Origin of the sequence: Methylorubrum salsuginis (assembly GCF_900114375.1) — a bacterium.
Lineage (GTDB): Bacteria > Pseudomonadota > Alphaproteobacteria > Rhizobiales > Beijerinckiaceae > Methylobacterium > Methylobacterium salsuginis.
In genome coordinates, this window is the sequence record NZ_FOSV01000002.1 from 56,526 (window position 1) to 112,449 (window position 55,924).

The window sequence follows — 55,924 nt, forward strand, 5'->3', positions numbered from 1 at the left end:
GCCCGAGCCGAAGCCGGCGGCGCGCCCCCGCGAGATCGCGCTCGCCGTCGCGGCCGGGATGATCCCGCAGGATCTCGTGCTCAGCTACCGCGCCGACCGCCGTCGCGAGCGTCTGGCGGCCTGACCGCTCAGGAGGGCGCCCGCGCGAGGTCGTGCACCCGCCGCAGGTCGGCGACGAAGGCCCGGTAGGCCTCCTCCTTCGCCGCGTCCGGCAGGCGCAGCAGGTAGGACGGGTGGACGGTGATGAACCCGCCGAACGGGCGGCCAAACGCCGCCGGCCCGCGGGCGCGGGTGATCGGGATCTGTTTGCCGGTCAGCGCCAGCACCGCGGTGGCGCCGAGTGCCACCACGAGCTTGGGGCCGACGAAATCAAGTTCCCGGTCGAGCCACCAGCGGTAATGGCTGACTTCGCCCGCGGTCGGCTTCTCGTGGATGCGGCGCTTGCCGCGCAAGCTGAACTTGAAGTGCTTGACGGCATTGGTGAGGTAGGCTTGCGACCGGTCGATGCCGGCCTCGTCCAGCGCGCGCGACAGCAACTGCCCCGCCGGCCCGACGAAGGGGCGGCCCTGCCGATCCTCCTGATCGCCGGGCTGCTCGCCGACGAAGGCGATGGAGGCTCCGATCGGGCCCTCGCCCAAAACGGCCTGGGTCGCGCCCGGCACCAGCGGCTCGGAGCGGGCGATGACGGCGTTGAGCGCCTCCAACGAGTCGGGTTCGTCCCGCGCCATCCGTTCCACCGCCCGGACGGGATCGCGCTTCTCCGGCATCGTCGGCGCCTTCTCGATCATCGCTTGCGCGCGGGCGCCCGCCGCCCGCACTAGGGCGGGAATCGTCGCGGTCTCCGGCATGTTCCGCCAGTACTTGCGGGGCATTTCGGCCCGCATGGCGTCGAGGTTGAGCCGGGCCGGGTTGAAGGTGCTCTCGTAATAGTCGCGCCAGCCCGCCTCGAACGCATCGCCCTCCGGCGCGTCCTCCCGCCGCCCCGGCGGGCCGAAGGTCAGTGCGCCGTCCCAATGGGCCGAGCCTTCCGGTGTCAGGATCGACCAGCGCAAATTCCGGAAGCGATCAACGAAGAACGGCGCCGCCGCTTCCAGGATGTGGTGGTCGGGCTCGAACCACGCGACGTAGCGCTCGGGCTCGTTCGGCACCCGGCGGAAGCGCAGGAAGGCGTGCATCTTGTGAAGGTCGCGGGCGATCCCCTTGCGCATCCGGTGGAGGCGGTGGACCAGCGGATCGCTCGCCACCTCCATCAGGGCGCGTTCGCCGTGGAGCACGCGCCAGATCAGGGCGTAGAGCAGGCCGTAGCGCTCGGGATCGCGGTGGGGGGCGACCATCGGGATCAGGTCGGTCACCGGGCGGGGCAGCGCCAGCGGCGGGGCGTCCGAGGGGGCGGGGTCGCTGCCGAACAGGCAGAGGGATTCGGTCTGCCAGACGGTTGCCTCGGGGGGCACGTTCGCGGCGATGAGGCTACGGGCGGCGGCGCGGAAGCCGGGCAGGTCGGCGCCGGGTGAAAGCGTGGCGACATGGATGCCGCGGCATTTCCCTCCCCCCTCTGCGGGGGAGGGTGGCCTCCGAAGGAGGTCGGGAGAGGGGAGCGACGCTTCCGGAGTGTTCAGGTCGAGGGCGGCCAAGCGGGACCGTGGTTCCCCTCTCCCGCCTGCTCCGCAGGCACCCTCCCCCGCGGAGGGGGGAGGGTTTTGGTGGTGCGACTCTCCCATCAGAACAGACTCAGCTGTTCCGCCGGCTCCGCGAGCTTCGTGCGCAGATCGAGCCGGTCGGTCAGCGTCGTCGGCCGGAAGTCCTCGGCGATCAGGAACGGCCGCGCCCGCTTCAGCCCCGAGGTCAGCCGCGCCACGTCGTCGAGGCGCAGGCGCGAATGGCGGCGCGCCTTGACGATGGCGTCGACCGCCCGCGCCCCGAGCCCCGGCACCCGCAGCAGCAGGGTCCGGTCCGCCCGGTTCACATCGACGGGGAAGAGGTGGCGGTTCTTGAGCGCCCAGGCGAGTTTGGGGTCGATGTCGAGGGCAAACATCCCGCCGTCGGCCGCGTTCGCGACGTCGTCGGGGGAGAACTCGTAGTACCGGATCAGCCAGTCCGCCTGATACAGCCGGTGCTCGCGCCTGAGCGGCGGGGCCTGCGGCGGCAGGGCGGAGGACGCGTCGGGGATCGGGCTGAAGGCCGAGTAATAGACGCGCTTGAGGCCGTAACTGCCATACAGGAGCGCGCTCTTGCGGATCAGCGCCTCGTCGGTGGTGGCATCCGCGCCGACGATCACCTGGGTCGATTGCCCGGCGGGCGAGAAGCGGCGCTTCTCCTCCTTCGCCTGGGCGATGCGCTCGCCGATCTGCCCCATGGCGCCTTCGATCGCCGCCCCGTCCTTCTCCGGCGCGAGGCGGATCAGGCCCTCTTCGGTCGGCAGTTCGAGGTTGATCGACAGCCGGTCGGCGTAGAGCCCGGCCTCCTCGATCAGCCAGGGGCTCGCCTCGGGGATCGACTTGAGGTGGATGTAGCCGCGAAACCCGTGCTCGCGCCGCAGCTTCTTGGCGACGCGGGTCAGCATCTCCATCGTGTAGTCGGGCGAGCGGATGATGCCCGACGACAGGAACAGCCCTTCGATGTAGTTGCGCTTATAGAACTCGACCGTGAGCGTCACCACCTCTTCCACCGAGAAGCGGGCGCGGGCGACGTTCGAGGAGCGCCGGTTGACGCAATAGGCGCAGTCGAACAGGCAGTAATTGGTCAGCAGGATCTTGAGCAGCGAGACGCAGCGCCCGTCCGGGGTGTAGGCGTGGCAGATGCCGGCCCCCGTGGTGGAGCCGAGGCCGTCCGCACCGGCCTTGCGCTTGGGCGCGCCGGACGACGCGCAGGACGCGTCGTACTTGGCGGCGTCCGCGAGGATGCGCAGCTTGCGCGCGAGTGTCTCGTCCATCGAACGGAAGATGAACACACCCGCGTGAGGATCAATGCGGCGCGTTGCCTTCCGCACCGGAAAACGCCTTCCCGAGGCCTCGCCCGGGAAGGCGCGAAGAATCAGCCCTGGGACAGCGTCTTGTCGAGCGTGATCTCGGCGTTGAGCAGCTTCGAGATCGGGCAGCCCTTCTCGGCGTTGCCGGCCAGCTCGTCGAACTTCGCCTGATCGATGCCGGGGATCACGGCCTTGAGGGTGAGGGCCGACTTCGTCACCTTGAAGCCGTCGCCGTCCTGCACGAGGGTCACCACCGCCTTGGTGTCGAGGGAGGTCGCCTTGAGGCCCGCCGCCTGGAGCTGGAAGGCCAGCGCCATGGTGAAGCAGCCGGCATGCGCGGCGGCGATCAGCTCCTCCGGGTTGGTGCCGGGCTCGTTCTCGAAGCGGGTGTTGAAGCCGTAGGGGTTGTCGGAGAGCACGCCCGACTGGGTCGTGATCCGGCCCTTGCCGGTCTTTCCGTCGCCTTCCCAGTGGGCGCTCGCGTGGCGGTCGGTCATGTCGTTGTCCTCGAAATCGGTTGCGGGCACATCCCGCATCGGGGGCGAGGTGGGGCGACGCGCCCGGAAGTCGAGGCGTTTCGATCTCACGGATCTTCCGGTGGATCGTCGAGTTCGGCTCCGATGACCGCGCGGGCGAGGCCGTAGGGGAAGCCCGCCCGCGCCATGGCGGCGAGATCGCGCTCGCGGTTCGCCTCCCGCGCGCCGGGCGGGCGGTGGGGGCCGAGGCGGCGGCGGCGGGCGTAGGCCGCAGCCGCTTGCCGCTCGGTGTCGGCCTCCTCGCCCGCATCCTCGCGCTCGTCGGTCATGACGGCCGAGATGGTGTCGGCGTCGATGCCCTTCTCCGAGAGCTTGGCCCGCGCCTGCCGGGTCGAGGCGCCGCGGCGGCGGAGCGTCGCGAGGCGGGCGGCGGCGAAGCGGACGTCGTCGATCAGACCGGCGCGCTGGGCGCGCGCCACCGTCTCGGCGATCAGCCCGGCATGGGCGTCCGGGGCCTCGTCGCGGGAGCGGCAGCGCCGGTCCACCCGGCGGGCCAGCACCCGGCGCAGCATCTCGGAGGAGGCGCCGTAGCGGTCGAGGTAGTGCAGGGCCACCCGCTCCAGCCACGCGGCGGTGACGGGCGGCTCGGGTCTTGCCTGTCCTGCGGGTCTTGCCTGTCCTGCGGGGCTGGCCTCCCGCTCCACTCGTCCGTCGTCACGACGATTGCGTGAACCCTTCGTCGCGATCATCCGTTCTTCACGGTCCTGCCTTGGTTGTCGTCGCATGCTTGTCGGATGGATCGCTCTGAAATGCGAGGGCTGCGCCACCGGGCAGTGGCCGTCCTGATGCGGCGCGAGTGGCTGTTCGTGCTGCTCGCCCTCGGCTTCGCGGTCGTCGCGGGCCTCGTCGTCTATTTCTCGCGTCCCACGCTCCTCACCGTCGCCGTCGGCCCCCGTGACGGCGTCGAGGCCGTCCTGATCGAGGCCTATGCCAAGGCGCTCGCGCGCAATCACGAGGACGTGCGGCTGCAGGTCACGCCCCACGACGACGTGCGCGACAGCGCCCAGGCCCTGCAGAAGAACCGCGCGGACCTCGCCGTGGTTCGCCCCGACGTGCTCCTGCCCGACAACGGGCTCACCCTCGCCATCCTGCACGACGAGGCGCTGATCGTCGCCGCCCCCGAGGCCGCCGAGATCGCGAGCTTCTCCGACCTCTCGACCCGGCGCCTCGGCGTGGTCGTGCGCCACGACGCCGACCTGCCCTTCGTCACGAACCTCCTCGACTTCTACGATTTCAAGCCCGCGGCCGAGGCGGAGATCGCGGGGGGCGAGCCGCTCGCGGCCGGCCGGATCGGGCTGGTGCCGCTGAAGGCGGGCGAGGTCACGCAGGCGCTGGAATCCAAGCGGGTCGATGCGGTGGCCGTCATCGCCAGCCCCACGGCAAAAGCGACCCTCGGGATGCTGCGCGCGGTCGAGGCGGCCTCGGCGGAGCGCAAGATCTCCTTCGTCGGTATACCGGACGGCAAGGCGATCACCCAGCGCCTGCCCGAACTCCAGACCATGACGCTGACCGCCGGCACCTTCGGCGGAAGGCCGAAGCGCCCGGAGGAGGATATCGAGACGGTCGGCGTGTCCTACCGCCTGATGGCGCGGGGCTCGGTGAGCCGGGTCGCGGTCGCCTCGGTGGTGCAGCACCTGTTCGAGTGGCGCTCGCGGCTGGCGGCGGTCGCCCCCGTCGCCAACGCGATGAAGCCGCCGGATTACGACACCACCGTCACGGCCACCAGCGCCCGCCTGCCCAACCACCCCGGTGCGGTCGATTATTTCGAGCGCGAGCAGCAGACCTTCCTCGACCGCTACGAGGACTGGATCTACCTGCTCGCCTTCTTCGGCGGCACGATCGGCTCAGGGGTGGCGTGGCTCGGCCAGCGGCTCGCCCGCAAGCGGCGCGAGCGCATCGACGTGGTGCTCGACCGCCTCCTCGACATCCTGGCCGAGGCCCGCGACGCCCGCGAGGTGGCCCAGCTCGACGCCCTGACCCGCGAGACCGACGCGTTGATCGCCGACGTGGTCCGCCATGCCCGCGAGCGCACCATCGACGGCCGGATGATCTCGGCGCTGATCCTCGCCATCGACGCGGTCAACGGCGCACTGGACGATGGGCGGCGCACGCTCGATCCGGGCGCCGACACGGGCGGCGGGGGACGCTCGCGCACCGCGCGGCTGCTGTCGCTGACCTTGCCCGCCGCGGAATAGACGCCCTTCGCCTCACGCCTCCGTGGCGGGCTCGGCCCGGTCTTCGCCCAGCATGAACCGGTTCCGGCCGCGCCTCTTGGCGGCGTAGAGCGCGCGATCCGCCTCCGCGATCAGGTCCGCGGCCGGTATGACCGTGCCCTCGGGGCGCCGCGCGGCGCCGATGCTGATCGTGGCGACACTGATGCCGTCGGCGCGGGCCGGATGGACGATGGCGAGCGCCTCGACCGCCTTCCCGAGTTGGCGGGCGCAGCGCGCCAGCGCCAACTCGCTCGCATCGTCCCGGATCAGGAAGGTGAACTCCTCGCCGCCGAAGCGGGCGCAGAAGGCATCGTTGTGCCGGGCGAAGTCCGCGAAGGTCTCGGCGATCCGCCGCAGGCAGTCGTCGCCGGCCGGATGGCCGAGCGCATCGTTGTAGAGCTTGAAGTAATCGATATCGATCATCATCAGGGCCATCGGGCCCGGCCGCGCCAGCCATGCATCCAACCGCTCCGCGAGGTGGCGGCGGTTCGGCAGGCCGGTCAGGGCGTCGGTGTGCGACAGGTTCTCGAACTCGCGCCGGGAGGCGTCGGCGCTCTTGGCCCGAAGCCCGGCATCCAGCGTCGCGAGGTAGTCGCCGCAGCGCCGCCGCTCCATCACGTAGTTGGCGTAGAGGCTGAAGATGCAGGCTGTGGTGATCTGCACCGCGAAGGCGGCCTGGAGCGCCGGGGGGAGATCGGCCTTCGTGCCGAGGGCGAGCAGGGTGACGCCGAGCGCGCTCCCGGTGAAGGCGACCGCGTGCTGGAAGCGCAGCGCCAGCAGCATGTTGGCGAAGACGATCGTCAGGGACAATTCGCCGAAGGTGAACAGCCCGAACGGATCGTGCGTCATCCAGAACAGGGAGACCGGGATCAGATAGGCGTTGAGGATGCCCACGAGCACCGAGCGTTCGGTCCCAAGCGGCGGCGTCCGCCCGATCAGCCACGCGAGACCGAGGGAGACCGGCGTGACGAGCCCGACGCGGAGCGCCACCGACAGCCAGAGGATATCGGGCAGCAGGACGATGCTGGTGAAGTTGAAGACGTTGTAGAGGGCGATCCCGACGAGGATGGCCGAACGCAGCTCGGCGGTCCGCCGCGCGCCGTGCTCGGCATCGTAGAGATCCCGGATCGGGGCCGCCAGACGCAGCCAGCGGTCGAGCGCCGGTTTCCCGCCGAGATCGTAGAAGCGCTGGATCGCGAGCGCCGGCATCGTTCCGTTCCCCTTTACCGGAGGGACGTAGCGCCGATGCTTTTAGCTTTTGCTAATGTGACGTTCGCAAGACGAACGTCTTCATTCGGCCTGTCGGTTCGATACAGTACCGAGTTCAACAAACGGCAGTGTCAACTCGAAGCATCGGCGGATGAAGGCACTCGCCGCCTGCCGGGCGGTCGCGCCTCGCATCGGCCATCTTGCCTGCGCGGCCAAACTAAGGAGCGAGAGCCGCCGGCCCGATGCCATCCGAACGGATACGGTTCTCGCGCATCATCTTTTTCCGAAAGCGGGACTCCACCTTTCGGGACGATGCGTTCGCTCCTTGTGCCGCATCGTCTTTTTCCGAAAGCCGGAAACCACCTTTCGGGAGGATGCTCTAACCCACGCCGACCGGATGCTTCACCACGAACGGCGTGCGCATCGTCACCAACTCCTCGCCCAGCGTCGGGTGAACCGCGATGGTTCGGTCGAAATCGGCCTTGGTGGCCCCCATGGTCACCGCGATGCCGACCGCCTGGATGATCTCGCCCGCATCCGGCCCCAGCACGTGGACGCCGACCACGCGGTCGCTGGCGCGCTCGACGATCACCTTCATGATGACGCGCTCGTTGCGGCCCGACAGCGTCGCCTTCATCGGGCGGAAGCTCGCCTTGTAGACGTCGATGTCGCCGTAGCAGCCCCGGGCCACATCCTCGTTGTGGCCGATCACGCCGATCTCCGGGGTCGAGAACACCGCGGTGGCGATCAGGCGGTGATCGACGCACCAGGGCTTGCCCCCGAACACCGTGTCGGCGAAGGCGTGGCCCTCGCGGATCGCGATGGGGGTGAGCGCGGCGCGGCCCGTCACGTCGCCCACCGCGTAGATCGAGGGAACGGAGGTCCGCGAATCCGCCTCCACGGGAATCGCGCCGCGCTCGTCCAGGGTGATGCCGACCCGATCGAGGCCCAGGCCCTCGACGTTCGGGCGCCGGCCGGTCGCCACCAGCACGCAATCGATATCGAGGCGCTCGCCATCGTCGAGCGTCGCCCGGATGGCGCCGTCATGGCGCTCCAGCCGCTCGACGGTGCGCCCGAGGCGCAGGTCCATCCGCTCGGCATAGGCCTCGCCGAGCGCGGTGGCGATCTCGGGATCGAAGCCGCGCAGCAGGGTCTTTCCGCGGTGGAGCAGGGTGGTCTTGGTGCCGAGCGCGGCGAAGACGCCCGCGAACTCGACCGCGATGTAGCCGCCGCCGACCACGAGGATGCGCGCGGGCTGGGTCTCCAGATCGAACACGCCGTTCGAGTCGAGGGCCAGTTCCGCGCCGGGGATCAGCGGCTCGTGGACCGGGCTCGCCCCCACCGCGATCAGGATGAATTTCGCGCGCACGCGCCGGTCCGAACGGCCGAGGCGGACCGTGTGCGGGTCCTCGATGACGGCGCGTTCCGCCACGACCTCGACGCCGGAGCCCGCGAGGTTGCGGCCGTAGATGCCCTCCAGCCGGGCGACCTCGGCATCGCGCGAGGCCTTGAGCGCCGCCCAGTCGAAGCGCGGCGGATCGAGGTGCCAGCCGAAGCCCGCGGCGTCGGCGAACTCGTCGGCGAAGCGCCCGGCATAGACCATCAGCTTCTTGGGCACGCAGCCGCGGATCACGCAGGTGCCGCCGACGCGGTACTCCTCCGCCAGCATCACCCTGGCGCCGTGGCCGGCGGCGATCCGCGCCGCCCGCACGCCGCCGGAGCCACCGCCGATCACGAACAGGTCGACGTCGAAGCTGTCGCTCATGGGATTCTCACTCGTTCGGTGCAGGCCTGGCCATACAGGCCGCGCGCAGCCATGTCAGGGCGGCGCCCAGCCCCGCGGTCCACCAAGCCTGCCATGCCCCGTGCTCGACGAACATGATGGCCACCGCCGCGCCGAGAAGGCCCAGCGCGGTGGCAAACAGGATGCGCGGCAGGGCGGCGGCGGCCTGCAACCCGAGAAACGCCGCCAGACTTCCCAAAACCGCACCGACGAGGCCGAGTTCGGCCCAGATCTGCAGGAAGCTGTTGTGGGGGTGGCCCACCGCCAGCATCGTGCGCATCTCCGGCGCGAAGTCGGCCACCGCCGGCACCTCGGCGAAGCGGAGACCCGTGCCGTAGCCGGAGCCGATCAGCGGCGCCTGCGCCACCGCCGCGCCGAAGCTCTGGGCGATGGCGACGCGGGCACGCGACGAACTCAGGGTCAGCCGCTCGTGCGCCGCCTCCGGCATGACATGGGCGAGGATGTCGCCCTCGACCGGCGCCAGGGCGAAGGCGAGGAAGAGGATGAGGGCGGACGAAGCGATGCCGATGCGCTTGGGCGCGAGCCACGCGACGAGGAACAGCCCGGCACCCGCCAGCATCCCCATCGTGGCCGCGCCGCTGATCGAGCGCAGGACCGCGAAGGCCGTCACCGCGAGCAGCGCCAGGGCGGGCAGGCGCCGCCCGCGCAGGGCGAGGATCGCCGCGAGAGGTCCGGCGAGCAGCACCGCCGTCAGCAGCGGCCGGTTGAACATGAAGAGCGCCGCCCGCTGCCCCAGGGCCTGCTGCAGGGCGAGGTCGGCGGCGAGGCTTCCCGCGATGAACAGGCAGGCGGCGGCCAGTCCCACGGCGGCGAGCGCAGGTCCCCAGGTCGGCATCCGCCCCGGCGCGAGCCGGATCAGCAGGAAGGCGGGGATCACGGCCAGGACGAATTCCGAGAAGACGCGCGCCGACAGGCCGGGGAAGGGGCTCCAGGCGAAGGCGGCGAGGCACCAGGCCAGGAAGGCGAGCGCTGCGAGCCCCAGCGGCGCGGCGAGCGGGCGCAGGATCAGGCGCAGGGCCTCGGCACCGTGTTCGGCGATGGTGCCGGCGAGGAACAGGAGCGCGGCGATGCCCGCGACCAACGGGCTCGACCGGTTGGCCAGCGCCATGATCACCGGCATCAGCGCCAGCGCGACGGTGCCGGCGGCGTCGAGCCGTGCCGCTGCGGCGGACCTCACTGGAGCGAGTGGCCGCGCTTGCCCATCTCGGCCCGGGTGCGGACCATGATGTATTCCGAGACCTCCTGGGTCCAGTCCTGCATCGCGCCGACCATGTCGTCGAGGATCTGCGGCTGGGTCTCGACGTAGCGCTTGCCCGCGGGCGAGCGGAAGAAGGCGATGATCTCCTTCAACTCGGCCTCGCTCAGGCGCTTGGCGTAGATGCGCGCCGCAATTTCGATCAGCCGGTTCTTCTGCAGCGCCATCTCGGGTTCGAGGTTCTTGAGCACCTCGTCGAGGTCCTTGCCGAGATCCGGGCGGGTCACCGCGTTCTTGCGGATCTGGTCGGCCATGGTCGGGATGATCGAATCGAACGAGCGGCTCATGCCCGAGCTCAGCATCACCTCGCGGGCGAGCGCCAGGTGAGAGGGGGTGATCTCCGGCTCGGCCGGCGGCTGCGGCGTGGCCGTGCCGGGCTTGGCGGTCGGCTTCTGCGCGGGAGCCGGAGGCTTGGCGGCCTGCGCGAGCGCGGCCTGGGGCGCGCTCAGGCCGAGGACGAGGCCGGCCAGGACGGCGAGACGGGGCAGCATGCGGACAGGGCTCCGAAGGATGCGAAGGACGGCAGGCGCCGACCAGATCACGGGCGGCGAGAGCGCGTTCCGACGAAGCGGATACCGGTTCGTCGAGAGATGGCGCGGTGAAACACGGGCTTAGAGCCGCTGGCCTGACGTCGTCAGGTCATCGGCGCTCAGGACGATGACGCGGGCTTCCGAACCGGAGGCCTCGGCGAGGTAGGCGGTGTCGGCGATGCCGAGGAACAGGCCGTGCTCGACCACGCCGGGCACCGCCCAGAGCCGGGCCGAGAGGCCTTCCGGATCGGGGATGGCGCCCAGATGCGCGTCGAGGAGCGCGTGGCCGCCATCGGTCAGCAGCGGCTCGCCCGCGGCGTCGAGCCGGCGGGTGAGGGGCTTGCCGGCGCAGCCGCTCTCGGCGAGCGCCTTCTCCACGGCACGCCACGTCGCGCCGAAGCCGAAGACGTTGACCTCGATCGGCAGCGGGAAGGCGCCGAGGGTCTCGACGCGCTTGGCCGCGTCGGCGATCACCACCATGCGCCGGCTCGCCATCGCGACGATCTTTTCGCGAAGAAGCGCGGCGCCGCCGCCCTTGATCAGCCGCAGGTTGGCATCGACCTCGTCGGCCCCGTCGATGGTGAGATCGAGTTCGGGCAATTCCTCGAGGGTGGCGAGCCGGATGCCCTCGCGCTCGCAGGCGATCCGGGTCGCCTCCGAGGTCGGCACGCCGATCACGTCGAGGCCGGCGCGTACCCGGTCGCCCAGCAGGGCGATGAAGGCGGCGGCCGTGCTGCCGGTGCCGATGCCGAGCCGCATGCCGGGCTCGACCAGTTCGAGCGCGCGCGCGGCGGCGGCGCGGCGCAGATCGGGCGCGCTCACGAGACCCTCTCCGGAAACCGATGCGTCATGGGCGGATGGCCCCGCTTCGTCGCGTGTTGAGACGGGCAGGCCCCTAGCACGCCTCCCCGCCGCGGCAAAAGCCGGAGCGAGCGCGGTTCTACGGGTCTCGCCGGCTCGTGACCCGTCTCAGGGCCGACCCTGGCCGCCGCTCTGCCCGCCCTGCGGCGGCGTCGCGCTCGGGCCGGCGCGGCCCGGCGCCGGTCCGGTCGCCGCCGCGCCCGCGCCGCTGGCGGTGCCCGCGGGCGGCGGGCCGGCCTGCTCGGTGCAGACCACCAGTTCCTGCCGGATCTGGACGTAGCAGGCGCTCATCGTGCCGGTGCGGAGGTTGACCCGGTAGATGCCCGACTCGCGGGCGTGGCGGGAGGCGATCAGCCCGTATTCTCCCGGCGTCTGCGGCCCGGCCCCTTCGCCGGCGGCGAAGCACAGGGTGACGCCGACGCTGTCGTCGCGCAGGCCGTACTGGCACGAGGTGACCTCGCCGGTGGCGCGGTCGATCCGGTAGATCCGGTTGAGATCGACGGCCGGCGCGGCGACGAACTCGTAGGAGCCCGCGGCGCGCGCCGCCCCCGTCGAGGCGAGCGCCGCGACCAGCGCGCAGCCGGCGAGATGGGCGGGGGAGAGGGCCGGAGGGAGGCGCATGGGCAAGCCGGGGTGAGGAGCGGGGATAACGGGGACAAGTCGGAGTTCGTCCCGGCGCCATCAGACGCCGTCTCCATGGCGGAGCTTGGGCGAAACGTGAAGATCGGGGGCGGCAGGAACGCAACAGCGGCGCGCGCGCTAACGCTCGGTCAACCGTCGGGGTTGATCGTCGGGGAGACGACCGCTAGCCAGCTTGACAGTGTATCGATTTGGGACGCCGATGACCGTTCTTCCCCCGATCGCCGTGTTCGATCTCGACGGAACCCTCGCCGAGACCGCGGGCGACCTCGTCGGCACCCTCAACGTGATCCTGGCCCGCGAGGGGCACGCGCCGCTGCCGCTGGAGCAGGCCCGCGATCTCCTCGGCGCGGGCGCCCGCGCCCTGATCCAGCGCGGCTTCGCCGCGGCGGGGGCGGAACTCGGCGCCGAGCGCCTAGAAGTCCTGTTCGAGGCCTTCCTGGAGCATTACGGCGCGCATCTGGCCGACAATTCCCATCTCTTTCCCGGCGTCGTCGCGGCCCTCGACCGGCTGGAGGCCGAGGGCTTCGTGCTCGCGGTCTGCACCAACAAGGTCGAGGCGCACGCCGTCGCGCTGCTGGAGGAGCTCGGCGTGCGCGACCGCTTCCCGGTGATCGTCGGTAAGGACACCTTCGCCTTCTCCAAGCCCGACCCGCGCCACATCACCGCGACCATCGCGCGGGCCGGGGGCGATCCGACCCGCGCCGTGATGGTCGGCGATTCCCGTGCCGACGTGGCCGCCGCCCAGGCCGGCGGCATCCCGGTCGTCGGCGTCACCTTCGGCTACACGCCGGTGCCGATGCGCGAACTCAAGCCCGATTGGACCATCGAGCATTTCGACGAACTGGTGGACGCGGTCGCCGCGCTGGTGCCCCATGCCTTTCAAGCCGCGGTGAAGCCCGCGGCTTGATTCTTCGCTTGGCCTCAAGCGCCGGCAGCCGCGTCTTCAAACTTGGCCTCAGGCGCCGGCAGCCGCGTCCGCGGCTTTGGCTCCGCTCGACGCCTCGGCTGTGCCGAGGCCGCTGCGCGGGCGCTCTTCGCGCCTGGCCATACGGCCGTTCCTTCTGCGAGCGTGGCTCGGCAGAGGCTGACAGGCTCCGCTTGCACCGAGCGGGCGGCTGGGTCACTGAGCCGGGGCCGGGAGGGCCCCGGCGGCGAGAGGCACGATGAGCGACCCGACCCCCTTCGAGCTGACGCTGGAGCGCATCGCCCTGATCCGGCGTCTGGTCGTCGCCTGGAACCCGGCCGGCGCGGGCGCGCCGATCGTCCATCCCGACGCGCCCTACGGCAGCGCGAACCGCGACGACGACATCTTCAACGTCACCGGCGACGACGAGGGCGCCGAGGAGGAGCACCGGGCGATGGGCGACGCGCTCGCCGTCTTCCTGGGCCACGCCGTGCTCAAACCCGGCCGCTACCAGTACCACAACCCGCTGGCCAAGCTGACCTCGACGGCGCTGGGCGACGTCTTCCGCGACGACGAGACCGGCGAGACGCCCGAACACATCACCTTCGCGGTGACGGAGGAGCACCTCGCCCTGATCCCGCGCCTTCAGGTGCGCTGGGACGCGGCGGCCGACGTGCCGGCCATCGACCCCGCGCAGCCCTACGGCGCCGGGACGGCGCCGGCCTCCGAGCGGCTGCACCGCGAGATGCAGCCGGCCCTTCAGATCTTCCTGCGCTACGGCGACCTCGCGCCGGGGTTCTTCCGCGAGGGCGCGAGCGGCTGGGAAGCGGCCTGAGGCGCGGCCATTGGCGCGCCTCCGCCGGGCACGGGGGCGCATCGTCCCATTCCCATCTCGTTCCGGTCCGTTCTCGGCCTAACTGTATCTGCACCGGTCTCTATTTTTCGAATGGGACGGGGCCCGCACACGCACTGCTTTGGTCATCTCGAAGACAATGCGTTCTCGTTGATACCGTAAAAATGAAATCGAATTTTCCACCTGATATGGCCCAAGATCCAAACATCATGCTTGGATGTAAGCTTTTTTCAGCGTAATCGATCCGGGATCATGCGCCGATGTTCAGTTTTGGCGTGTGTTTTTGCAATCGGGGGTTCAGGTGGCCGTCAAGGATAACAAGAGCGAGATCGTCATCGCCTATGTCGATGCGGGCACCAAAGTAAAGACCGGCGAGGTCGATACGATCGTCGGAACCGATCTGCCCGATCGAATCGACGGAAATATCCAGGTCGGTGCCTACGGGATTTGGTCGAACGGTCAGACGGTCGCCCGGACCGGACGCATCTTCGGCAATTCACAGACTTTATCCGGCGGAAGGGGCGACGACTCCGTCGGCGCCAGCATGGGCGGCGCGGTCGGGATCGGTGGCTTCGCGATCATCGAGACCAACACGGTTCGGCTCTCCGGAGACGAAGGGAGCGACGGTCTGTCGTTCGGGATGGGAGGATCCGCCTACAAGGGAAGCGGGTACACGATCCGGAACAACGACGTGTCGCTGTCCGGCGGGGCCGGGGACGACAGGCTGAGCCTGAGCTTCACGAAGTCCTTTCTCGACCCCGAGGCGACCCTGAATCTGACCTCCAACCGGATCGCGGCCGAGGGCGGCGACGGCAACGATCAGTTCAGCATCGAAACCAACTTCAAGGACGCGAGCAACCGGGTCTCGGTCGGTGGCGGCGCGGGAACCGACAAGCTGACGTTCCGCTATATCGGCGCGGACGCGGTGATCGCCGACCTCCAGGCCGGCACGATCGACACGCTCGGGATCACCGTCACCGGCGTCGAGTCGTTCGAGATCCGCAGTGGCACGGGCGACGACCAGCTGAAGGGCGGCGCCGGCGACGATCGCCTCGATGCGTCCACGGGAGGCGGTGCGCTCTCGGGCGGCAGCGGAAACGATCGGCTGATCGCCTCGCTGTTCGCGGCGCCCGGTGCCGACGACGCGCCCGTGGCCACCGAGGGCCAGCGCCTGTCGCTTTCGGGCGATGCGGGCGACGATTGGATGACGGCCGACAGCAGCATCCGCGGCGCCCGGGCCGCGGACAACACCGTGATCGTCTCCGGCGGACTGGGCGCCGACGCGGTCAGCCTCGAGATCGAAGCCGACGATGCGACGGTCGTCGGCAACGGCTTCACGGTCGAGACGGGCAAGGGCGGGGATCGCATCTCGGGCGGGTTCGACGCCGACGCATCCCAGATCACCGGGAACGCGATTACCCTCAAGGCCGGCGACGACGACGATTCGCTCCGTTTCGAACTGAAGGCCGAGGCGGAGGAGGGCGGGGCGGCGAGCGTTTCCGGCAACACCGTCACCCTCGCCGGGGAGGCCGGCAACGACGTGATCGACCTGAGACTGCGCACTGAGACGGACGACGTCCACTATCCGCAGCGCATCCAAAAAAACACGATCATCCTCGACGGCGGCGCGGGTGACGACGAGATCACGGTCGAGACCGACGTACTCTCCGGCAATGTCATCACCGTCCGCGGTGGGACCGGAACCGACACCTTCGTGTTCGAAGTCGACGGCGATCCGGCCATCACGCTCGACTTCTCGAAGACCTACGACCGGACCGTCTTCGGCGTGAGCCTGAGCGGCATCGAGGCCGTCGCGGTCGAGACCGGGGCGGGGAACGACATCCTGACGGGCGGCTTCGGCGCCGACACCCTGCGCAGCGACGAGGGCAACGACCGCCTCGACGGCGGGCGTGGCGCCGACCGCCTGTACGGTGGGGAGGGCGACGACACCTACTTCGTCGACGACGCCTCGGATCGCGTCCGGGAGTACGAGGACGAGGGCCGCGATGTGGTCTATGCCGCGTCCGATTACACGCTCGGGAACGACGACGCCTTCATCGAGGAACTGCGCGCCGATGCGGGCTCCCGTGGCGTGGCGCTCACCGGCAACGCGCTCGACAATCTCATCGTCGGCGGTGCCGGCATCGACACCCTGCGCGGCGGGGGCGGCAAGGACACGCTCATCGGCGGGCTCGGCGACGACACCTACGTGCTCGATGACTCGAAGGTCACCCTGGTGGAGAAGGCCAAGGGCGGCATCGACACGATCCAGACGGTGGCGACCTACACCCTCACGGACATCAATTTCGAGAACCTGACCCTGACCGGCAGCGCCGCCGCCAACGGGTTCGGCAATGCGGCGGCGAACCGGATCGTCGGCAATGCCGGTGCCAACGCGCTGTGGGGCTACGGCGGCGACGACGTGCTCGACGCCAGCGCGGGCGGGCGCGACAGCCTCTACGGCGGCCTCGGCAACGACACCTATATCGTCAGCGGCCCCGGGACCGTCCTGATCGAGAGTGCCGGCCAAGGCACCGACCTCGTGCGCAGCAGCGTCAGCTACACCCTGGCCGCCAATTTCGAGAACCTCGAACTCACCGGAAGCGCGGGCCTCAACGGCACCGGCAACGCGGCGGCCAACACGCTGACTGGCAACGGGGCTCGCAACACCCTCGACGGCAAGGCCGGCGCCGACGTGATGGCCGGGCTCGGCGGCGACGACACCTACGCCATCGACGACGCGGGCGACCGGGTTCTTGAAGGAAAGGGGCAAGGCAAGGACACGGTCCTGGCGAGTGCCACCTACGCGCTCATCGCGGGCCAGGAGGTGGAAGTGCTTCAGCTCGCTAAAGGCACCGCCACCAGAGCGCTTAACCTGACTGGCAACGAGTTCGCCAACACGCTCATCGGCAACGATGGCGCGAACGTCCTCGAAGGCCGGCTCGGCGCCGACATCCTGACCGGCAAGGCCGGGAAGGACACCTTCATCTTCGCCTCGACGCTTGGCAAAGGAAACATCGACCGCATCATCGATTTCTCTGCCAAGGACGACACGATCAAGCTCGACGACGCCGCCTTCAAGGGGCTGCTTTCGGGACAGCTCTCGCCCGGCCAGTTCAAAGACCTCAGCCTCGCCAAGATCGATTCCGACGATCGAATCCTCTACGACCGGAAGACCGGCACGCTGTCCTACGATGCGGACGGCTTCGGCAAGGCTTCGGCGGTGGTCTTCGCCGTGCTCGACAACAAGGCCGAAATGTCGGCCGCGGACTTCTTCGTGATCTGACCGACTGGGACGGCCGGGCGCTTTCGCCCGGCCGCCACCCGATCCTCAGCCTTCCCGCTTCTTGCGCTGGGCAAGCGTCCGCAGCCGCAGGGCGTTCAGCTTGATGAAGCCGGCGGCGTCGCGGTGGTCGTAGGCGACCGCGCCTTCCTCGAAGGTGACGAGGTCCTGATCGTAGAGCGAGTGCGGGCTGGTGCGGCCGATGACGTGGACGCCGCCCTTGTAGAGCTTGAGCCGCACCTCGCCGGTGACCTTCTCCTGGCTCTTGTCGATCAGCGCCTGGAGCATCTCGCGCTCCGGCGAGAACCAGAAGCCGTTATAGATCAGCTCCGCGTATTGCGGCATCAGCTGGTCCTTCAGATGCGCCGCGCCGCGATCCAGCGTGATCGACTCGATGGCGCGGTGGGCCGGCAGCAGGATGGTGCCGCCGGGCGTCTCGTACATGCCGCGGCTCTTCATGCCGACGAAGCGGTTCTCGACGAGATCGAGCCGGCCGATGCCGTTGGCCCGTCCCAGTTCGTTGAGCTTGGCGAGCAGCGCGGCGGGCGAGAGCGTCTCGCCGTCGATCGAGACCGCATCGCCCCGCTCGAAGCCGATGGTGATGACGGTCGGGGTGTCGGGCGCCTCTTCCGGCGAGAGCGTGCGGGAATAGACGTAGTCCGGCACCTCGACGGCGGGGTCCTCCAGCACCTTGCCCTCGGAGGAGGCGTGCAGGAGGTTGGCATCGACCGAGAACGGGCTCTCGCCGCGCTTGTCCTTGGCGATCGGGATCTGGTGCTGTTCGGCGAAGGCGATCAGCTGCTCGCGCGAGCGCAGGTCCCATTCACGCCAGGGGGCGATCACCGTCACGTCGGGCTTGAGCGCGTAGTAGCCGAGTTCGAACCGGACCTGATCGTTGCCCTTGCCGGTGGCGCCGTGACAGACGGCGTCGGCGCCGACCTTCTCGGCGATCTCGATCTGCTTCTTGGCGATGAGCGGCCGGGCGATCGACGTGCCGAGCAGATACACGCCCTCGTAGACGGCGTTGGCGCGGAACATCGGGAAGACGTAGTCGCGGACGAATTCCTCGCGCAGGTCCTCGATAAAAATGTTTTCCGATTTGATGCCGAGAAGCTCGGCCTTGCGCCGGGCCGGCTCCAGCTCCTCCCCCTGGCCGAGATCGGCCGTGAAGGTCACGACCTCGCAGCCGTAGGTCGTCTGCAACCACTTGAGAATGATGGAGGTATCGAGCCCGCCGGAATAGGCGAGCACGACCTTCTTGACGGGTTTGTTCGGGCTGGCGTCGGACATCGGCGAGGGCTCTGGCAGGGGGGAGGGAGCGCGCGGGCGCGGTTGCCTGCGGCTTAACAGCAGGCCGGAGCGCCACGCAACCGCGGCCGCATGGCCACGGTTGTCCCGTGCGGCCCGCCTTTTGCGGCGACGCCCCGTCTTGCGGTCGAGGGGCTCCGGGACGACGATGCGAACGCGCGGCAAGGAGACACGCTGAATGGCGCGACGGCCGACCCTGGAATTCTGGTACGAGTTCGCCTCGACCTATTCCTACCTCGCGGCCATGCGCATCGAGGCGCTGGCGGAAGCCGCCGGCGTCGAGATCCGATGGCGGCCCTTCCTGCTCGGGCCGATCTTCGCGGCGCAGGGCTGGACCAACTCGCCGTTCAACCTCTACCCGGCCAAGGGCCGCAACATGTGGCGCGACCTCGACCGCGAGGCCGCGCGGCACGGCCTGCCCCCGGTGACGCGCCCGAACCCGTTTCCGCAGAACTCGCTTGCCGCCACCCGCGCGGCGACCTACGGCGCCGACCACGGCTGGCTGGTGCCGTTCTCCAAGGCGGTGTTCGAGACGAGTTTTGCCCGCGGCGAATCGATCGCCGAGCCGGCGGCGGTGGCCAGGATCCTCGACCGGATCGGCCTCGACGGCACCGCGATCCTCCGGGCCGCCGCCGGGGAGGCCAACAAGGGCCGCCTCAAGGTCGCGGGCGAGGAGGCGCGCTCGCGGGGCATCTACGGCGCGCCGAGCTTCCTGGCCGAGGACGGCGAGCTGTTCTGGGGCAACGACCGGCTGGAGCAGGCGCTCGCCTGGGCCGCGGGCGACCGGCCCGCGGGGCTGCGATAGCGATCAGCCCCTCTTCAGGTCCTTGCCGCGGGTCTCGGGCAGCAGGAAGGCCGCGACCGTGCCGACCAGGCTGAAGGCGGCCAGATAGTAGGCCGGCATCATCCGGTCTCCGGTCGCCGCGATCAGCCAGTTGACGAGGTAGTTGGTCGAGCCGCCGAACACCGAGACCGACAAGGCGTAGACGATCGACAATCCCGCCGAACGCACGGCCCGCGGCAGCGATTCCGGGATCGCCACGATGATCGCCGCCGCGTTGATCGAGGAGAGCGCCGAGAGCAGGAAGGTGACGGCGTAGACGGCGGGCGCGCCGGGCTCGCGCAGCAGCCACCCGAAGGCCGGCACCGCCGCCACGAGGATCAGGGCGCGGGGCCAGATCAGCACCGGGCGGCGTCCGAAGCGGTCGGCGAGCCAGCCGCCGAGCAGCGGGAAGGCGACCGAGGCCAGCCCCAGCGCGATCGGCACCGCGTTGGCGGCGGTCTCCGACAAGCCGAGCGTCGCCCCGGCATAGACCGGCATGTTGGTGCCGATGGCGTTCGACACGGTGGAGGCCGCGATCACCAGGAAGGTGAGCCCGAGAAGCCGCCCGTGCTCGCGCAGCAGACGCATCACCACCGCGCCGGTCGAGGCGGCGGCCTGCGGGTCGTGATCGGCGCCCGCCGTCTCGGGCAGGTGGCTGCGGATCACGAGGCCGACCGGCACGACGAGGAGACCGAGGCCGAACATCAGGCGCCAGCCCCAATCGGCCATGGCGGCATCGCCCAGGGCCAGCGTCAGCCCGGTGGCGAACAGTCCGGCGACGAGCGCGGCGCAGCCCTGGCTGGCGATCTGCCAGCTCGCCACGAAGCCGCGCTTTTCCGGCGGGGCCGCCTCGACGAGGTAGGCGGTGGAGGGCCCGACCTCGCCGCCGAGCGCCAGCCCCTGGATCAGCCGCCCGGCGATGACAATGGCTTGCGCCCATCCCCCGATCACGGCGGTGCCGGGGCAGGCCGCCAGCATCAGCATACCGACCGCCATCAGGCCGATGGTGAGCAGCATCGCCGGCTTGCGCCCCGCCCGGTCGGCCAGTGCCCCGATCACCACGCCGCCGACGGGGCGCATCACGTAGCCGATGCCGAACAGGGCGAGCGAGGCGAGCAGGCTGTCGGTGGCGCTGCCCCCGGGGAAGAACGTCTCGCCGATCGCCTTGGCGAAGAAGGCGTAGATGGTGAAGTCGTAGAATTCGAGCGCGTTGCCCAGCACCACGGCGCCCACCGCCTTGCGGTCGAGGCGAGCCGGGGGCGTCGCTGTGGTGACGGGGGCGTTCATCCGGTCTCCTGATCGTCGTCGTGCCGGGCCGTTCAAGCCGCAAGGCGGGGCGGCTGTTCCCGCGAGGCCGACCCGCAGCTATGAGGGCACGGGGGAACGACGAGGCATCGAGCGACGCCATGCAGGACGAATCCCGACACGATCGCGCGAGCGCCGAGCCCGGCCGCCGCGCCTTCCTCAAGACCAGCCTCGGGGCGGGCTTCGCGCTGGCCGTGCAGCCGGTCTCGGCCGCCACCGTCACGACGCCGAGCGACGGGCTGACCGTCGGCGAGGTGCGGGTGCCCTCCCTCGGCGTCGAAATCCCGGCCTACCGGGCGATGCCGGCCTCGGGCGGGCCGTTCCCGATCATGCTGGTCGTGCAGGAGATTTTCGGGGTCCACGAGCACATCAAGGACGTGTGCCGCCGCTTCGCGAAACTCGGCTACTACGCCATCGCCCCCGATCTGTTCGCCCGCCAGGGCGACGCCACCAAGGCCGACATCCCGACGATCCGTAACGAGATCGTCCCGAAGGTGCCCGACGCGCAGGTGATGGACGACCTCGACGCCACGGTGGCGTTCGCAGGCCTCAGCGGTTCGGCGGACGTGAAGCGGCTCGGCATCACCGGCTTCTGCTGGGGCGGGCGCATCGTCTGGCTCTACGCCGCCCACACCAACACGCTGAAAGCGGGCGTGGCCTTCTACGGCATCCTCGGCGGGACCGCCTCGCCCCCCTCGGAGCTGAAACCGCGCAACCCCGTCGATCTCGCGGGCGAACTCCAGGCGCCGATCCTGGGCCTCTACGCCGGCAAGGACGACAACATCCCGATGCCGATCATCGAGCAGATGCAGAAGGGGTTGAAGGACGCCAACAGCTCCTCGCGGATCGAGGTGTTTGCCGACGCCCCCCACGGCTTCCACGCCGATTACCGCCCGACCTACCGCGAGGGTCCGGCGAAAGAGGCGTGGGGCAAGGCGCTGGCGTGGTTCAAGGCGAACGGGGCGGCGTGAGGCCGCTCACGCGGCCACGGGCACCGCGTCCCGCGGCCGCGTGCCGACGAACAGGGCCATCATCGCCGCGGCGATGCACAGAAACCCCGCCGAGACGAACGCGGAAAAATAATCGCCCGTGCCGGTGCGGACCGCGCCCGCGGCCCAGGCGGCGCTGGCCGCGCCGATCTGGTGGGCGGCGGCGATCCAGCCGAACATCAGCGCGGCGTTCTCTTCGCCGAACACCTTGCCGGCGAGGCTGACGGTCGGCGGCACGGTGGCGATCCAGTCGAGGCCGTAGAACACGGCGAACAGCGACAGGCCGTAGACGCTGAAATCGAACGCGTAGGGCAGGAACATCAGCGAGAGCCCGCGCAGGCCGTAATACCACGCGAGCAGGCGGCGCGGGTCGATGCGGTCGGTGAGCCAGCCCGAGGCGGTGGTGCCGACGAGGTCGCACAGGCCCATCAGGGCCAGCACGCCGGCGGCCGTCACCGCCGGGATGCCGCGGTCGATGCAGGCCGGGATCAGGTGGGTGCCGATGAGCCCGTTGGTCGAGGCGCCGCAGATGAAGAAGGTGCCGGACAGGAGCCAGAAATCGCGCGAGCGCAGGCCCGTCGCGAGGCCCTGGAGCGCCCGCCGGGCCGGGTTGATCCCGCCCCGCGGCGCCGGCTGCACGGTCGTCTCGCCGAAGCGGGGCAGGCCGAGATCGGCCGGGCGGTCGCGCATCAGCCACGCCACCAGCGGGACGAGAGCGAGCGCGGACAGCGATACGGTGATCGCCACCATGCGCCAGCCCGGCCCCTCGGCGAGGTGGGCCAGCACCGGCAGGAACACGAGTTGCCCGGTGGCGGCACTCGCGGTGAGCAGCCCGACCACGAGGCCGCGATGGCGCCCGAACCAGCGCGCCGCGACCGTTGCGCCCAGGACGTTCGCCACCATGCCGGTGCCCGCGCCGACGACGAGGCCCCACAGCAGCACCATCTGCCAGACCTCGCGCATCAGCACGGTGGCGGCGGTGCCGATGGCGAGCACCACGAGCGTGGTGCAGACCGAGCGGCGCAGGCCGAACCGCTCGATGATCGCCACCGCGAACGGGCCGATCATGCCGTAGAGGAAGATGTTGAGGGCGATGGCCCCGCTGATGGTCGCGGTGCTCCAGCCGAGTTCGCGCTCCCACGGCACGATCATCACCCCCGGCGTCGCCCGCACGCCCGCGCCGACCAGCAGGACGAGGAAGGTCACGCCCGCGACGATCCAGCCGTAATGCAGGCGCGCGGGTGACGGGGGCGTGGAGGAGAGCATGCCGGGCTCCGGGGCGTGGGCCACGTGTACGTGTTTGCGAGCGAACAGGATCGTGCGCTCTCCTCCCCACAAGGGGGAGGGGACCCGCGCTAGGACCGGCATTTACGATGCTGGGTAGGCGTGCGGGTCCGAGGCGGCGCTCAGGCGTATTGCGCCTCGCCGTTGCCGAAGGACCAGTTCTCCTTCGGCACCTCGACGAGGCTGATGAACACGTCCTCGCGCCGCAGCCCGAGCCGCGCGTGCAGGCCGTCGGCGACGGCGCGGTAGAAGGCTTTCTTCAGTTCGACGCTGCGCCCGGCGTTCAACGTCACCTGGATCGTCAGGGCGTCCGCGCTGCGCTCGATCCCGAGATAGGTCGGGTCGATGACAAGGCCGCCCGGCGCATGCTCGCTGATGACTTGGAAACGGTCGTTCTCCGGCACGTTGAGCGTCGTCCGCATGGCCTCGTAGACCACGTCGCCGACGGTCCGGCGGTATTCCGGCGGCTTGCCCTGGGGCAGGTCGATGCGAACGAACGGCATGGTCTCAGGTCTCCGGTCGGGGGGATTCGATCCGGGCGAGCCGCCCGGCGAGGTCGGCGACGATGGCCGGCGGAAGTGCGCTCTCGACGCGCGCCTGCGCTTCGCGCCACAGCGGCAGGGCGGCCGAGAGCGCCGCGCGGCCCGCGTCGGTCAGCGCGGCGACGCGCTCGCGCTGATCGGCGGCGTTGACGGACAGCCGCACGAAGCCGCGCCGCTCCAGCGGATCGAGGTTGCGGCCCATGGTCGAGCGGTCGAGCGCGGCCTCCGCGGCGAGCCGCGTCACGCCGACGGGCCCGAGCCGGTCGAGGATGCGCAGGATCGAGAACTGGGTGATGCGCAAGTCCACCGGCCGCAACGCCGCATCGTAGGCGGCGGTGATCGCGCGGGTGACGCGGCGCAGGTTCGCGCACAGGCAGGGCGAGTCGGCGGCCATGAAGCGGGTATATACCCATTTTCTGCCGCTTCAATGCCGGGTTCGATGGCGGCGTCGGCTCCGTGAGACGCCGCGCCCGGATCATGCTATCGCCGGCCTCCTCGCGAATTCCTTGTCAGGACGGCCCTTCCGCCTTGCGCCTCCTCGTCGTCGCCGTCGGACGCCTGAAGAACGGGCCGGAGCGGGATCTGACCGCCCGCTACCGCGAGCGCGCCGCCGCGCTCGGGCGGAGCCTCGGCGTCACGGCTTGCGACCTTCCCGAAATCCCGGAATCCCGGGCGCGCCGCGCCGCCGACCGGGTGGCGGAGGAGGCCGAGGCGATTCTGTCCCTGATTCCGGCGGACGCCGCGCTGATCGCCTGCGACGAGCGCGGTCGCTCCGACTGGCCGAGCGAGCGCCTCGCCGCCCGGATCGGGGACTGGCGCGATGCGGGGCGCCCGGCGCTCGCGTTCGTGATCGGCGGGGCGGACGGACTTCACGAGCGCGTGCGCTCACGCGCCGACCATATTCTCGCCTTCGGAGCGGCGACACTCCCGCACGGGCTGGTGCGCGTGCTCGTCCTCGAGCAGGCCTACCGGACTCTCACCATCCTGGCGGGCCACCCCTATCACCGCGGCGATCCCGACGCATGAGGCCTTTTCGGACGAGGGCGGTGCTGCTCCTGGCCTGCCTGGTCACCGTCGGCGTGCCGGCGGGGGCGCAGGACAATGCCGACGCGATGCGTCAGGCCCAGGAGGAGCGCGACCGGCGCGCCCAAAGCCTCAAGCAGATCGAGGACGCGCTGGCCGCCAGCGCCGGCAACCGCGCCGCGCTGGAGGCCGAGATCGCGGCGATCGGCACCGACCGGGCCAAGCTCAGCGCGGCCCTGCTCGATGCCGGGCGGCAGGCCCAGGCGACCGAGGACCGGCTGAGCCGGCTGGAGGAGCGCCTGCGCTCGCTCACCGACAGCGACGCGGCGATCCGCAAGTCGCTCGATTCGCGCCGCGCCGTCATCGCCGAGATCCTGGCCGCGCTCCAGCGGATGGGCCGGCGCCCGCCGCCCGCGGTGCTGGTGCGGCCCGAGGACGTGCTCGCCGCGATCCGCACCTCCATGCTGCTCGGCGCCGTGGTGCCGGAATTGCGCGGCGAGGCCGAGACCCTGGCGGGCGACCTTTCCGAACTGGTGCGGGTGCGGGCCCAGATCGCCGCCGACCGCGAGGCGCTCCGAAAGGATCTCGCCGGCTGGGCCGCCGAGCGCCAGCGCCTCGACGCGCTGGTGGCCGCCCGCCGCACCCGTCAGGTCCAGATCGAGTCCGACCTCACCCAGGAGCGCCGCAGGAGCACCGAACTCGGCACCCAGGCCAAGACCCTGAAGGACCTCGTGGACCGGATGGAGGGCGAGCTGTCCACCGCCCGCCGCGCCGCCGACGAGGCGAAGGCGGCGGAAGAGCGCGAGCAGCGCAAGACGCAGGAGAAGTTCGCGGCCGCCGGCGCCCGCGATCCGGCCAAGCTCGCCCCGAAGGTGAAATTCGCGGAGGCCCGCGGCGATCTGCCCAGGCCAGTCAGCGGCACGCTGGTGCGCGGCTTCGGCCAGCCCGACGGGCAGAACGGCACCACCCGCGGCATCTCGCTGCGGACGCGGCCGAAGGCGGTGGTGTCCGCTCCGGCCGACGGCTGGGTGTCGTTCGCCGGGCCGTTCCGCTCCTACGGCCGTCTCTTGATCATCAACGCGGGCGACGGCTACTATCTCTTGTTGGCGGGCATGGACCAGATCAACGTCGAAGTCGGTCAGTTCGTGTTGGCGGGCGAGCCGGTGGCTGCCATGGGCGAGGGCGGCGGCCCGGCGGTGACGCAGGCGAGTGCGTTGCCGGCTGCGTCACAGAGGGACGATGATCGGAACGATCCCGTCCTGTACGTCGAGTTCAGGAAAGACGGCGGCTCCATCGATCCGGAGCCGTGGTGGGCGAGAAGTTCCAGCGAGAAGGTTCGCGGATAATGCGCAAAGTGTCCCTCGTGTTGCTCGGCGCCGCCCTCGGGATCGGCGCCTCGGCCCTTTCGACCCAGACGCAGCTGCTCTCGGGCACGAGCGCGGTCGCGGCCTCCGCCGAGACCTACCGGCAGCTCAGCCTGTTCGGCGACGTCTTCGAGAAGGTGCGGACCGACTACGTCGAGAAGCCCGAGGAGTCGAAGCTCATCGAGTCGGCTGTAAACGGCATGCTGACCTCGCTCGACCCGCATTCGAGCTACATGGACGCCAAGGCGTTCCGTGACATGCAGACCACCACCAAGGGCGAGTTCGGGGGCCTCGGCATCGAGGTCACGATGGAGGACGGCCTGATCAAGGTCGTCTCGCCGATCGACGACACCCCGGCCTCCAAGGCGGGGCTCTTGGCCAACGACATCATCACTCAGATCGACGACGATCAGGTGCAGGGCCTGACCCTGAACCAGGCGGTCGACAAGATGCGCGGTCCGGTGAACTCGCCGGTGCGCCTCAAGATCACCCGCAAGGAAGCCAAGGATCCGATCGACGTCACGCTCAACCGCGACATCATCAAGATCCGGCCCGTGCGCTCGAAGGTCGAGGGCGGCGACATCGGCTACGTGCGCCTGACCCAGTTCAACGAGCAGACCTTCGACGGCCTCAAGACCGCGATCGACAAGCTCCAGACCGAGATCGGCAACGACAAGCTGAAAGGTTACGTCGTCGATCTGCGCAACAACCCCGGCGGCCTGCTCGATCAGGCCGTGATGGTCTCCGACGCCTTCCTCGACCGCGGCGAGATCGTCTCGACCCGCGGGCGCAACCCCGACGAGACCCAGCGCTTCTCGGCCAAGGCCGGCGACCTCGCCAAGGGCAAGCCGATCGTCGTGCTGGTGAACGGCGGCGCGGCCTCGGCCTCCGAGATCGTGGCCGGCGCCCTGCAGGATCACAAGCGCGCGACCATCATGGGCACGCGCTCCTTCGGCAAGGGCTCGGTGCAGTCGATCATCCCGCTCGGCGGCCAGGGGGCGCTCCGCCTCACGACCGCGCGCTACTACACTCCGTCCGGCCGCTCGATCCAGGCGAAGGGCATCGAGCCGGATCAGGAGGTGCTGCAGGACGTGCCCGACGATCTGAAGGGCAAGGACGAGACCAAGGGCGAGGCCGGTCTGAAGGGCCACCTCAAGCAGAAGGATGTCGAGGAGCGCGGCGGTTCCTCGGCCTACATCCCGCCGGACCCGGCCAAGGACAAGCAGCTCATCGCGGCGGTCGACTTCCTGCACGGCATCCAGAAGGGTGCGGCCAACGTGACGAAGCCGGCGACCCAGAACTGATTCTTTTGCGACCCGGCGGACCTCGTCCGCCGAAATTAGCGAAGGATTAACCATAGCGGCCCGCAATGACGGTGAAGACCGGCGCTGCGGGCCGCTTGCGTTTCGCTTGTGTCCGCGCCGGTTGCGTTGGAAAAAACGCCAGAGGCGGAACGGCGGGTGAGCGAGTCGGCCGACGATATTCTGACGAAACCCCTCGGGGTCGGCCCCAAGGTCGGCGCGAAGGCGAGCGTCCTGCGTCGGCTGCCGCGCCCGACGGCCGCGCATGCCGTCGGCGGCGCCTGCCTCGCCCTCGCCCTGCTGGCCGGGGGCGTCGCGCTCACCGGCGATCCGCGCGGCGGCGAGCCCCGCGCCAGCGCCGTCATCGAGCGGCGCGAGCCGGCGGTCGCGCCGCCTCAACACGTCGCGGAGGCCGCACCGGCAAAGCCGCCGGGCCCGTCCCAATCGGCCCAGGAGGTCGAGCAGGCCTCCGGCGTCAGCGTGTTTCGCCCGGCCGGGGCGACGGCGCCTGACGCGCCTGTCATCATCCGCGTGCCGAACGCGAGCCAGATCCGCCTCAACCCCGCCCCCGATCCGCGCCTGACCGAGCGCGGGCGCAACGGCCCGCTGCCGAAAATCGGCGAGGGCAAGGTGCGGCCGCTCGATGTCTATGCCCGCCCGGAGGAGCCGGGCCAGGGCCCGCGCATCGCCATCCTCGTCTCGGGCCTCGGCATCGGCCAGGCGGCGACGCTCGGCGCCATCGCCCGGCTTCCGGCGGCGGTCAGCCTCGCGCTCTCGCCCTACGGCAGCGACCTCGAAAAGACCGCGGCGCGCGCCCGCGAGGCCGGCCACGAGATCCTGGTCCAGCTGCCGATGGAGCCGTTCGACTATCCCGACAGCGATCCGGGCCCCCAGACGCTGCTGACAGGCTCGCGTCCGGCGGAGAATCTCGACCGGACGAGCTGGGCGCTGAGCCGGTTTCCCGGCATCGTCGGCGTGGTCAACCTGATGGGCGCCAAGTTCTCGGGTGAAGCCGGCGCGCTCGATCCGGTGCTGAAGGAGATCGCCGGTCGCGGCCTCGGCTTCATCGACGACGGCACGGTGACCCGCCCCTTCGTCGCCGGCAAGACCAAGCTCCCGTCCGCCCGTGCCGAAGTGGTGATCGACGCGACCGCCCGGCCCGATGCCATCGACGCCGAACTCGCCCGTCTCGAAGCGCTCGCCCGCCAGAAGGGCTTCGTGCTCGCCTCCGCGAGCGCCGCCCAGCTGACGATCGACCGCCTGTCGCGCTGGACCCGCGACCTCGAAGCCCGCGGCCTCCGGCTGGTGCCGGTGAGCGTTGCCCTGCGCCGGGCTCCGTCCCTGGACAAGCTGACGAGCGCGGCGCCTTAGAGGATCGTCCTGGATCTCGGATCCGGAACGATGCTCTACGTTCTTGGGCCGCATCGTCTTTTTACGAAATCCGGAAACAGTCGTTCGGAACGATGCTCTCGTGCTGCCTTTGTAGGCGGAGCTGGCTCGACTAGATATATGTATATAACATATGCTGCATCAATTCGATTCCTATGAGATCTGATCTCGATCTTTTCGAAAAATAATTCGGGCTCTCGTAACCATTCGGCCGACAGAGTGACGATAGCCGCCGGAGCGAAAATCCGCGGCGGATGGTGTCGCTGGAGCCGGCCGTGTCGTTTCCGAACCTTTCGATCCGCAACAAGCTGATCGCTTCCTTTGCCTTGCTGACCGGCTTTCTTCTCGGGCTCGGTGTGCTGGGATTGTTCAGCATGGGCGTCCTGCGCGATCAGGCGCTCGCGATCGAGCGGAACTGGCTCCCGAGCGTGCGGGCTCTGGCCGAGATCGACACCCTGGCGGCCCGCATGAACGGCGTCATGCTGCGCCACACCCAGGCCGTCGAACCGCAGATGCTCGCCGCCATGGAGAAGGATTTCGAGCGCTTCGGTGCCAAGGTGGCCGAGCGTCAGGCCCTCTACGAGACGCTGATCGCCTCGCCCGAGGAGCGGGCGCTGTACGAGACCTACCGGCGCGAGCTGGCGACCTTCGAGGCCGAGCGCGCGAAGTTGCTCGACCTGTCGCGCCAGGGGCTGAAGGCCGAGGCCTTCGCCTATTACGAATCGAAGGGTCTCGCGCCCCGGCGCGCGATGTCGAATGCCCTGGAAAAGCTGGTCGCCTTCAACAACGACGGTGCCGGCCGCGCCATGGCCGAGGGGGAATCGACGTTCCGGTGGGCCCGCGGCACGGTGTTCGCGGCCGTCGTCCTCGGCTTCCTGCTCTCGGGCGTCCTCGCCTTCCTGATCGTGCGCGGCATCACGCACGGCATCGCCTCGGTGGTCCGGCCGATGCAGGCGCTCGCCGCGGGCGACCACACGGTGGCGATTCCCCATCGCGGCGCCCGCACCGAGATCGGCACCCTCGCCGACGGGGTGCAGGTGTTCAAGGACAGCCTGATCCGCATGCGCCGGCTGGAGGAGGAGACGGCAGCGTCCCGCGCCGGGGCCGAGGCGCAGCGCAGGGCGGCGACCCGCGAGATGGCCGACCGGTTCGAGCGGGCGGTGGGCGGCATCGTCACCCTGGTTTCCTCCGCCGCGACCGAGCTTCAGGCGACCGCTCAGGGCATGGCCGGCGCCGCGACCCAGACCGCGAGTCAGTCGGTCAGCGTGGCGGCCGCCGCGAGCCAAGCCGCGACCAACGTCAACACCGTCGCGGCGGCGGCGGAGGAACTCGGCGCCTCGGTGCAGGAGATCGGCCGTCAGGTTGGCGGTTCGTCGATGCTGGCCCAGGCCGCTGTCGGCGAGGCGGCGCGCACGCAAGCGCATGTGCGCGACTTGAGCGACGCGGTGGCCAAGATCGGCGACGTCGTCACCCTGATCACCACCATCGCGGGCCAGACCAATCTCCTGGCGCTCAACGCCACGATCGAGGCGGCCCGTGCCGGCGAGGCCGGTCGCGGCTTCGCCGTGGTCGCGGCGGAAGTGAAGGAGCTCGCCAACCAGACCGCGCGGGCGACCGAGGAGATCGCCGGCCAGATCGGCCGCATCCAGGGCACGACGGGCAGCGCGGCGGCGGCGATCGCCGGCATCACCGGCCGCATCGAGGAGATCAGCGGTGTCGCCGCCTCCATTGCCGCGGCGGTGGAGCAACAGGGGGCGGCGACCCAGGAGATCGTCCGCAACGTCGCCCAGGCGGCGGCCGGCGCGGGCGAGGTCACCGGCAACATCGCGGGCGTGGCGAGTGCCGCCGAGGAGGCGGGCGTCGCCGCCGATCAGGTGCTGGCCGCCTCGACCGAGCTTTCGCGGCAATCCGAGCACCTTTCGGGCGAGGTCGCCCGCTTCCTGGCGAGCGTGCGGGCGGCCTGAGGCCCACACGCAACGGTCAGGACGGCGTTGCCGCTGGCGCGCGCGCCGTCCTATGGTCGCGCCGCCATGACGAACCCGAGCGACGACCTCCTGCACCCGTCCGACGACGGCGCGCTGCCCTACCGGCCCTGCGTCGGCGTGGCCCTGTTCAACCCGGACGGGCTGGTCTTCGTCGGCCGGCGCAAGTCCGAGGCCGGGCCCGAGCACGTGGCGGACGGCCATGCGTGGCAGATGCCGCAGGGCGGCATCGACGCGGGCGAGGCGCCGCTCGCCGCGGCCTTGCGCGAACTCCACGAGGAGACCAACGTCCCGGCCGACGCCGTGACCCTGCTGGCCGAGACCCGCGACTGGCTCGCCTACGATCTCCCGCCCGCGGTGATGAAGCAGGCCTGGAAGGGCCGCTACCGCGGCCAGCGCCAGAAGTGGTTCGCCTTCGGCCTCACCGGTCGCGAGGACGTGATCGATGTCGAGGCACCGGGCGGCGGTGCTCATAAGGCCGAGTTCGATGCGTGGCGCTGGGAGCGGCTGGAGGCGCTGCCCGGCCTGATCATCCCGTTCAAGCGGCCGGTCTACGAGGGGGTCGTGGCGGCCTTTTCCGGCCTCGCCGGCTGGCACGCCGCCGGAGCGCGATCGTGAGCCGCGCCAAGCGCTGACACGATGCGCTGGTGGTCGATTCCCCTCCTGGCGGCGCTGGCTTGGCTCGCCTACACCCTGACGCCGTTCTGGTCGCTCTACGAGCTGGCGCGCGCCGTGCAGGCGGGCGACGTGACCGCCGTCGAGCAGCGGGTCAACTTCCGCACCCTGCGCCTGTCGCTCGCCCGGCAGGTCTCCGCCACGATCCGGGCCGAGGCCGCCGCCGAGCCCCGCGAGCGCCAGCGCCTGACCGACGCGGCGGCGGCGCTGGCGCTGCCCGTCGCCGAGGCGCTGGTGACGCCGAAGACCGTGGTCGATCTCCTCGACGACGGCTGGCCGCAGGCGCTCGAGCTACCCGAGGCGACCCAGCGCCACGAGCGCCGGGACGGCCTGCGCATCCCCGATCTGTCACGGGCGCTGCGCTATTACCTCGCCTCCGACATGCGCGGCTTCCGCTCGGTCGTCATCCCGGTGCCGCCCGACCGCCCGCGCGCCGAGCAGTTCCGCCTGCGCCTGCGCCTGCACGATTGGGGCTGGCGCATCGTCGAGATCGAACTGTCCGAGGATCTGCGCGGGCGCATCGCCGAGAAGATCGCCGCCGGAGTCGCCCGTCTGCGCGAGAAGTCGGGGCAAGAGAAGTCGGGGCAAGAGAAGCAGGGGCAAGAGAAGCAGGGGCAAGAGAAGCAAGGGCAAGAGAAGCAAGGGCATGACAAGGCCGCACCGGAGCCGGTCCCGCCGCGGGCTCGCTGACGGGGATGTCACTGGACGAAGGATCGGCGCAACTTAGGTTGGGCTGGCCGCGTTGAGCGCGGTCTCGCTTCGCGGAGCGCACCCTTGAGGGCAGCGTCGGCCACCCCTTCCCAACACGATCCGGGCGACGCGGAGCACGGGCCGGAGCGACGGCTCGGGGCCGGGCTGCTGCTGGCGACGCTGGGCGTCGTCTACGGCGATATCGGCACGAGCCCGCTCTACGCCTTCAAGGAGGCGGTGCGGGCGGCCAGCCACGGTCAGCCGCCCTCGGCGGTGGCGGTGACGGGTGCCGTCTCGCTGATCCTGTGGTCGCTGATCCTGATCGTCTCGGTGAAATACGCCGTGCTGATCCTGCGGGCCGACAACAGGGGCGAGGGCGGCATCGTCGCGATGCTGGCGCTGCTGGGCGCGCGCCACGCCAAGCCCGGCTCGCGGCAAGCCCTGCTCCTCGTCGTCGGCCTCGTCGGCGCCGCCTTGCTCTACGGCGACGGGGCGATCACCCCCGCGATCTCGGTGCTCTCGGCGGTGGAGGGGCTGAAGGTCGATGCCCCCGCCCTCGACCGCTACGTCGTCCCGATCACCCTCGTCATCCTGGTCGGCCTCTTCCTCGTGCAGAGCCGGGGCGCGGCCTTCATCGGGCGCATCTTCGGGCCGGTGATGCTGGTGTGGTTCGTGGTGCTGGCCGCCCTCGGCATCGGCGGCATCCTCCAGGCGCCGCAGATCCTTCGGGCGATCAATCCGCTGGCGGCTGTGGAGTTCGTCGGCCATGCCGGGCTCGGCGTCGGCTTCGCCATGCTGGGGGCGGCCTTCCTCGCGGTCACCGGCGGCGAGGCGATGTATGCCGATCTCGGCCATTTCGGCGCCAAGGCGATCCGGGCGGCGTGGTTCGGCCTCGTGCTGCCCGCGCTGATGATCCACTATTTCGGCCAGGGGGCGATCCTGCTCGCCGACCCGTCGGCGGTGGAGAACCCGTTCTACCGGCTCGCGCCGGACTGGGCGCATTACCCGCTGATCGGGCTGGCGACGCTCGCCACCGTCATCGCCTCGCAGGCGATCATCTCCGGCGTGTTTTCGCTGACCCAGCAATCGGTGCAGCTCGGCTTCCTGCCGCCGATGCGGGTGGTCCACACCGCCCCCGACGAGCGCGGTCAGATCTATGTGCCCACCGTCAACTGGCTGCTCGCCGCCGCCACCCTCGCGGCGGTCCTGATCTTCCGCTCCTCCGACGCCTTGGCCGGGGCCTACGGCATCGCCGTCTCGCTGCTCATGGCGATCACCACCCTGCTCGCCGGGCTGGTCGCCCGCAAATGGGGCTACGCGCTGCCGGCGGTGATCGCGGTCAACGGATTCTTCCTCCTGATCGACCTGATCTTCCTCTCGGCCAACAGCGTGAAGATCGTCGAGGGCGGCTGGTTTCCCCTGGTTCTCGCCGGCGCGGTCGCGTTCCTGATGCTGACTTGGCGCAAGGGCAACACATGCATGGAGGATGCGCGGATCAACCAGCGCCCGTCCGAGCCCGCCTTCATCGAGCGCCTGCGCACCGATCCGCCGATCACCCTGCCGGGCTGCGCCGCCTTCCTGTCCTCGGCCACCAACGGCATCCCGCTGCCGATGGTGCGGGTGGTGGATCGCCTCGGCGCGCTCCACGCCCGCGTCCTCATCGTCACGGCCCTGTTCGAGGAAACCCCGACGGTGCCACCCGGCGAGCGGGCCGAGGTGAGCCAGATCACCCCCGACATCCGCCGGGTGATCCTGCGCTACGGCTTCATGCAATCGGCCTCGATCCCCGAGGGGCTGCGTTGCGCCGTCTCGTCGGGCAAGCTGCCGGAGGCGTTCACCGAGGATCTCACCGTCTTCGTCGGCCACGAGACCATCATCCCGGTCTCGGACCGGCGCGGCATGTCGGACTGGCGCGAGGCCCTGTTCGCGGTGATGCAGAACAGCGCCGAGCGCACCGGCGCGCATTTCTGCGTGCCGGCCCATCAGGTGATCGAGATCGGGACCGAGATCGAGATTTGACACCGATCGGTTCGATTGAAGACTCGCCGATTTGCGTGCGAGCAGCAGATCTGCCTCGATGTGGCTCGATATTCAGTCCCTTGGTGTGGTGGTACGCCTGAGACCCCATAGAGGGATGCGCTACGACCAGATCCTTCACGGCAGCGCCCGGAATACGGCACGGCACGAAAAAAGGGCGGCGCTCCGAAGAGGCCGCCTGAAGTCCTTGGGTCTCGAAACCTCCGGGTGTCGGCGAGCCGGAACCGGATTGACGCCCGAGGGCTGGGGAGCTCGGGTTTCAGGCGCCACCCCGGGGACGCGCCGACGAGGTTTCAGGTCACACATGATCGTGTTCAGGTGACCTTGGCAAGGCGAGATCGCGGCGAGACCGTGGCCGGCTCCTCCGACGGTGCGGCCGCGCACATGATGTATTCATTTCGGTTGCGCGGCCGCCCGGAAAGCGATCCGGCCATGCATGGCCGGCGAACCACCTTGTCGGCATGGACCCGGCGGCCCATCATTCCCTTGAAACGAACCGGCGGCCCGTCCGGCGGCCGATGCGCCAGGGAGCGACGATGAGCGAGGGCCAGAGCGCCGAGCCGCGGGATTCGCAGGTGATCCCGTTCCCGTCCACCACCACACCCCAGGTCGCCTTCCAGCGCGACGAATTGCGGATTCTGTTCAATCTCTACGGACGCCGTGTGGCGGAAGGGGAGTGGCGCGACTACGCGCTGGATTTCCGCCGCGACAAGGCGGTGTTCTCGATCTACCGCCGCACCTCCGAGATGCCGCTCTACCGGGTCGAGAAGGATCCGAAGCTCGCCCGCCGCCAGGGCGCCTATGCGGTGATCGCGGCGAGCGGCCTCGTGATGAAGCGCGGTCACGACCTCGCCCGCGTCCTCGGCGTGCTCGAAGGCCCGCTGAAGGCGGTGTAGATTCTTGTGCCGCATCGGCTTTTCCGAAAGCCGGCTCCCACCTTTCGGGCCGATGCTAAGTGTCTCTCACAAAACTCCCGCCGCGCCGTCGCGCCCGGAGAGGACACCGGCTGTGAACGGGAGTTATGTGAGGCACTCTAAGTCCCGGGATTCCGAAGGGATCATCCCTTCGGCGGGGTGCGGGGCAGAGCCCCGCTTGTGATCCTTACGCCTTCCGGAGTTGCCCTGCGGCCTGAGCCAGACGCCGGATCGCGCCGGGATCGGGCTTGCCCGCGGGCACGACCCAGCTTCCGCCGACGCAGAGCACGGAAGGGTGGGCGAGCCAGTCCGGGGCGGTGGCCTCGGTGATGCCCCCTGTCGGACAGAAGCGGACCTGATGGAACGGGGCGGCCAGCGCCTTGAGCGCCTTGAGCCCGCCCGCGGCCTCAGCCGGGAAGAACTTGAAGCGGTCGAGCCCGTGGTCGAGGCCGCGCATGATGTCGGCCGAGGTCGCCACGCCCGGCAGGTAGGGCACGCCGGAGGCCAGCGCCGCTTCCGTGAGCGGCGCGGTGAGGCCGGGGCTGACGATGAACTTCGCGCCCGCGCCGATGGCGGCGTCGAGGTCGCGGGCGTTCAGCACGGTGCCGGCGCCGACGACGGCGCCCTCGACCGAGGACATCGCCCGGATCACGTCCAAAGCCGCGGGGGTGCGCAGGGTGACCTCCAGGGCGGTAAGGCTGCCGGAGACCAGGGCCTCGGCCATCGGCACGGCGTCGGCCGCGTCCTCGACGACGAGGACGGGAATGACGGGGACGGAGCGCATCAGCGCGTCGATGGTGCTCATGTCGGTGTCTCTCGCTTCCCTCGTCAGAGGCCCGCGGCGGCCAGCATCGCAGAGCCACCACGTTCGGCGTCGTCGGCGCCCTGGCGCATGAACGCAAACAATTCCCGGCCGGTGCCGAGGCCGTCGGGAGGCCGGCTCGCGTCCTCGCGGGCCTCCCACTCGGCCGGATCGACCAGCACCTCCAGCACGCCGTCTTCCGCCGAGAGGCGGATCACGTCGCCGTCGCGGATGCGGCCGATGGGGCCGCCGCCGACGGCTTCCGGGCTCAGATGGATCGCGGCCGGCACCTTGCCGGAGGCGCCGGACATCCGCCCGTCGGTGACCAGCGCGACCTTGTGGCCGCGGTCCTGCAGCACGCCGAGCGGCGGGGTGAGCTTGTGCAGTTCCGGCATGCCGTTGGCCCGGGGGCCCTGGAAGCGGACCACCACCACCACGTCCCCATCGAGTTCCCCCGCCTTGAAGGCCGCGATGACGTCGTCCTGATCGGAGAAGACGCGGGCGGGGGCTTGAATCGTGCGCCGCTGCGGCTCGACCGCGCTGGTCTTGAAGGTGGCGCGTCCGAGGTTGCCCTTCACCAGCCGCATCCCGCCATCGGGCTGGAACGGATTGGCGGGTGGGCGCAGCATCGTGTCGTCCAGGGGCTCGGCGGGCGCGTCCTCGAAGGTGAGGCTGTCGTCCTCGCCCGTGAGCTTGGGGTCGCGGGCGTGATCGCGCAGGCGCGTGCCGGCGACCGTCAGGAGGTCGTCGTGCAGGAGGCCGGCATCGATCAGCGCGGCGATGACGTAGGACATGCCGCCCGCCGCGTGGAAGTGGTTCACGTCGCCCGCGCCGTTCGGGTAGACGCGGGCGATCAGCGGCACGACGCCCGAGAGCCGGTCGAAATCCTCCCAATCGACGACGATGCCGGCGGCGCGCGCCATGGCCGGGATATGGATCGCGTGATTGGTCGAGCCGCCGGTGGCCAGCAGGCCGACGATGGCGTTGACGATCGCCTTCTCGTCGATGCAGCGCCCGAGCGGGCGGTAATCGTTGCCGCTCCAGCCGATCTCGGTGAGCCGGTGGATCGCCGAGCGGGTCACGGCCTGGCGCAGGCGCGTGCCGGGATTGATGAAGGAGGCGCCGGGCATGTGCAGGCCCATCACGTCCATCATCATCTGGTTGGAGTTCGCCGTACCGTAGAAGGTGCAGGTGCCGGCGCCGTGGTAGGAGGCGGACTCGCTCTCCAGCAGTTCCTTGCGGCCGACCTTGCCCTCGGCGAAGAGCTGGCGGATGCGCTGCTTTTCCTTGTTGGCCAGCCCCGACGGCATCGGGCCGGCGGGAATCAGGATCATCGGCAGATGGCCGAAGCGCAGGGCCCCGATGATGAGGCCCGGAACGATCTTGTCGCAAATCCCTAACAGCGCCGCGCCCTCGAACATGCCGTGGCTCAAGGCGACGGCGGTCGACAATGCGATGGTGTCGCGGGAGAACAGCGACAGTTCCATGCCGCGCTGGCCTTGCGTGACGCCGTCGCACATGGCCGGCGTGCCGCCCGCGACCTGCGCGGTGGCGCCGACCTCGCGGGCGAAAATCTTGATCTGCTCGGGGTAGCGCCCGTAGGGCTGATGCGCCGAGAGCATGTCGTTGTAGGCGGTGACGATGCCGATGTTCATGGCGCGCCCGGCGATGATCGCCGACTTGTCCTCGCCCGACGCCGCGAAGCCGTGGGCGAGGTTGCCGCAGGCGAGCTTGGGGCGGTGGACGCCGGCCTCGCGCTCGCGCTCGATCAGGTCGAGATAGGCGCGGCGGCTGTCGCGGGAGCGGGCGATCACCCGCTCGGTGACCGCGGCGACCTCGGGATGAAGCTCCGGCATGGCGGATCAAGCCTCGTTCGTTTCGCGAGACACCGCGGAAACGGCGCCCGGCTCGCCCGTCCTTACCATGGAGCGGTTCGAAACGGGATCGCGGCCGATGGACCGATCGGGCCGGCTGTCACCGTGCCTCAGACCCAATCCGGTTGCTCCCTTCGGGATGGCGGATTTGGGCTTCGCTCAAGGGCCGCGCGGGCTTGCCGATACGGTCCCGCTTGATTCGAGCGGGGACCGTATCAATCCGGCAGCGGCGCCTCGACGGTGAAGACCAGGCCGCGGGGGCGGTAGTCGATGGCGGCGCGACCGCCGAACTCGGCGGCGAGCACGCGCTCGATCATGCGGGTGCCGAAGCCGACCCGGCTCGGCTTCTCCACCGGCGGGCCGTCGAGCTCCTCCCAGCGCAGGCGCAGCAGGGCCGGCGACGCGCCCTGGCCGTCGGCGAAATCCTGGGTCGGCCGGGTGCCGGGGCGCTTGCCGTCGACTTCCCAATTGAGGATCACCTTGCCGGAATCGTTGGAGAGGCCGCCGTATTTCGAGGCGTTGGTGGCGAGTTCGTGGAGCGCCATCACCACGGCGAGCGTCAGGCGCGGCGACAGGCGCACCTCCGGCCCGCCGACCCGGATGCGGCCGCGCGGGCTGACCCGGAACGGGCTCAGCGCAGTCTCGACCGCCTCGGCCAGCGTCGCGCCGACATCGCTCTCGGAGGTGAGGATGTCGTGGGCGTTCGCCAGAGAGTTGAGGCGGGCGTCGAGCGTCTTCTGCGCGTCCTGGATCGAGGCGGCGTTGCGAAGCGTCTGGTGGGCGATCGACTGCACGGTCGCGATCGAGTTCTTGACCCGGTGCTTCATCTCGGCGGCGAGCAAGGCGCGCTGCTCGTCGGCGCGCTTGCGCTCGGTCACGTCGAGCGAGATGCCGGCCATGGAGAGCGGCGCGCCGTCGGCCCGGTAATAGGCCCGGCCGCGCAGCTGCACCCAGCGGACCTCGCCGCCCTGCGCGGTGACGCGATGCTCGACGTCGTAATCGCTGCGCCGATCGATGGCGGCCTGCATCGCGGCCTCCAGCTTCGGGCGGTCCTCCGCCACCACGGCGGCGACGAGGTCGTCATAGGTGAAGGGCTCGCCCGGCGGGCGGCCGAAATTGAGCTTGCACAGCTCCGAGGCCACCAGGCGGCGATCCCCGAGATCGAGGCTCCAGGCGCCGAGGCGGCCGGCGGCGAGCATGAAGTGCAGGCGGCTCTCGCTGCGGTTCAGGTCGTCGTTGCGGCGCTCGACCTCCTGCTCCAGGGCGTCGCGGTCGCGCTGGAGCCGCACCAGCCGGTCGCGCTCCAGCGTCACGTCGAACTGCGAGGCGAAGAAGTAGGTAAGCTGCCCGTCGGAATCGAAGACCGGCGAGATCAGCAGCCGGTTCCAGAAGATTTCGCCGCTCTTCTTGTGATTCTGAAGGTCGATCTCGATCGGAATACGGCGCTCGATGGCGTCGCGGATCTTCGCCACGTCCTCGCGGTTCGTCTCCGGCCCCTGCAGGAAGCGGCAGTTGCGGCCGAGGATTTCCTCGCGGCTGTAGCCCGTGAGCTTCGAGAAGGAATCGTTGACGAAGACGATCGGGTTGTCGGGCTGGCTCGGATCGGTGATCAGCATCGGCATCCGGGTCGCCCGCACGGCGGCGGCGAAAGGATCGTTGCTCTTGGAGACGCGGTGTAATTCCGCGTCGATCCGGTCGTGCTCCTGGCGGCTGGTCACGGTCAGCGTTGTCCCGACGATTCCTCGAGGCAGTCCGAACAGGCGGCCCCCACGCCTTCCGGACGGGCAGCCCATATCATTTCAGGCGCTACAATCGCATCACAGACGCGAGAGCGCTACCGCCCGTCACCCCTTCGCGGCCCCGGCGTAGAGCCCGGCATGGGTGTCGCGCAAGACGTTCTTCTGCACCTTGCCCATGGCGTTGCGGGGCAGATCCTCGGCGAACAGCACGCGCTTGGGGCACTTGTACTTGGCGAGCCGCTCCTCCAGCGCCGCGAGGATGCCGGCCTCGTCGGGGGCGTTCTCGCCCGCCACCACGACGGCGGTGACGCCCTCGCCGAAATCCGGATGCGCCAGCCCGATCACCGCCGATTCGACGACGCCCGGCAGCGCGTCGATCTCGGTCTCGATCTCCTTGGGGTAGACGTTGTAGCCGCCGGTGATGATGAGGTCCTTGCCGCGGCCGACGATGTGGACGTAGCCGTCGCGGTCCACCTTGCCGAGATCGCCGGTGACGAAGAAGCCGTCGACCTTGAACTCGGCCGCGGTCTTCTCCGGCATGCGCCAGTAGCCCTGGAACACGTTGGGCCCCTTCACCTCGATCATGCCGACCTCCTCGGGGCCGAGGGGGGCGCCGGTCTCGGGATCGACCACCCTCAACGAGACGCCCGGCAGCGGGAAGCCGACCGTGCCGGCCCGGCGCGCGCCCTCGTAGGGGTTCGAGGTGTTCATGTTGGTCTCGGTCATGCCGTAGCGCTCGAGGATCGCGTGGCCGGTGGCTTGCGACCATTCGCGGTGCGTCTCGGCGAGCAGCGGTGCCGAGCCCGAGACGAACAGGCGGATGTTCGCCGTGGCCTCGCGGGTCAGGCCCGGCTCCTTGAGCAGGCGGGTGTAGAAGGTCGGCACGCCCATCATCGCGGTCGCCCGCGGCATCAGCTCCAGGATCCTCCGCGCGTCGAGGCGGGGGAGGAACAGCATGGTGCCGCCGGTGGCGAGCACGATGTTGGTCGCCACGAACAGGCCGTGGGTGTGGAACACCGGCAGCGCGTGGATCAGCACGTCGCGGTCGGTGAAGTGCCAGTACCCTGCAAGCGTCAGCGCGTTGGAGACGAGGTTGTCGTGGCTCAGCATGGCGCCCTTCGAGCGCCCGGTCGTGCCCGAGGTGTAGAGGATCGCGGCCAGATCGTCGGGCCCGCGGGCCCTGTCGGCGAAGTCGGTGGAGGCCGCGTCGGCTGCCTCCGCCATGCTGCCGCGCCCGTCGCCGCCGAGGGTGCGGACCTGTGCGACGCCGGCTTCACGGGCGATGGCGGAAAGGTCCGTTTCGCGGGCGGGATCGCAGACGAAGAGGGCGGGCTCGGCGTCGCCGAGGAAATAGGCGATCTCAGGCCCGGTATAGGCGGTGTTGAGCGGCAGGAAGACCGCGCCGGCCCGCACCGCGCCGAGATAGAGGAAGATGACTTGCGCGCTCTTCTCGACCTGGACCGCGACCCGGTCGCCGGGCCTCACGCCGAGGCGGGTCAGGGCGTCGGCATAGGCCGCGGAGCGGGCGAGGAGGTCGGCATAGCTGTATCGTGTGCCGTCCGGCACGGATTCGATGAAGGTGCGCCCGCCCGGATCGGCCGGGAGATGGGCGCGCACGAGATCGAACAGGTGGTTGCCGGCTGCCTCGGCCATCGCGTCTCGTCTCCCGCCCCGTCCCGAATTCTTTTGCTCGGTGACCGCATTGGCGCAGGGCGGCGCTCCGTTCAAGCGGAGCAGGAGCGGGACGGTTCAGTCTTTCGGGATACGCCCCACCGAGCAGAGGGTGCGCAACGCCCCCGCGCTGTCGGTGTAGCAGCTCGCCGACCAGCCGTTCTGCTGGATGAAGGACTTGCGCCCCTCGCGCACAGCCGTCTCGTAGGCCCGCGCCAGGATCGGCCCGATCACGCCCGCCGGCTCGCCGATCACCAGTTCGGACGCGATCGTTAGCTCGCGGAAATAGGTGGCGGACGGGGAGGGTTCGCCGGAGGAGGCCTGGACGATGGGCTGCGCCCGGCAGGTGAGGTTGAGCGTCACGCCGCTGGCCGCCCGCACGTCGATGCTCGGGCCCATCCGCCGGCCCGGCTTCTTGGCGCCTGTGGCCTGGGCGATCTGCTGGGCCAGCACATCGCACTCGTCCGCGACGGCGGGGGAGGGGGCGAGCAGCAAGGCCAGGAAGACGGCCGGAAGGGTGTCGAGGAGCGAGCGGCGCATGGTCCCCTCTATGCGCGCGTCTTCGAAGTCCATGCAAGGCATCGCGGGTTCGCCGGACGGCACCGGCATGGCTATACCCGGCGCTTCGAGCGGGCTGCCGCGATGCGAGGAACCCCCATGACGGTGTCGAGCGAGGACGAGCTGGCGGCCCTGAAGCGGATCGGGCGCATCGTCGCCGAGACGCTGGAGGCGATGGGCCGGGCGATCGAGCCCGGCATGACCACCCGCGAACTCGACGAGATCGGCCGCACCTTCCTGGAGGCGGCGGGGGCACGCTCGGCGCCGGAGGCGGTCTACGGATTTCCCGGCGCCACCTGCATCAGCGTCAACGAGGAAATCGCCCACGGCATTCCGGGCGACCGGCGGATCGCGGCGGGCGACCTCGTCAACATCGACGTGTCTGCGGAGATGGACGGCTATTTTTCCGACACCGGGGCCTCCTTCCCCGTGCCCCCGGTGACGCGGGCGACGGAGCGGCTGTGCAAGGACGGGCGGCGCGCCCTGTGGACCGGCCTGCGGCAGGTCGGCACCGGCAAGCCCATCGCCGGCATCGGCCGGGCGGTGGGGGCTTTTGCCGCGAAGAACGGCTACACGCTGGTGCGCAACCTCGCGAGCCACGGGGTCGGCCGGGCGCTGCACGAGGAGCCGACCGAGATCGCGACCTGGCCCGACGCCTCCGAGCGCCGGATCATGAGCGAGGGGCTGGTGCTCACCGTCGAGCCGTTCCTGTCGCTCGGGGCCGACTTCGCCGAGAACCGCGACGACGACCCCTGGACCCTCTACAGCCGCCCGCATGCCCGCACGGTGCAGTACGAGCACACGGTGGTGGCCACCCGCAACGGGCCGCTGATCCTGACGATGGCCGGTCAGTAGGGCGATCCTACGGGAAAGGTGAGCGGCACCGGGCTTGACCGTCTGGGCCAGCCCGCCGAAACCTTGCCGGCCGCGCCGGAAGACGCGCGGGATGGCCTGGGAGGGACGAGGATGCCTGCGACCGTGGGACGTTGGCCGTGGCCGATCCTGATGGCGGGGCTGATGCTCGCCGCACCGGCCCTGGCGCAGGAGCCGGCTCAGGCGCCCGCGCCCCGGACGAAACCGGCTCAAAGCCGCTCGAAGGCGCCGGTCGCGCCGATTCAGGTGTGGGACGCCCGCATCGAGGGCGGCGACCTGCGGATCTCCGGCAGCATCCGCAAGAGCGGCCAGACCGTGATCCTCGACGACGACATCTCCGTGCTGTCCGACAAGCGCGGGCGCTTCGAGTTCCGCCTGCCCTACCGTCCGGCGACCTGCATCGCCGTGCTCAAGAGCGGCGAGGACGAGCGCGAGGCGGTGGTCGCCAATTGCGCCCCGGAAGGCCCGCCCGGCAAGGCCGGCGAGGCCGGGCCGCAGGGGCCCGCGGGGCCGAAGGGCGAGACGGGGGCAAGGGGGGAATCCGGTCCCGCAGGACCGGCGGGCCCGGCCGGGCCCAAAGGCGAGCAGGGTCCTAAGGGCGAGCAGGGCCCCAAGGGGGATCAGGGTCCGAAGGGCGAGCCCGGCCCGAGAGGTGAGCCGGGAGCCAAAGGGGAACAGGGGCCCAAGGGTGAGCCGGGCGCCAAGGGTGAGCCGGGCGAGCCGGGGCCGGCCGGTCCCAAGGGAGAACCGGGGCCGAAGGGTGAACCGGGGCCCAAGGCCGATCAGTGAACCGCCCCTGAGGCGGGGTCGCCGGACAAGGCGAGCCCGCGCCGGCCCGCAGCGGGCCGGTGCATGGGCATGGATCGGGGCGGCCGAACCGGCCCTCACCCCGGCAGGGCGATGAACCACTCGTACGGTCCGGTCAGCCGGTCGATCATCTCCGGCTTGAGCTGAAACCCTTCCGGGTCGTCCGCGATCAGGCCGGAGACCTGGGAGGCGTGGGCCTCCACCGCCCGGCGCTTGGCCGCGCGCTCGGCCTCCACGGCGAGGCGGTATCCGGTCGGCGCCGGCCCGACCTCGCGTTCCGGCGGCAGGGTCCAGCCCCAGACCGGATAGGCGTAGAACGTCGCCCCCGGCAGATGCGTGCGGGCGAGGCCGACGATGGCGGCCGACGCCGTGTGGTCGCAATGCGGATCGTGCTTCCACGTCACGAACACGGCGTTCGCCCCGGCCTCGCGGGCGATCCCGGCGATCCGGGTCGCGGCCTCTTCGGCTTGCGGGCCTTCGCTCGGCACGCCGCCATCGGGCAGGCGCAGGAAGTGGATATGCTCGGGCGCAAGCCCGAGCGCCGCCATGGCCGCGACCGTCTCGGATTCGCGCAGATCCCGCAGCCGCCCGTGCGGATAGGCCTTGGAGTTCGGATGCGAGCCGCAGCCGTCGCTCACGATGACGACGCGGACCGGGCGCCCCCGCGCCAGGGCCTGGACGATCAGCCCGCCGCAGCCGAGGCTCTCGTCGTCCGGGTGGGGGGCGACCACGACGAGGCCGCCCTGCGGTACGAGGGTCTCGAACGCGGCCACCGGCAGGGTTGTGACGGCTTCGAAAAAGGCGTCGGCGCGCATCGGCTCCTCCCCATCATGGTGCCGCATCGTGTTTCCCAGACAGCCGGCGGCCGGCTTTCGGGACGATGCTCCGGAACGAACTCAGTCGGCTCTTCCCGCGAGATAGCGCGAAAATCCCTTGGCGCGCAGGTCGCAGGCCGGGCAGGTGCCGCAGCCGTAGCCCCACGGATGGCGCTCGCCCCGCTCGCCGAGATAGCAGGTGTGGCTCTCCTCGACGATGAGGTCCACCAGGGCCCGGCCGCCGAGTTCCTCGGCCAGCGCCCAGGTCTGCGCCTTGTCGAGCCACATCAGCGGCGTGTGCAGCACGAAGCGGCGCTCCATGCCGAGGTTGAGCGCGACCTGAAGCGCCTTGATCGTGTCGTCGCGGCAATCGGGGTAGCCGGAATAATCGGTCTCGCACATGCCGCCGACGATGTGGCGCAAGCCCCGCCGATAGGCGAGCGCCGCCGCGAAGGTCAGGAAGGCGAGGTTGCGCCCCGGGACGAAGGTGTTGGGCAGCCCGTCGCGATCCAGCCGGATCTCGCTCTCGCGGGTCAGGGCCGTCTCGGAAATCTCGCCGAGCGAGGACAGGTCGAGGGTGTGGTCGCGGCCGAGCCGGCGCCACCAGGCCCGGTCGTGCGCGGTCATGCCCTTGCGCAGGGCGCTGCGCCGTTCCAGCTCGATCCGGTGACGCTGGCCGTAATCGAAGCCCAGCGTCTCGACGCGGGGGAAGCGGTCGAGCGCCCAGGCGAGGCAGGTGGCCGAATCCTGGCCGCCGGAGAACAGCACCAGGGCGCCGGAATCGCCGTCCTCCGTCATGGTCCTACGTGCCCTCGTATTCGGCCCAGGAGAGGGGCGTCTCGAACACGCGCACGCTCGACAGTCCGGGGATCGACGGCTTGGCGCGATGCCAGATCCAGGCCGCGATATGCTCGGCGGTCGGGTTCTCCAGTCCCTCGATCTCGTTGAGGCAATGGTGGTCGAGCCGCTCCAGGAGCGGCGCGAAGGCGCTCTCGATGTCGTAGAAATCGACGACCCAGCCCGTGGTCGCGTCGATCTCGCCCGAGACCGTCAGTTCGACGCGGTAGGAATGCCCATGCATCCGGTGGCAGCGATGCGTGACGGGCACGTTGGGCAGGCGGTGCGCCGCCTCGAAGGTGAAGGCCTGGGTGATCTTCATGGATGTCTCAGCCGGCGGACGAGCGCCGGCACCGGGTTGGAATCGGGCCGCGGGGCCTTGAGCCGCCGATATGTCACCGAACCCGCCGGAATGCACGTGCGGCCCCTGCGGAACCGGCATCCCGGCCTCCGGGTTCGCGAAGCTTGCGGGGCCCGCGGGCCCAATCCCGAAAAATCTCAAGCGCAGCGGCCGTCAGGCCCGGAGCCCTCATGAGTGGAACGGCACTGATCGCCGGCGTCAGCGGCATCGTCGGCAACAATCTCGCCCGCCACCTCGCCGGTTCGGGCTTCACGGTCCACGGCCTCGCCCGGCGCCCGCCCGCCGAGATCGACGGCGTCGCGCCGGTGGCCGCCGACCTGCTCGATCCGGACAGCCTGCAGGCCGCCCTCGAAGGGCTGAAACCCAGCCACGTCTTCATCGCCACCTGGCTGCGGCAGGAGACCGAGGCCGAGAACATCCGGGTCAACGCCGCGATGGTGCGCAACCTGCTCGACGCGATCCGGCCCGCCGGGAGCGTGCGCCACGTCGCGCTGGTGACCGGCCTCAAGCACTATCTCGGCCCGTTCGAGGCCTACGGGAAAGGGATGCTGCCGGCCACGCCCTTCCGCGAGGAGCAGGGCCGGCTCGATGTCGAGAATTTCTATTACGCCCAGGAAGACGAGGTGTTTGCCGCCGCGGAGAGGGACGGGTTCGGCTGGAGCGTGCACCGCCCGCACACCATCATCGGCTACGCCTTGGGCAATGCCATGAACATGGGCGTGACGCTGGCCGCCTACGCCACCCTCTGCCGCGAGACCGGCCGGCCGTTCCGTTTCCCCGGCTCGGCGGCGCAGTGGAACGGGCTCACCGACATGACCGATGCGCGGCTGCTCGCCCGCCATCTCACCTGGGCCGCCACGACGCCTCGGGCCCGCAACGAGGCCTTCAACGTGGTGAACGGCGACGTCTTCCGCTGGAGCTGGATGTGGGGCCGGATCGCCGCGTGGTTCGGCGTCGAGCCCGCCCCCTTCGACGGCGAGCCCAATCCGCTCGAAGCCCAGATGGCCGGCGCCGGCCCGCTCTGGTCGGAGATCGCGACCCGCCACGGCCTGATCGAGCCCGACCTGAGCCGCCTCGCCTCGGCCTGGCACACGGATGCCGATCTCGGCCGGCCGATCGAGGTGGTGACCGACATGAGCAAGAGCCGCCGCCTCGGCTTCCTCGATTATCAGGCGACCGACGACGCGTTCTTCGCCCTGTTCGAGCGGCTGCGGGCCGCGCGCGTCATCCCGTGAGGGCGCCGCTCACGGAATCCCGATGATCTTGTGCGTCTGGAGCGAGAGCCGCCAGCGCGCGTCCGACCGGCAATAGGCCACCGCCGCCGCGGTGTTGGCGGCGGCGTCGGGCCCGTCCATCGGCTGGAGGAAGCGATGGCGGAAGGCCAGCTCCGCAAACCTCTCCGGTGGGGCCTCGGCCTGGGGGAACACGAGCTTCAACTCGTGGCCCGAGGTCTGGGCGAGCGGGTTGCCGGCCTTGGGGCTCACGCAGATCCAGTCGATGCCCGGCGGCGCGGGAAGCGTGCCGTTGGTCTCCACCGCCACCTCGAAACCGCGTGCGTGGACGGCCTCGATCAGCGCGGCGTCGAGTTGCAGCAGCGGCTCGCCGCCGGTGAAGACGACGTAGCGGTTGCTGGCACCCCCGCCCCAGGTCGCCGCGATGGCCTCGGCCAGCGCCGCCGCGTCGGCGAACCGCCCGCCGCCCTCGCCGTCCATCCCGATGAAGTCGGTGTCGCAGAAGGTGCAGGCGGCGCCCGCCCGGTCCTCCTCGCGGCCGGACCAGAGATTGCAGCCGGCGAATCGGCAGAACACCGCCGCGCGCCCGGCCTGGGCGCCCTCGCCCTGGAGGGTGTGGAACAGTTCCTTGACCGCGTAGGACATCGCAAAAATCGCTGAAGATGAGGCCCTGCCCATACAGGCGCGCATGGAACCCTGTCACGCCGGTCACGATTCCGCGGGTGCAACCCTGCCGGCGAGCTTATCCGTTGGGCGTTCGGCGGTTTCTGCCATGCTCTCGCCACGGAGGGCACGTTGATGATCGGCCAATCCTCGCGCCGATCCCATCGGTGCCGCCTACCCGTAGGCGGCGCGACGCCCGGCGCCTTTTCCAAAACCCTTCCTGCCCCCTTGCCCGAGATGAACCCGATGGTGAACCGAGTCTGGGGACGCCTGATCGCACCGCTGGCCGCGCTCGCGGCGCTGGCCGTCCCGGCGGCGGCGGTGACGACGCCGATCCTCGTGGTCGAGGCCGATTCCGGCAAGGTGCTCTACAGCCAGGGCGCCACCGACCCGTGGTACCCGGCCTCCATCACCAAGCTGATGACGACCTACGTCGCCCTCGACATGGTGCGGCAGGGCAAGGTCTCCCTCGACACGCTGCTGACCATCTCGCCCGAGGCCGCGGCCGAGCCGCCCTCGAAGATGGGCTTCAAGCCCGGCACCCAGATCACCCTCGACAACGCCCTCAAGATCATCATGGTCAAGTCGGCCAACGACATCTCCTGGGCGATCGCGGAGGGCCTCGGCGGCTCGGCCGAGGGCTTCGCCGACATGATGAACGAAACCGCGCACCGGATCGGCATGCGCGAGAGCCGCTGGTACAATCCCAACGGCCTGCCCGAGCCGCGGCAATGGACCACCGCCCGCGACATGGCGATCCTGGCCCGCGCGCTGATGCGCGACTTCCCTGACCAGCAGGGGCTGTTTTCGATCTCGGCGATCCAGTTCGGCAAGTCCGTCATGGCCAACCACAATGGCCTGCTCGGGCGCTATCCCGGCGCCGACGGCATGAAGACCGGCTTCATCTGCTCGGGCGGCTTCAACGTGGTGGCGAGCGCGACCCGCAACGGGCGCCGCATCATCACCGTGGTGATGGGCCAGCCGAGCGCCCGCGAGCGCGACATCAAGGCCGCCGACCTGTTCGATTACGGCTTCGGCCAGTCCGCGGGCTGGACCGCCCAGACCCTCGAAACCCTGCCGGCCTCAAACCTCGCCGCCCCGCCGGATCTGCGGCCCTATATCTGCGACAAGCGCAAGCCGATCCCCGTCGATGAGGGGCCGGGCGCCCTGACCGCGGGCGCGGACGGCACCGCCACCCAGCTGTTCGGCTCGGCCACCGCCGACACCTCGAACCTCGCCTTCGCCGCGCTCGGCGCCGCCAATGTCCGGGGGCGCAGCCTGCCGCCGCGGGCGCCGCTCCAGCCGATCGCGGTCTGGACCGGCCGCAGCCCGGCCGAGGGCGCCGCCGCGCTGGCCCAGGCCGAGCAGGAGGCCCAGGCGTCCAAGGAGGCCGCTCGCACCGCCAAGGTCGAGGCCGCCCGCCAGAAGCGCGAGGAGGCCAAGGCCGCCCAGGCCGCCCAGGCCGCGAAGGCCGAGGCCCACAAGCAGGCCGCGGCGGAAAAAGCCGCCAAGGCCCGCGCCGCCGCCGTGACGGCGCCGAAGCCTAAGACCGCCGCCAAGGACAAGGTCCCGGCTGCCGCCAGCGCCTACACCGCCGCCGAGGCCCCGAAGGCCGCGCACAAGCCGGCGGCGAAGAAGGCGGAGACCAAGGCGGATGCCAAGCCCGCCGCGAAGAAGACCGAAGCCAAGCCCGCGACGAAGAAGGCCAAGGGCAAGGACGACGACGCTTAAGGCGATTCACCTCACCTACCGCGCATCCCCTCTCCCCGCCGTGCGGGGAGAGGGCCGCGACGACCCCGTCGTCGGCGCGGCGAGGCGGCAGCCGAAGGTGAGGGGGCTTGGACGGATGAGACTCTTCCGTCCAAGCCCCCTCACCTTCGCTCCGGCTTCGCCTCCGCTCCCTGCATGGACAACAAGGTCCATGCAGGCCTCTCCCCGCGTGCGGGGAGAGGGGGGAGCGGCGGTTCTCGACAGAGTTCTCTGGAACGCCGCCCCATGACCCAGACCGACCCCCGCCGCCCAGCCCCGATCCCGCTCACCGTCCTCACCGGCTTCCTCGGGGCCGGCAAGACCACCCTGCTCAACCGGTGGCTGGCCGATCCGGCGCTCGCCGACACGGTGGTGATCGTCAACGAGTTCGGTGAGATCGGCCTCGATCACCTGCTGATCGAGACGGTGGACGACGGGATGATCCTGCTCGGCGCGGGCTGCCTGTGCTGCACCGTGCGGGGCGACCTCATCAACACGCTCGAAGACCTGCTGCGGAAGCGCGACAACGGCCGCATCGGTGCGTTCCGCCGGGTCGTGATCGAGACCACCGGGCTCGCCGACCCCGCCCCGATCCTGCACGCGCTGATCTACCACCCCTACCTGTCGCTGCGATTCCAGTTGCAGGGCGTGGTCACGGTGATCGACGCGGTCAACGGCCAAGGCACCCTCGACGCCCACCAAGAGGCCCGGCGGCAGGCGGCGGTGGCCGACCATCTCGTGCTGACCAAGGCCGACCTGCCCGACGCCGCGCCGGACGCGCTCAAAGCTCGGCTCGCCGCCCTCAATCCGGGCGCGTCGATCCATGGGCCGGACGTGCCGGCGGAGCGCCTGCTCGGCGGCCTGTTCGGGCTCGACGGCAAGGGCGAAGACGTGCGGGCGTGGCTCGGGCCGGCAAAGGAGTACGACCACGGGCACGCCCATGACCATCATCACGGGCACCATTATCACGACGTGAACCGGCACGACGCCGCGATCCGGGCCTTCCATCTCACCAGCGACGTGCCGGTGCCGCGCCCAGCCTTCGAGATGTTCCTGGACCTCGTCCGCTCGGCCCACGGGCCCAAGCTCCTGCGCCTCAAGGGTCTCGTGGCACTGGCCGACGATCCCGAGCGGCCCGTCGTGGTGCACGGCGTGCAGCACGTCGTCCACGCCCCCACGACGCTGCCGGCCTGGCCCGACGGCGACCGGCGCTCGCGGCTGGTGATGATCGTCCACGACCTCGATCCGGACTTCGTGCGCCGGATCTGGGATGCGTTCCTCGGCAAACCCGCCATCGACACGCCGGATCGGGCCGCCTTGACGGAGAATCCGCTGGCGATTCCCGGGGGCTGATTCAGGGGCTCCGCCCCAGACCCCGCGAAAGGGGTGCCCCCTTTCGAAACCCTGGATTATTCGTCTTCGCCGAACTTGTCGGCGAGCAGCGCCTCGATCGCGTCGAGGGCGGCCTCGGCGTCGTCGCCGAGCGCGACCACCGCGATGGTGGTGCCCTTGGCCGCGCCCAACGTCAGCAGGCCCATGATCGAGCGGCCCCCGACGGTCTCGCCCGCGCGGGTGACCGTGACGGCGGCGCCGAAACGCTCCACCGTCTGCACGAACTTGGCCGAGGCGCGGGCGTGCAGGCCGCGGCGGTTGATGATCGGGAGGATGCGGCAGAACCCGCCCTCGGGAATCTCGGGCTGCGGCTCGATTTCGTCGTCCACGCTCTCGCTCATCGGGCCTCGCGCTCCTCCCGGATGGGGAAAGCGTGGTTAAGCCGGCTCTCGGGCGAAGGGAAGGCGCAAGCTGCGGGCGACCGGGCTACTTGCCCGCAAGAACCCGCGAGGCGACGTTGATGTACTTGCGCCCCGCCTCCTGGGCGTGGAGCACCGCGTCGCCCAGGCTCTCGGCGTCGCGCACGCTGGCGAGCTTGATCAGCATCGGCAGATTGATCCCGGCGACCACCTCGACCTGGCCGCCGTTCATACACGACAGGGCGAGGTTCGAGGGCGTGCCACCGAACATGTCGGTCAGCACGACGACGCCCGCGCCCGTGTTGACGCGGCCGACCGCGGTCATGATGTCGCCGCGTCGCAGTTCCATATCGTCCTCGGGGCCGATCGTGATCGTCTCGATCTGCTTCTGAGGGCCGACGACATGCTCCAGGGCGGCCTTGAACTCGGTCGCCAACAGGCCGTGGGTGACGAGCACCATTCCAATCATCGAAGCGTGTTCCGACGCCCTGTGAGCGGAGACGCCATCTTGTGCAGCGCAAGGTGAAGCGCAACCCGATCGCGGCGATTTGCTCGATGCGATGCACCACCATGCCATGGCGGCAACACCCGCGCTACAGGTCGCGAGCCCCTGCGGGCACGAGAGCGGCGGAGTGCGTCCGAACGGCCACGCTGGCGTCGAGCGCCTCGCGAATCAGGTATTCCCTCGGCTGACCCCCTGCAAGGGAGAGGCGCGGCAGGCTGACCCCGAGGAGACGCTCGGTCGCAACCGGCTCCGCCGGCATCCGCTCGGCCGTCTCGACGAGGTCGACCACGAGGCGCAGAACCGCCGCTTCCGCATGCGCGGCGAGCCGGCGGATGCCGTGGCCGCGGATCTCGATCAGCCCGGCCAGCGCCGGATGCGGCCGGGCGACGAGGCGGCCGTGATACGCTTCCAGCCGGATGCGGTCGTCGCCGACAAGGGCGGCGTGGCGACCCTCCAGATCGGCGCGGTCGAGTAGCGCGAGGCAGAGCGAGGATTTTCCCGAGCCCGCCGGCCCCCGCACCAGGACACCCGCCTCGCCGAGGAGGACGCAACTCGCATGGACGGTGAGCGAGGCGGTCGGATCGCTCACGCCGCGAGGTCGTCGCCGAAGCGGTCGGCGCGCGGCGCCACCGGCAGGCGCACGATGAAGCGGGCGCCGCGCACCGTCGGATGCCCCTCCTCATCCGCCGGGCCGGGGCGGTTCTCGGCCCGGATCGTGCCGTGATGCGCCTGGATGATCTGGCGCGAGATCGACAGGCCGAGCCCGGAATTCTGCCCGAAACCCTGCTCGGGCCGGTCGGTGTAGAAGCGCTCGAAGATGCGCTCCAGGGCGTGCTCGGGGATGCCCGGCCCCTCGTCCTCGACGATGAACTCGACCTCGTTCTTGAGGCGCCGCAGGGCCACCCGCACCTGGGCGCCCGGCGGCGAGAACGAGCGGGCGTTGTCGAGCAGGTTGTTGACGACCTGACCGAGCCGGCTGTCGTGGCCGATGATGCGGAACGGCTCCTCTACGTCGCCCGGCGGCCGCTCAATGTCGAATCGGATCAGCGCCGCCTTGGCCCGACGCCGCTCGTTGGCCACCGAGGTGACGGTGGTCAGGAGCTTGCCGAGATCGACCCGCCGCGCCTCGGCGCGGGCGAGTTCGGCGTCGAGCCGGGAGGCGTCGGCGATGTCGGAGATCAGCCGGTCGAGGCGCTTCACGTCGTGTTGGATGATCTGCATCAGCCGCCAGCGGGACTCGTCGGTCTTGGCGAGCGGCAGGGTCTCGACCGCGCTGCGCAAGCTCGTCAGCGGGTTCTTCAACTCGTGGCTGACATCGGCCGCGAAGCTCTCGATGGCGTCGAGCCGGCGGTAGAGGGCCTGGGTCATGTCGCGCAGGGCGCCGGAGAGATGGCCGATCTCGTCGGTTCGGTTGGTGAAATCGGGAATTTCCTGCCGGGACTTGATGCCCCGGCGCACCCGCTCGGCGGCCTCCGCCAGCCGCCGCACCGGGCCGGCGATGGCGCCGGCGAGCAGGATCGACAGCACCAGCATGACGGCCGCCGCGACGAGGAACACTTGCAACAATCCGAACCGTTCGGAGGCGATGACCCGGTCGATGTCGCCCCCCTGCGTCGAGACCATCAGGACGCCGCGCACGGAGCCGGCGCGCTGGATCGGCACCGCCACCGAGACGATGGTCTCGCCGCGCTCGTTGCGCCGGGCGATGGTGCCGCGGGCGCCCGAGAGCGCCGCCTGGACCTCGCGAAAAGCCCGCCCGTCCTGCGGGCCCGCCTCGTCCTGGCTCGACCGCTCGCTGACGACGAGGCCGAGGATGCGGGTGCCGACGAAGTCCCACACCCGCTCCAGCACGTTGGGCTTGGGGGGGCGCACCACGGTGTCGCCCCGGCCGACATCGCCGCGGGCGAACAGCGAGCGGGTGTCGAACAGGAGGCTGGCTTCGCGGTCGTAGACGCGGGCGCGGTTGCCGGTCGGCGTCACGAGGCGGCGCAGCAGCGGCGCGACCTTCTCCGGGTTGAGCGAGAAGGCGAGCGAGGAGGGGTCGTCGTCGAAATCCTTGCCCTCGCCGGCCTGCTGCTGGAGCAGCTTGTCGGGATCGACCCGGATCGTGTCGGTCTCGACCGAGGCCTGGGCCGCGATGGCGCCGGCGATGATGTCGCCCTGGATCAGCAGGCTCTGCACACGGGCCTGGATCAGCCCCTGGCGGAACTGGTTCAGGTAGAGGAAGCCGAACAGGAGAACGATCAGCCCGACGAGGTTGAGCACCACGATGCGGCGCGTCAGGCTGGAGGAGGCGCGTTGGCCCACCGCGTTCCACAGGTCGCGCGGCCAGGTCAGCGGCGGCCGGGCGAAGGTGTCGAGCAGGCGCAGGAGCGCCGGGCGGCGGGGGCCGCCCTCGGAATCGGGGTCTCGGGACAGGGGGGCGAGCATCCGCGGATCGACCTTCTGGCGGCGGAGTCTCAACCCTCCTTGAAGCGGTAGCCGACGCCGTACAGCGTCTCGATCATATCGAAGCTCTGGTCGGTCACCTTGAACTTCTTGCGCAGGCGCTTGATGTGGCTGTCGATGGTGCGGTCGTCGACATAGACCTGATCATCGTAGGCCGCGTCCATCAGCGCGTTGCGGCTCTTCACGACGCCGGGGCGTTGCGCCAGCGCCTGGAGGATCAGGAACTCGGTGACGGTCAGCGTCACCGGCTCGCCCTTCCACGTGCAGGTGTGGCGCTCGGGGTCCATCATCAGCTGGCCGCGCTCCAGCGACCGGGCGGCGGCGGCGTCGGCGTCGCGGGCCGGTGCGCCGGGGGTGCCGTCCTTCGGGGCGAAGCGGCGCAGCACCGCCTTCACCCGCTCGACCAGCAGACGCTGCGAGAACGGCTTATGGATGAAGTCGTCCGCGCCCATCTTCAGGCCGAACAATTCATCGATCTCCTCGTCCTTCGAGGTGAGAAAGATCACCGGAAGGTCCGATTTCTGCCGCAGGCGTCGGAGAAGCTCCATCCCGTCCATGCGCGGCATCTTGATGTCGAAGATCGCGAGATCGGGCGGGGAGTGCCGCAGGCCGTCGAGCGCCGAGGCGCCGTCGGTATAGGTCTGGATGCGGTACCCCTCGGTCTCCAGCGCGATCGAGACGGAGGTCAGGATGTTGCGGTCGTCGTCGACGAGGGCGATGGTCGGCATGCAGAATTCCTGACTGGACGGCGCGGCGTCGCTCTCTCGAAGGATCGCGGCGGCGCGGCCTGCCTCCGCTGCCGGAGGGGTTGCGATCCCCGGCGGCGGGTCTCGTCCTTTACGACCATCGTTCGAAAAAAGCGAGCGGGGGTCTAAGCTTGGCCTTAAATGAAGGGGGCCTCCGTCTCCCGCGTCCGGCAGGATGCCGCACCCGGTGGAAGGCCTCCCGCCCTCGTGCGGCGCGACGGCGGCGGGCTATGCTGGGCGCGAACCGGGTGCCGACAATCCTTGGCGTCCGGGAGGGAGTTTTTCATGAACGACGACGCGACGCCCCCCGCCCCCGAGCGGCGCGGCCCGGCCGAGCCGCTGCCCGCGGCGCAGGCGCCCTTCGACGCGATCGGCCTCGCCCGCCAGCTCCTGCGCGGCGTGCGCGCCGGGGCGCTCGCCACGATCGACGCCCAGGACGGCACGCCGTTCGCCTCCCTCGTCACCATCGCGACCGACCAGGACGGTACGCCCCTGATGCTGATGTCGCGGCTCTCAGGCCATACCCGCAACCTCGACCGGGATCCCCGCTGCTCGCTTCTGTTCTCCGTCGGCGGCAAGGGCGATCCGCTCGCCCATCCGCGCCTGACCGTGACGGGCCGCGCCACCCGCACCGACGAACCGCGCATCCGCGAGCGTTTCCTCGCGCGCCATCCGAAGGCCAAGCTCTACGCCGACTTCCCTGATTTCGGCTTCTTCGCCCTCGACCCCACGGCCGGCCATCTCAACGGCGGCTTCGCCAAGGCCGCGACGCTGACGCGAGACGAACTTTTGCTCGACCTCACCGGGGCCGAGGCGCTGGTGTCGGGGGAGCGGGGCGCGGTCGATCACATGAACGAGGACCATGCCGACGCACTCGCCCTCTACGCGGCCTCCGTCGGCGAAGCCGGCACCGGCTGGCGGCTCACCGGGCTCGACCCGGAGGGGCTCGACCTGCTGGCGGGCGACCGCACCGCCCGCGTGACCTACCCGGAGCCGGTGCGCGACATGGGCGCGTTGCGCAAGGTTCTGGTCACCATGGCGAACGCGGCGCGGGCCGGGGGCGCGGTCAGCGGCTCCTGAGGATCAGCCGGTCGCCGCGCACCTCGTAGGAGGGCAGGCGGGTCAGGAAGCTCTGGCCGAGCAGGTTGCCCGAGAGGGCGCCGGGCCGGCTCACCACCGCATCGACGTTGCGTTCGGTGATCGGCCCGACCCGGATCGAATCGAGCCGGATCGGCGCCGTCAGGGCGATCCCGTTCGCCGTGGACACCCGCAACGAAAAATCGCCCTCCGCCGGGCGGATGCCGAGCGCGGCGGCGTTCTCGGCGGTCAGCACCACGCTGCTGGCGCCGGTGTCGAAGGCGAAGCGTTGCTCCGCTCGGCCATTCACCTCGGCGATGACCGAAAAGTCGCCGTCGGAGCGGCGGGTGATCGTCACCTCGCCGCCGGGGCCGACCACGGCGGTGCCGGGACGCAGAGCGCCCATCAGGTTCGCGCCGATCCGCTGGGCGTCGTCGCGATAGGTGTAGCCCGCGACCGCCAGCGCCCCGAGCCCGAGCCAGATCAGCGCCGCGCGCACCGTGTCGCCGGGCATCGCGAGCGCGTGGCGCCAGCGCCCGGCGGTGATGAGCAGCAGCAGCGCCGAGAGCGAAACGAGACCGGCGAACTGATCGGAATCGAGCCCCAGGACGGGGCCGCCGTCGTGATGGGCGATCAGGACGACGAGGCCGATCCCGAGGATCGCCAGCCCGATCCACATCATCGGGTGAGCGCCCCGCGGCCCGGATAGGCCCGCGCCAGCCGCTCGGGCAGCGT

The 55,924-nt window shown here is 70.4% G+C and carries 52 protein-coding genes and 1 pseudogene (2 of these 53 only partly in view); 22 read left to right on the plus strand and 31 right to left on the minus strand.

The window, feature by feature from the left end; all coding sequences use genetic code 11:
* Nucleotides 1–124, plus strand: the 3' portion of a protein-coding gene (locus BM140_RS02970; RefSeq protein ID WP_091941853.1) for a DUF2336 domain-containing protein. Its footprint begins 1,589 nt before the window's first position; the window shows 124 of its 1,713 coding nt (coding positions 1,590–1,713); its start codon lies beyond the left edge, outside the window; its stop codon occupies nt 122–124.
* 4 nt (nt 125–128) lie between these two features.
* Here the strand turns inward: BM140_RS02970 and BM140_RS02975 are convergent, their stop codons facing one another.
* The 4 genes from BM140_RS02975 to BM140_RS02990 all read right to left on the minus strand — a co-directional run bounded on the left by BM140_RS02975 (nt 129) and on the right by BM140_RS02990 (nt 4,013).
* A complete protein-coding gene (locus BM140_RS02975) occupies nt 129–1,529 on the minus strand; it encodes a UdgX family uracil-DNA binding protein (RefSeq protein ID WP_244535299.1) in 1,401 nt (466 codons plus the stop codon).
* A 188-nt stretch (nt 1,530–1,717) separates the two neighbouring features.
* Nucleotides 1,718–2,929, minus strand: a complete 1,212-nt coding sequence (locus BM140_RS02980) for a putative DNA modification/repair radical SAM protein (protein WP_091942653.1) — start codon at nt 2,927–2,929, stop codon at nt 1,718–1,720.
* A 101-nt stretch (nt 2,930–3,030) separates the two neighbouring features.
* Nucleotides 3,031–3,462, minus strand: a complete 432-nt coding sequence (locus BM140_RS02985) for an OsmC family protein (RefSeq protein WP_091942654.1) — start codon at nt 3,460–3,462, stop codon at nt 3,031–3,033.
* Nucleotides 3,463–3,548: 86 nt separating this feature from the next.
* Nucleotides 3,549–4,013, minus strand: coding sequence for a RecX family transcriptional regulator (locus tag BM140_RS02990; RefSeq protein ID WP_091942656.1), 465 nt, complete (start codon nt 4,011–4,013; stop codon nt 3,549–3,551).
* A 273-nt stretch (nt 4,014–4,286) separates the two neighbouring features.
* Here BM140_RS02990 and BM140_RS02995 point away from each other — a divergent pair, with 273 nt between their 5' ends.
* Nucleotides 4,287–5,696, plus strand: a complete 1,410-nt coding sequence (locus BM140_RS02995; RefSeq protein ID WP_091942658.1) for a TAXI family TRAP transporter solute-binding subunit — start codon at nt 4,287–4,289, stop codon at nt 5,694–5,696.
* 12 nt (nt 5,697–5,708) lie between these two features.
* On the opposite strand, the gene BM140_RS03000 is transcribed toward BM140_RS02995, so the two are convergent.
* From BM140_RS03000 to BM140_RS03025, 6 genes are all read right to left on the minus strand, one after another.
* Entirely contained in the window at nt 5,709–6,923 is a 1,215-nt protein-coding gene (locus tag BM140_RS03000; RefSeq protein ID WP_091941857.1) for a GGDEF domain-containing protein, read from the minus strand.
* Between the two features lie 379 nt (nt 6,924–7,302).
* Nucleotides 7,303–8,688 (minus strand): glutathione-disulfide reductase, encoded by a 1,386-nt coding sequence (gene gorA / locus BM140_RS03005; RefSeq protein ID WP_091941860.1) that lies wholly within the window; start codon nt 8,686–8,688, stop codon nt 7,303–7,305.
* A 7-nt stretch (nt 8,689–8,695) separates the two neighbouring features.
* Entirely contained in the window at nt 8,696–9,847 is a 1,152-nt protein-coding gene (locus BM140_RS03010) for an O-antigen ligase family protein (RefSeq protein WP_165616392.1), read from the minus strand.
* A 53-nt stretch (nt 9,848–9,900) separates the two neighbouring features.
* Nucleotides 9,901–10,473: a DUF2059 domain-containing protein gene (locus BM140_RS03015; protein ID WP_091941862.1), complete on the minus strand. Its 573-nt coding sequence runs from the start codon at nt 10,471–10,473 to the stop codon at nt 9,901–9,903.
* 120 nt (nt 10,474–10,593) lie between these two features.
* The gene (gene rpiA / locus BM140_RS03020) at nt 10,594–11,334 is read right to left on the minus strand and encodes a ribose-5-phosphate isomerase RpiA (protein ID WP_091941864.1); all 741 of its coding nucleotides are present in this window, start codon (nt 11,332–11,334) and stop codon (nt 10,594–10,596) included.
* 147 nt (nt 11,335–11,481) lie between these two features.
* The gene (locus tag BM140_RS03025; protein WP_091941866.1) at nt 11,482–11,994 is read right to left on the minus strand and encodes a hypothetical protein; all 513 of its coding nucleotides are present in this window, start codon (nt 11,992–11,994) and stop codon (nt 11,482–11,484) included.
* Nucleotides 11,995–12,214: 220 nt separating this feature from the next.
* Here BM140_RS03025 and gph point away from each other — a divergent pair, with 220 nt between their 5' ends.
* From gph to BM140_RS03040, 3 genes are all read left to right on the plus strand, one after another.
* The gene (gph, locus tag BM140_RS03030; RefSeq protein ID WP_091941868.1) at nt 12,215–12,922 is read left to right on the plus strand and encodes a phosphoglycolate phosphatase; all 708 of its coding nucleotides are present in this window, start codon (nt 12,215–12,217) and stop codon (nt 12,920–12,922) included.
* Nucleotides 12,923–13,178: 256 nt separating this feature from the next.
* The gene (locus BM140_RS03035; protein WP_091941870.1) at nt 13,179–13,754 is read left to right on the plus strand and encodes a hypothetical protein; all 576 of its coding nucleotides are present in this window, start codon (nt 13,179–13,181) and stop codon (nt 13,752–13,754) included.
* Between the two features lie 319 nt (nt 13,755–14,073).
* The gene (locus BM140_RS03040) at nt 14,074–17,058 is read left to right on the plus strand and encodes a beta strand repeat-containing protein (protein WP_131803735.1); all 2,985 of its coding nucleotides are present in this window, start codon (nt 14,074–14,076) and stop codon (nt 17,056–17,058) included.
* 45 nt (nt 17,059–17,103) lie between these two features.
* On the opposite strand, the gene BM140_RS03045 is transcribed toward BM140_RS03040, so the two are convergent.
* On the minus strand, nt 17,104–18,345 hold the full coding sequence (locus BM140_RS03045) for an argininosuccinate synthase (RefSeq protein WP_091941874.1): 1,242 nt from the start codon (nt 18,343–18,345) through the stop codon (nt 17,104–17,106).
* Nucleotides 18,346–18,541: 196 nt separating this feature from the next.
* On the opposite strand from BM140_RS03045, the gene BM140_RS03050 reads away from it, so the two are divergent.
* A complete protein-coding gene (locus tag BM140_RS03050) occupies nt 18,542–19,168 on the plus strand; it encodes a 2-hydroxychromene-2-carboxylate isomerase (protein WP_091941876.1) in 627 nt (208 codons plus the stop codon).
* Nucleotides 19,169–19,171: 3 nt separating this feature from the next.
* Here the strand turns inward: BM140_RS03050 and BM140_RS03055 are convergent, their stop codons facing one another.
* Complete coding sequence (locus BM140_RS03055) at nt 19,172–20,473, minus strand: MFS transporter (protein WP_091941878.1); 1,302 nt, start codon at nt 20,471–20,473, stop codon at nt 19,172–19,174.
* A gap of 119 nt (nt 20,474–20,592) precedes the next feature.
* Between BM140_RS03055 and BM140_RS03060 the strand changes: the two genes are divergently transcribed.
* Nucleotides 20,593–21,462 (plus strand): dienelactone hydrolase family protein, encoded by an 870-nt coding sequence (locus BM140_RS03060; protein WP_091941880.1) that lies wholly within the window; start codon nt 20,593–20,595, stop codon nt 21,460–21,462.
* Between the two features lie 6 nt (nt 21,463–21,468).
* On the opposite strand, the gene BM140_RS03065 is transcribed toward BM140_RS03060, so the two are convergent.
* The 3 genes from BM140_RS03065 to BM140_RS03075 all read right to left on the minus strand — a co-directional run bounded on the left by BM140_RS03065 (nt 21,469) and on the right by BM140_RS03075 (nt 23,700).
* A complete protein-coding gene (locus BM140_RS03065; RefSeq protein ID WP_091941882.1) occupies nt 21,469–22,746 on the minus strand; it encodes an MFS transporter in 1,278 nt (425 codons plus the stop codon).
* Between the two features lie 140 nt (nt 22,747–22,886).
* Nucleotides 22,887–23,267: a tautomerase family protein gene (locus tag BM140_RS03070; protein WP_091941884.1), complete on the minus strand. Its 381-nt coding sequence runs from the start codon at nt 23,265–23,267 to the stop codon at nt 22,887–22,889.
* 4 nt (nt 23,268–23,271) lie between these two features.
* Nucleotides 23,272–23,700: a MarR family winged helix-turn-helix transcriptional regulator gene (locus BM140_RS03075; RefSeq protein WP_091941886.1), complete on the minus strand. Its 429-nt coding sequence runs from the start codon at nt 23,698–23,700 to the stop codon at nt 23,272–23,274.
* Nucleotides 23,701–23,834: 134 nt separating this feature from the next.
* Between BM140_RS03075 and rlmH the strand changes: the two genes are divergently transcribed.
* The 9 genes from rlmH (at nt 23,835) to BM140_RS03120 (ending at nt 34,663) form a co-directional block, all read left to right on the plus strand.
* A complete protein-coding gene (rlmH, locus tag BM140_RS03080) occupies nt 23,835–24,332 on the plus strand; it encodes a 23S rRNA (pseudouridine(1915)-N(3))-methyltransferase RlmH (protein WP_091941888.1) in 498 nt (165 codons plus the stop codon).
* Nucleotides 24,329–25,675 carry a murein hydrolase activator EnvC family protein gene (locus BM140_RS03085; RefSeq protein ID WP_091941890.1) on the plus strand — a complete coding sequence of 449 codons (1,347 nt, stop codon included), beginning with the start codon at nt 24,329–24,331 and terminating at the stop codon, nt 25,673–25,675. Before rlmH ends, BM140_RS03085 begins: the two co-directional genes overlap by 4 nt.
* Nucleotides 25,675–26,997 carry a S41 family peptidase gene (locus BM140_RS03090; RefSeq protein WP_091941892.1) on the plus strand — a complete coding sequence of 441 codons (1,323 nt, stop codon included), beginning with the start codon at nt 25,675–25,677 and terminating at the stop codon, nt 26,995–26,997. The genes BM140_RS03085 and BM140_RS03090 overlap by 1 nt, the downstream gene beginning before the upstream one ends.
* Nucleotides 26,998–27,153: 156 nt before the next feature.
* Nucleotides 27,154–28,365 carry a divergent polysaccharide deacetylase family protein gene (locus tag BM140_RS03095; protein ID WP_091941895.1) on the plus strand — a complete coding sequence of 404 codons (1,212 nt, stop codon included), beginning with the start codon at nt 27,154–27,156 and terminating at the stop codon, nt 28,363–28,365.
* Between the two features lie 272 nt (nt 28,366–28,637).
* A complete protein-coding gene (locus tag BM140_RS03100; RefSeq protein WP_425287037.1) occupies nt 28,638–30,347 on the plus strand; it encodes a methyl-accepting chemotaxis protein in 1,710 nt (569 codons plus the stop codon).
* A gap of 66 nt (nt 30,348–30,413) precedes the next feature.
* The gene (locus BM140_RS03105) at nt 30,414–30,983 is read left to right on the plus strand and encodes an RNA pyrophosphohydrolase (protein WP_091942664.1); all 570 of its coding nucleotides are present in this window, start codon (nt 30,414–30,416) and stop codon (nt 30,981–30,983) included.
* A 21-nt stretch (nt 30,984–31,004) separates the two neighbouring features.
* Complete coding sequence (locus BM140_RS03110; protein WP_091941897.1) at nt 31,005–31,730, plus strand: DUF2939 domain-containing protein; 726 nt, start codon at nt 31,005–31,007, stop codon at nt 31,728–31,730.
* An 84-nt stretch (nt 31,731–31,814) separates the two neighbouring features.
* Nucleotides 31,815–33,749, plus strand: a complete 1,935-nt coding sequence (locus BM140_RS03115; protein ID WP_091941899.1) for a potassium transporter Kup — start codon at nt 31,815–31,817, stop codon at nt 33,747–33,749.
* Between the two features lie 554 nt (nt 33,750–34,303).
* Complete coding sequence (locus BM140_RS03120; RefSeq protein WP_091942666.1) at nt 34,304–34,663, plus strand: DUF2794 domain-containing protein; 360 nt, start codon at nt 34,304–34,306, stop codon at nt 34,661–34,663.
* A 205-nt stretch (nt 34,664–34,868) separates the two neighbouring features.
* On the opposite strand, the gene eda is transcribed toward BM140_RS03120, so the two are convergent.
* From eda to BM140_RS03145, 5 genes are all read right to left on the minus strand, one after another.
* Complete coding sequence (gene eda, locus BM140_RS03125) at nt 34,869–35,486, minus strand: bifunctional 4-hydroxy-2-oxoglutarate aldolase/2-dehydro-3-deoxy-phosphogluconate aldolase (protein ID WP_091941901.1); 618 nt, start codon at nt 35,484–35,486, stop codon at nt 34,869–34,871.
* Between the two features lie 23 nt (nt 35,487–35,509).
* On the minus strand, nt 35,510–37,339 hold the full coding sequence (gene edd, locus BM140_RS03130) for a phosphogluconate dehydratase (protein ID WP_091941903.1): 1,830 nt from the start codon (nt 37,337–37,339) through the stop codon (nt 35,510–35,512).
* 233 nt (nt 37,340–37,572) lie between these two features.
* The gene (locus BM140_RS03135; RefSeq protein ID WP_091941905.1) at nt 37,573–39,075 is read right to left on the minus strand and encodes an HWE histidine kinase domain-containing protein; all 1,503 of its coding nucleotides are present in this window, start codon (nt 39,073–39,075) and stop codon (nt 37,573–37,575) included.
* Nucleotides 39,076–39,201: 126 nt separating this feature from the next.
* Nucleotides 39,202–40,749 carry a malonate--CoA ligase gene (locus BM140_RS03140; protein ID WP_091941907.1) on the minus strand — a complete coding sequence of 516 codons (1,548 nt, stop codon included), beginning with the start codon at nt 40,747–40,749 and terminating at the stop codon, nt 39,202–39,204.
* Nucleotides 40,750–40,845: 96 nt separating this feature from the next.
* Complete coding sequence (locus tag BM140_RS03145; protein ID WP_244535267.1) at nt 40,846–41,340, minus strand: hypothetical protein; 495 nt, start codon at nt 41,338–41,340, stop codon at nt 40,846–40,848.
* A gap of 84 nt (nt 41,341–41,424) precedes the next feature.
* On the opposite strand from BM140_RS03145, the gene map reads away from it, so the two are divergent.
* Entirely contained in the window at nt 41,425–42,180 is a 756-nt protein-coding gene (gene map, locus BM140_RS03150) for a type I methionyl aminopeptidase (protein ID WP_091941909.1), read from the plus strand.
* 111 nt (nt 42,181–42,291) lie between these two features.
* Nucleotides 42,292–42,963, plus strand: a pseudogene (locus BM140_RS03155) (collagen-like protein); the annotation flags it as partial.
* 119 nt (nt 42,964–43,082) lie between these two features.
* Here the strand turns inward: BM140_RS03155 and BM140_RS03160 are convergent.
* The 3 genes from BM140_RS03160 to queD all read right to left on the minus strand — a co-directional run bounded on the left by BM140_RS03160 (nt 43,083) and on the right by queD (nt 44,979).
* A complete protein-coding gene (locus tag BM140_RS03160; protein ID WP_091941913.1) occupies nt 43,083–43,820 on the minus strand; it encodes a PIG-L deacetylase family protein in 738 nt (245 codons plus the stop codon).
* An 81-nt stretch (nt 43,821–43,901) separates the two neighbouring features.
* Nucleotides 43,902–44,618: a 7-cyano-7-deazaguanine synthase QueC gene (gene queC / locus BM140_RS03165; RefSeq protein WP_091941915.1), complete on the minus strand. Its 717-nt coding sequence runs from the start codon at nt 44,616–44,618 to the stop codon at nt 43,902–43,904.
* Nucleotides 44,619–44,622: 4 nt separating this feature from the next.
* Complete coding sequence (gene queD / locus BM140_RS03170) at nt 44,623–44,979, minus strand: 6-carboxytetrahydropterin synthase QueD (RefSeq protein ID WP_091941917.1); 357 nt, start codon at nt 44,977–44,979, stop codon at nt 44,623–44,625.
* Between the two features lie 209 nt (nt 44,980–45,188).
* Between queD and BM140_RS03175 the strand changes: the two genes are divergently transcribed.
* The gene (locus BM140_RS03175; protein ID WP_091941919.1) at nt 45,189–46,253 is read left to right on the plus strand and encodes an SDR family oxidoreductase; all 1,065 of its coding nucleotides are present in this window, start codon (nt 45,189–45,191) and stop codon (nt 46,251–46,253) included.
* A 9-nt stretch (nt 46,254–46,262) separates the two neighbouring features.
* Here BM140_RS03175 and queE read toward each other — a convergent pair whose 3' ends face one another.
* Nucleotides 46,263–46,895, minus strand: a complete 633-nt coding sequence (gene queE / locus BM140_RS03180) for a 7-carboxy-7-deazaguanine synthase (protein ID WP_091941921.1) — start codon at nt 46,893–46,895, stop codon at nt 46,263–46,265.
* A gap of 264 nt (nt 46,896–47,159) precedes the next feature.
* On the opposite strand from queE, the gene BM140_RS03185 reads away from it, so the two are divergent.
* Both BM140_RS03185 and BM140_RS03190 read left to right on the plus strand, forming a co-directional pair.
* Nucleotides 47,160–48,644 (plus strand): D-alanyl-D-alanine carboxypeptidase family protein, encoded by a 1,485-nt coding sequence (locus tag BM140_RS03185; protein ID WP_091942670.1) that lies wholly within the window; start codon nt 47,160–47,162, stop codon nt 48,642–48,644.
* A gap of 264 nt (nt 48,645–48,908) precedes the next feature.
* Entirely contained in the window at nt 48,909–50,015 is a 1,107-nt protein-coding gene (locus tag BM140_RS03190; RefSeq protein WP_091941923.1) for a CobW family GTP-binding protein, read from the plus strand.
* A gap of 56 nt (nt 50,016–50,071) precedes the next feature.
* Here BM140_RS03190 and BM140_RS03195 read toward each other — a convergent pair whose 3' ends face one another.
* From BM140_RS03195 to BM140_RS03215, 5 genes are all read right to left on the minus strand, one after another.
* Complete coding sequence (locus BM140_RS03195; protein ID WP_091941925.1) at nt 50,072–50,395, minus strand: HPr family phosphocarrier protein; 324 nt, start codon at nt 50,393–50,395, stop codon at nt 50,072–50,074.
* An 85-nt stretch (nt 50,396–50,480) separates the two neighbouring features.
* On the minus strand, nt 50,481–50,882 hold the full coding sequence (locus BM140_RS03200; protein ID WP_091941927.1) for a PTS sugar transporter subunit IIA: 402 nt from the start codon (nt 50,880–50,882) through the stop codon (nt 50,481–50,483).
* A 124-nt stretch (nt 50,883–51,006) separates the two neighbouring features.
* Nucleotides 51,007–51,507: an HPr kinase/phosphorylase gene (locus tag BM140_RS03205; protein ID WP_091941929.1), complete on the minus strand. Its 501-nt coding sequence runs from the start codon at nt 51,505–51,507 to the stop codon at nt 51,007–51,009.
* Complete coding sequence (locus tag BM140_RS03210) at nt 51,504–53,348, minus strand: sensor histidine kinase (RefSeq protein WP_091942672.1); 1,845 nt, start codon at nt 53,346–53,348, stop codon at nt 51,504–51,506. Before BM140_RS03210 ends, BM140_RS03205 begins: the two co-directional genes overlap by 4 nt.
* Before the next feature lie 29 nt (nt 53,349–53,377).
* The gene (locus BM140_RS03215) at nt 53,378–54,094 is read right to left on the minus strand and encodes a response regulator transcription factor (protein ID WP_056248322.1); all 717 of its coding nucleotides are present in this window, start codon (nt 54,092–54,094) and stop codon (nt 53,378–53,380) included.
* A 303-nt stretch (nt 54,095–54,397) separates the two neighbouring features.
* Between BM140_RS03215 and BM140_RS03220 the strand changes: the two genes are divergently transcribed.
* On the plus strand, nt 54,398–55,192 hold the full coding sequence (locus tag BM140_RS03220) for a HugZ family pyridoxamine 5'-phosphate oxidase (RefSeq protein WP_091941931.1): 795 nt from the start codon (nt 54,398–54,400) through the stop codon (nt 55,190–55,192).
* Here BM140_RS03220 and BM140_RS03225 read toward each other — a convergent pair.
* Both BM140_RS03225 and BM140_RS03230 read right to left on the minus strand, forming a co-directional pair.
* Nucleotides 55,179–55,871 carry a retropepsin-like aspartic protease family protein gene (locus BM140_RS03225; RefSeq protein WP_091941933.1) on the minus strand — a complete coding sequence of 231 codons (693 nt, stop codon included), beginning with the start codon at nt 55,869–55,871 and terminating at the stop codon, nt 55,179–55,181. The two genes, BM140_RS03220 and BM140_RS03225, sit on opposite strands and share 14 nt — an antisense overlap.
* On the minus strand, nt 55,868–55,924 hold the final stretch of the coding sequence (locus BM140_RS03230) for a DUF1289 domain-containing protein (protein ID WP_091941935.1). 156 nt of this gene lie beyond the right edge of the window; 57 of the gene's 213 nt are visible here — the last part of the coding sequence; its start codon lies beyond the right edge, outside the window — the gene reads right to left on this strand; the stop codon is at nt 55,868–55,870. Before BM140_RS03230 ends, BM140_RS03225 begins: the two co-directional genes overlap by 4 nt.

Bases quoted from the DNA above. Each gene is read 5' to 3' on its own strand.
- BM140_RS03195 (WP_091941925.1), bottom strand. From the start codon at position 50,395: ATGAGCGAGAGCGTGGACGACGAAATCGAGCCGCAGCCCGAGATTCCC.
- BM140_RS03100 (WP_425287037.1), top strand. From the start codon at position 28,638: ATGGTGTCGCTGGAGCCGGCCGTGTCGTTTCCGAACCTTTCGATCCGC.
- BM140_RS03015 (WP_091941862.1), bottom strand. From the start codon at position 10,473: ATGCTGCCCCGTCTCGCCGTCCTGGCCGGCCTCGTCCTCGGCCTGAGC.
- BM140_RS03215 (WP_056248322.1), bottom strand. From the start codon at position 54,094: ATGCCGACCATCGCCCTCGTCGACGACGACCGCAACATCCTGACCTCC.
- map (WP_091941909.1), top strand. From the start codon at position 41,425: ATGACGGTGTCGAGCGAGGACGAGCTGGCGGCCCTGAAGCGGATCGGG.
- BM140_RS03160 (WP_091941913.1), bottom strand. From the start codon at position 43,820: ATGCGCGCCGACGCCTTTTTCGAAGCCGTCACAACCCTGCCGGTGGCC.
- BM140_RS03120 (WP_091942666.1), top strand. From the start codon at position 34,304: ATGAGCGAGGGCCAGAGCGCCGAGCCGCGGGATTCGCAGGTGATCCCG.
- BM140_RS03190 (WP_091941923.1), top strand. From the start codon at position 48,909: ATGACCCAGACCGACCCCCGCCGCCCAGCCCCGATCCCGCTCACCGTC.
- BM140_RS03025 (WP_091941866.1), bottom strand. From the start codon at position 11,994: ATGCGCCTCCCTCCGGCCCTCTCCCCCGCCCATCTCGCCGGCTGCGCG.
- BM140_RS02990 (WP_091942656.1), bottom strand. From the start codon at position 4,013: ATGCTGCGCCGGGTGCTGGCCCGCCGGGTGGACCGGCGCTGCCGCTCC.
- BM140_RS03065 (WP_091941882.1), bottom strand. From the start codon at position 22,746: ATGCTCTCCTCCACGCCCCCGTCACCCGCGCGCCTGCATTACGGCTGG.
- gorA (WP_091941860.1), bottom strand. From the start codon at position 8,688: ATGAGCGACAGCTTCGACGTCGACCTGTTCGTGATCGGCGGTGGCTCC.
- BM140_RS03110 (WP_091941897.1), top strand. From the start codon at position 31,005: ATGCGCTGGTGGTCGATTCCCCTCCTGGCGGCGCTGGCTTGGCTCGCC.
- BM140_RS03035 (WP_091941870.1), top strand. From the start codon at position 13,179: ATGAGCGACCCGACCCCCTTCGAGCTGACGCTGGAGCGCATCGCCCTG.
- BM140_RS03010 (WP_165616392.1), bottom strand. From the start codon at position 9,847: ATGCCGGTGATCATGGCGCTGGCCAACCGGTCGAGCCCGTTGGTCGCG.
- eda (WP_091941901.1), bottom strand. From the start codon at position 35,486: ATGAGCACCATCGACGCGCTGATGCGCTCCGTCCCCGTCATTCCCGTC.
- BM140_RS03140 (WP_091941907.1), bottom strand. From the start codon at position 40,749: ATGGCCGAGGCAGCCGGCAACCACCTGTTCGATCTCGTGCGCGCCCAT.
- BM140_RS03210 (WP_091942672.1), bottom strand. From the start codon at position 53,348: ATGCTCGCCCCCCTGTCCCGAGACCCCGATTCCGAGGGCGGCCCCCGC.
- BM140_RS03200 (WP_091941927.1), bottom strand. From the start codon at position 50,882: ATGATTGGAATGGTGCTCGTCACCCACGGCCTGTTGGCGACCGAGTTC.
- BM140_RS03050 (WP_091941876.1), top strand. From the start codon at position 18,542: ATGGCGCGACGGCCGACCCTGGAATTCTGGTACGAGTTCGCCTCGACC.
- BM140_RS03075 (WP_091941886.1), bottom strand. From the start codon at position 23,700: ATGGCCGCCGACTCGCCCTGCCTGTGCGCGAACCTGCGCCGCGTCACC.
- BM140_RS02995 (WP_091942658.1), top strand. From the start codon at position 4,287: ATGCGGCGCGAGTGGCTGTTCGTGCTGCTCGCCCTCGGCTTCGCGGTC.
- BM140_RS03090 (WP_091941892.1), top strand. From the start codon at position 25,675: ATGCGCAAAGTGTCCCTCGTGTTGCTCGGCGCCGCCCTCGGGATCGGC.
- edd (WP_091941903.1), bottom strand. From the start codon at position 37,339: ATGCCGGAGCTTCATCCCGAGGTCGCCGCGGTCACCGAGCGGGTGATC.
- gph (WP_091941868.1), top strand. From the start codon at position 12,215: ATGACCGTTCTTCCCCCGATCGCCGTGTTCGATCTCGACGGAACCCTC.
- BM140_RS03105 (WP_091942664.1), top strand. From the start codon at position 30,414: ATGACGAACCCGAGCGACGACCTCCTGCACCCGTCCGACGACGGCGCG.
- BM140_RS03225 (WP_091941933.1), bottom strand. From the start codon at position 55,871: ATGATGTGGATCGGGCTGGCGATCCTCGGGATCGGCCTCGTCGTCCTG.
- BM140_RS03185 (WP_091942670.1), top strand. From the start codon at position 47,160: ATGGTGAACCGAGTCTGGGGACGCCTGATCGCACCGCTGGCCGCGCTC.
- BM140_RS03060 (WP_091941880.1), top strand. From the start codon at position 20,593: ATGCAGGACGAATCCCGACACGATCGCGCGAGCGCCGAGCCCGGCCGC.
- BM140_RS03145 (WP_244535267.1), bottom strand. From the start codon at position 41,340: ATGGACTTCGAAGACGCGCGCATAGAGGGGACCATGCGCCGCTCGCTC.
- BM140_RS03085 (WP_091941890.1), top strand. From the start codon at position 24,329: ATGAGGCCTTTTCGGACGAGGGCGGTGCTGCTCCTGGCCTGCCTGGTC.
- BM140_RS02985 (WP_091942654.1), bottom strand. From the start codon at position 3,462: ATGACCGACCGCCACGCGAGCGCCCACTGGGAAGGCGACGGAAAGACC.
- BM140_RS03070 (WP_091941884.1), bottom strand. From the start codon at position 23,267: ATGCCGTTCGTTCGCATCGACCTGCCCCAGGGCAAGCCGCCGGAATAC.
- BM140_RS03175 (WP_091941919.1), top strand. From the start codon at position 45,189: ATGAGTGGAACGGCACTGATCGCCGGCGTCAGCGGCATCGTCGGCAAC.
- BM140_RS03045 (WP_091941874.1), bottom strand. From the start codon at position 18,345: ATGTCCGACGCCAGCCCGAACAAACCCGTCAAGAAGGTCGTGCTCGCC.
- queC (WP_091941915.1), bottom strand. From the start codon at position 44,618: ATGACGGAGGACGGCGATTCCGGCGCCCTGGTGCTGTTCTCCGGCGGC.
- BM140_RS02980 (WP_091942653.1), bottom strand. From the start codon at position 2,929: ATGGACGAGACACTCGCGCGCAAGCTGCGCATCCTCGCGGACGCCGCC.
- BM140_RS03055 (WP_091941878.1), bottom strand. From the start codon at position 20,473: ATGAACGCCCCCGTCACCACAGCGACGCCCCCGGCTCGCCTCGACCGC.
- queE (WP_091941921.1), bottom strand. From the start codon at position 46,895: ATGTCCTACGCGGTCAAGGAACTGTTCCACACCCTCCAGGGCGAGGGC.
- BM140_RS03220 (WP_091941931.1), top strand. From the start codon at position 54,398: ATGAACGACGACGCGACGCCCCCCGCCCCCGAGCGGCGCGGCCCGGCC.
- queD (WP_091941917.1), bottom strand. From the start codon at position 44,979: ATGAAGATCACCCAGGCCTTCACCTTCGAGGCGGCGCACCGCCTGCCC.
- BM140_RS03000 (WP_091941857.1), bottom strand. From the start codon at position 6,923: ATGCCGGCGCTCGCGATCCAGCGCTTCTACGATCTCGGCGGGAAACCG.